The 57,671-nt window shown below is 35.9% G+C and carries 48 protein-coding genes, 2 tRNA genes and 1 pseudogene (1 of these 51 running past the window's edge); 24 read left to right on the forward strand and 27 right to left on the reverse strand.

Annotation, left to right across the window (positions count from 1 at the left end; genetic code table 11):
• Positions 1-106: 106 nt before the first annotated feature.
• Positions 107-232 (forward strand): annotated as a pseudogene (locus K5R64_RS09115) (transposase); the annotation flags it as partial.
• Positions 233-447: 215 nt separating this feature from the next.
• Here the strand turns inward: K5R64_RS09115 and K5R64_RS09120 are convergent.
• From K5R64_RS09120 to K5R64_RS09150, 7 genes are all read right to left on the reverse strand, one after another.
• Positions 448-521, reverse strand: a tRNA-Asp gene (locus K5R64_RS09120).
• Between the two features lie 196 nt (positions 522-717).
• Positions 718-791, reverse strand: a tRNA-Asp gene (locus K5R64_RS09125).
• A gap of 87 nt (positions 792-878) precedes the next feature.
• Complete coding sequence (locus tag K5R64_RS09130; protein WP_220762855.1) at positions 879-1,805, reverse strand: DUF58 domain-containing protein; 927 nt, start codon at positions 1,803-1,805, stop codon at positions 879-881.
• A 272-nt stretch (positions 1,806-2,077) separates the two neighbouring features.
• The gene (trxA, locus tag K5R64_RS09135; protein WP_220762856.1) at positions 2,078-2,395 is read right to left on the reverse strand and encodes a thioredoxin; all 318 of its coding nucleotides are present in this window, start codon (positions 2,393-2,395) and stop codon (positions 2,078-2,080) included.
• A gap of 197 nt (positions 2,396-2,592) precedes the next feature.
• Positions 2,593-3,300, reverse strand: a complete 708-nt coding sequence (locus K5R64_RS09140) for a tRNA1(Val) (adenine(37)-N6)-methyltransferase (RefSeq protein WP_220762857.1) — start codon at positions 3,298-3,300, stop codon at positions 2,593-2,595.
• 80 nt (positions 3,301-3,380) lie between these two features.
• Complete coding sequence (gene rimM / locus K5R64_RS09145) at positions 3,381-3,905, reverse strand: ribosome maturation factor RimM (protein ID WP_220762859.1); 525 nt, start codon at positions 3,903-3,905, stop codon at positions 3,381-3,383.
• A 13-nt stretch (positions 3,906-3,918) separates the two neighbouring features.
• The gene (locus tag K5R64_RS09150) at positions 3,919-4,473 is read right to left on the reverse strand and encodes a 30S ribosomal protein S16 (protein ID WP_220762861.1); all 555 of its coding nucleotides are present in this window, start codon (positions 4,471-4,473) and stop codon (positions 3,919-3,921) included.
• 178 nt (positions 4,474-4,651) lie between these two features.
• Between K5R64_RS09150 and K5R64_RS09155 the strand changes: the two genes are divergently transcribed.
• The gene (locus tag K5R64_RS09155) at positions 4,652-5,122 is read left to right on the forward strand and encodes a DUF6252 family protein (protein ID WP_220762863.1); all 471 of its coding nucleotides are present in this window, start codon (positions 4,652-4,654) and stop codon (positions 5,120-5,122) included.
• A gap of 140 nt (positions 5,123-5,262) precedes the next feature.
• Positions 5,263-5,604: an RNA-binding protein gene (locus tag K5R64_RS09160; RefSeq protein WP_220762865.1), complete on the forward strand. Its 342-nt coding sequence runs from the start codon at positions 5,263-5,265 to the stop codon at positions 5,602-5,604.
• Between the two features lie 200 nt (positions 5,605-5,804).
• On the opposite strand, the gene leuB is transcribed toward K5R64_RS09160, so the two are convergent.
• The 5 genes from leuB to leuC form a co-directional block, all read right to left on the reverse strand.
• A complete protein-coding gene (leuB, locus tag K5R64_RS09165) occupies positions 5,805-6,860 on the reverse strand; it encodes a 3-isopropylmalate dehydrogenase (protein WP_220762867.1) in 1,056 nt (351 codons plus the stop codon).
• Positions 6,861-6,898: 38 nt separating this feature from the next.
• Complete coding sequence (locus K5R64_RS09170; RefSeq protein ID WP_220762869.1) at positions 6,899-8,422, reverse strand: alpha-isopropylmalate synthase regulatory domain-containing protein; 1,524 nt, start codon at positions 8,420-8,422, stop codon at positions 6,899-6,901.
• A gap of 126 nt (positions 8,423-8,548) precedes the next feature.
• A complete protein-coding gene (leuD, locus tag K5R64_RS09175) occupies positions 8,549-9,145 on the reverse strand; it encodes a 3-isopropylmalate dehydratase small subunit (protein WP_220762872.1) in 597 nt (198 codons plus the stop codon).
• A gap of 106 nt (positions 9,146-9,251) precedes the next feature.
• Entirely contained in the window at positions 9,252-9,638 is a 387-nt protein-coding gene (locus K5R64_RS09180; RefSeq protein ID WP_220762874.1) for a GxxExxY protein, read from the reverse strand.
• A gap of 37 nt (positions 9,639-9,675) precedes the next feature.
• Complete coding sequence (leuC, locus tag K5R64_RS09185) at positions 9,676-11,070, reverse strand: 3-isopropylmalate dehydratase large subunit (protein WP_220762876.1); 1,395 nt, start codon at positions 11,068-11,070, stop codon at positions 9,676-9,678.
• A gap of 715 nt (positions 11,071-11,785) precedes the next feature.
• Here leuC and dnaE point away from each other — a divergent pair.
• From dnaE to K5R64_RS09205, 4 genes are all read left to right on the forward strand, one after another.
• Positions 11,786-16,318 carry a DNA polymerase III subunit alpha gene (gene dnaE / locus K5R64_RS09190; protein ID WP_220762878.1) on the forward strand — a complete coding sequence of 1,511 codons (4,533 nt, stop codon included), beginning with the start codon at positions 11,786-11,788 and terminating at the stop codon, positions 16,316-16,318.
• A gap of 6 nt (positions 16,319-16,324) precedes the next feature.
• Positions 16,325-16,627: a hypothetical protein gene (locus K5R64_RS09195; protein WP_220762880.1), complete on the forward strand. Its 303-nt coding sequence runs from the start codon at positions 16,325-16,327 to the stop codon at positions 16,625-16,627.
• Between the two features lie 82 nt (positions 16,628-16,709).
• Positions 16,710-17,888, forward strand: a complete 1,179-nt coding sequence (locus tag K5R64_RS09200; RefSeq protein ID WP_220762882.1) for an acyl-CoA dehydrogenase family protein — start codon at positions 16,710-16,712, stop codon at positions 17,886-17,888.
• A gap of 213 nt (positions 17,889-18,101) precedes the next feature.
• Positions 18,102-18,884 carry a DUF3050 domain-containing protein gene (locus K5R64_RS09205; RefSeq protein ID WP_220762884.1) on the forward strand — a complete coding sequence of 261 codons (783 nt, stop codon included), beginning with the start codon at positions 18,102-18,104 and terminating at the stop codon, positions 18,882-18,884.
• A 79-nt stretch (positions 18,885-18,963) separates the two neighbouring features.
• Here the strand turns inward: K5R64_RS09205 and K5R64_RS09210 are convergent, their stop codons facing one another.
• The 5 genes from K5R64_RS09210 to K5R64_RS09230 form a co-directional block, all read right to left on the reverse strand.
• Positions 18,964-19,281 (reverse strand): 2Fe-2S iron-sulfur cluster-binding protein, encoded by a 318-nt coding sequence (locus K5R64_RS09210; RefSeq protein ID WP_220762886.1) that lies wholly within the window; start codon positions 19,279-19,281, stop codon positions 18,964-18,966.
• 166 nt (positions 19,282-19,447) lie between these two features.
• Positions 19,448-19,687 (reverse strand): NifU family protein, encoded by a 240-nt coding sequence (locus tag K5R64_RS09215; RefSeq protein WP_220762888.1) that lies wholly within the window; start codon positions 19,685-19,687, stop codon positions 19,448-19,450.
• Between the two features lie 45 nt (positions 19,688-19,732).
• A complete protein-coding gene (locus tag K5R64_RS09220; protein ID WP_220762890.1) occupies positions 19,733-20,860 on the reverse strand; it encodes an Mrp/NBP35 family ATP-binding protein in 1,128 nt (375 codons plus the stop codon).
• Between the two features lie 265 nt (positions 20,861-21,125).
• On the reverse strand, positions 21,126-21,461 hold the full coding sequence (locus K5R64_RS09225) for an MGMT family protein (RefSeq protein ID WP_220762892.1): 336 nt from the start codon (positions 21,459-21,461) through the stop codon (positions 21,126-21,128).
• 33 nt (positions 21,462-21,494) lie between these two features.
• Positions 21,495-22,649, reverse strand: a complete 1,155-nt coding sequence (locus K5R64_RS09230) for an AraC family transcriptional regulator (RefSeq protein ID WP_220762894.1) — start codon at positions 22,647-22,649, stop codon at positions 21,495-21,497.
• 280 nt (positions 22,650-22,929) lie between these two features.
• On the opposite strand from K5R64_RS09230, the gene K5R64_RS09235 reads away from it, so the two are divergent.
• The 4 genes from K5R64_RS09235 to K5R64_RS09250 all read left to right on the forward strand — a co-directional run bounded on the left by K5R64_RS09235 (position 22,930) and on the right by K5R64_RS09250 (position 30,763).
• Positions 22,930-23,406, forward strand: coding sequence for a T9SS type A sorting domain-containing protein (locus tag K5R64_RS09235; protein ID WP_220762896.1), 477 nt, complete (start codon positions 22,930-22,932; stop codon positions 23,404-23,406).
• Positions 23,403-24,056 (forward strand): hypothetical protein, encoded by a 654-nt coding sequence (locus tag K5R64_RS09240; protein ID WP_220762897.1) that lies wholly within the window; start codon positions 23,403-23,405, stop codon positions 24,054-24,056. Before K5R64_RS09235 ends, K5R64_RS09240 begins: the two co-directional genes overlap by 4 nt.
• Before the next feature lie 2 nt (positions 24,057-24,058).
• Positions 24,059-27,814: a hypothetical protein gene (locus K5R64_RS09245; RefSeq protein WP_220762899.1), complete on the forward strand. Its 3,756-nt coding sequence runs from the start codon at positions 24,059-24,061 to the stop codon at positions 27,812-27,814.
• Positions 27,815-27,916: 102 nt separating this feature from the next.
• Positions 27,917-30,763: a hypothetical protein gene (locus tag K5R64_RS09250; protein WP_220762901.1), complete on the forward strand. Its 2,847-nt coding sequence runs from the start codon at positions 27,917-27,919 to the stop codon at positions 30,761-30,763.
• On the opposite strand, the gene K5R64_RS09255 is transcribed toward K5R64_RS09250, so the two are convergent.
• The 3 genes from K5R64_RS09255 to K5R64_RS09265 form a co-directional block, all read right to left on the reverse strand.
• Complete coding sequence (locus tag K5R64_RS09255; protein ID WP_220762903.1) at positions 30,760-31,395, reverse strand: LysE family transporter; 636 nt, start codon at positions 31,393-31,395, stop codon at positions 30,760-30,762. The two genes, K5R64_RS09250 and K5R64_RS09255, sit on opposite strands and share 4 nt — an antisense overlap.
• A gap of 41 nt (positions 31,396-31,436) precedes the next feature.
• A complete protein-coding gene (gene trmB / locus K5R64_RS09260; RefSeq protein WP_220762905.1) occupies positions 31,437-32,114 on the reverse strand; it encodes a tRNA (guanosine(46)-N7)-methyltransferase TrmB in 678 nt (225 codons plus the stop codon).
• Between the two features lie 302 nt (positions 32,115-32,416).
• Positions 32,417-33,781, reverse strand: coding sequence for an ammonium transporter (locus K5R64_RS09265; RefSeq protein ID WP_220762907.1), 1,365 nt, complete (start codon positions 33,779-33,781; stop codon positions 32,417-32,419).
• 379 nt (positions 33,782-34,160) lie between these two features.
• Between K5R64_RS09265 and K5R64_RS09270 the strand changes: the two genes are divergently transcribed.
• A complete protein-coding gene (locus K5R64_RS09270) occupies positions 34,161-35,744 on the forward strand; it encodes a murein L,D-transpeptidase (RefSeq protein ID WP_220762909.1) in 1,584 nt (527 codons plus the stop codon).
• Positions 35,745-35,839: 95 nt separating this feature from the next.
• Here K5R64_RS09270 and K5R64_RS09275 read toward each other — a convergent pair whose 3' ends face one another.
• Positions 35,840-36,154, reverse strand: a complete 315-nt coding sequence (locus K5R64_RS09275; RefSeq protein ID WP_220762911.1) for an HPF/RaiA family ribosome-associated protein — start codon at positions 36,152-36,154, stop codon at positions 35,840-35,842.
• Between the two features lie 159 nt (positions 36,155-36,313).
• Positions 36,314-37,564 (reverse strand): ABC transporter permease, encoded by a 1,251-nt coding sequence (locus K5R64_RS09280; RefSeq protein WP_220762913.1) that lies wholly within the window; start codon positions 37,562-37,564, stop codon positions 36,314-36,316.
• A 200-nt stretch (positions 37,565-37,764) separates the two neighbouring features.
• On the opposite strand from K5R64_RS09280, the gene purH reads away from it, so the two are divergent.
• The 6 genes from purH to rodA all read left to right on the forward strand — a co-directional run bounded on the left by purH (position 37,765) and on the right by rodA (position 44,969).
• A complete protein-coding gene (gene purH / locus K5R64_RS09285; RefSeq protein ID WP_220762915.1) occupies positions 37,765-39,291 on the forward strand; it encodes a bifunctional phosphoribosylaminoimidazolecarboxamide formyltransferase/IMP cyclohydrolase in 1,527 nt (508 codons plus the stop codon).
• A 53-nt stretch (positions 39,292-39,344) separates the two neighbouring features.
• The gene (locus K5R64_RS09290; RefSeq protein ID WP_220762917.1) at positions 39,345-40,373 is read left to right on the forward strand and encodes a rod shape-determining protein; all 1,029 of its coding nucleotides are present in this window, start codon (positions 39,345-39,347) and stop codon (positions 40,371-40,373) included.
• A 96-nt stretch (positions 40,374-40,469) separates the two neighbouring features.
• A complete protein-coding gene (gene mreC / locus K5R64_RS09295) occupies positions 40,470-41,297 on the forward strand; it encodes a rod shape-determining protein MreC (protein ID WP_220762920.1) in 828 nt (275 codons plus the stop codon).
• Positions 41,290-41,796, forward strand: coding sequence for a rod shape-determining protein MreD (locus tag K5R64_RS09300; RefSeq protein WP_220762921.1), 507 nt, complete (start codon positions 41,290-41,292; stop codon positions 41,794-41,796). The genes mreC and K5R64_RS09300 overlap by 8 nt, the downstream gene beginning before the upstream one ends.
• Positions 41,793-43,721, forward strand: coding sequence for a penicillin-binding protein 2 (mrdA, locus tag K5R64_RS09305; RefSeq protein WP_220762923.1), 1,929 nt, complete (start codon positions 41,793-41,795; stop codon positions 43,719-43,721). The genes K5R64_RS09300 and mrdA overlap by 4 nt, the downstream gene beginning before the upstream one ends.
• 15 nt (positions 43,722-43,736) lie before the next feature.
• Complete coding sequence (gene rodA, locus K5R64_RS09310) at positions 43,737-44,969, forward strand: rod shape-determining protein RodA (RefSeq protein WP_220762926.1); 1,233 nt, start codon at positions 43,737-43,739, stop codon at positions 44,967-44,969.
• A 2-nt stretch (positions 44,970-44,971) separates the two neighbouring features.
• On the opposite strand, the gene K5R64_RS09315 is transcribed toward rodA, so the two are convergent.
• Both K5R64_RS09315 and K5R64_RS09320 read right to left on the reverse strand, forming a co-directional pair.
• Positions 44,972-45,835: a DNA/RNA non-specific endonuclease gene (locus K5R64_RS09315; RefSeq protein WP_220762927.1), complete on the reverse strand. Its 864-nt coding sequence runs from the start codon at positions 45,833-45,835 to the stop codon at positions 44,972-44,974.
• An 11-nt stretch (positions 45,836-45,846) separates the two neighbouring features.
• Positions 45,847-48,105, reverse strand: coding sequence for a carboxy terminal-processing peptidase (locus K5R64_RS09320; protein WP_220762929.1), 2,259 nt, complete (start codon positions 48,103-48,105; stop codon positions 45,847-45,849).
• A gap of 189 nt (positions 48,106-48,294) precedes the next feature.
• On the opposite strand from K5R64_RS09320, the gene surE reads away from it, so the two are divergent.
• The 5 genes from surE (at position 48,295) to K5R64_RS09345 (ending at position 53,083) form a co-directional block, all read left to right on the forward strand.
• Positions 48,295-49,074 (forward strand): 5'/3'-nucleotidase SurE, encoded by a 780-nt coding sequence (gene surE / locus K5R64_RS09325; RefSeq protein ID WP_220762931.1) that lies wholly within the window; start codon positions 48,295-48,297, stop codon positions 49,072-49,074.
• Positions 49,034-49,339 carry a hypothetical protein gene (locus tag K5R64_RS09330; RefSeq protein ID WP_255580335.1) on the forward strand — a complete coding sequence of 102 codons (306 nt, stop codon included), beginning with the start codon at positions 49,034-49,036 and terminating at the stop codon, positions 49,337-49,339. The genes surE and K5R64_RS09330 overlap by 41 nt, the downstream gene beginning before the upstream one ends.
• A gap of 81 nt (positions 49,340-49,420) precedes the next feature.
• The gene (gene lpxB, locus K5R64_RS09335) at positions 49,421-50,539 is read left to right on the forward strand and encodes a lipid-A-disaccharide synthase (protein ID WP_220762933.1); all 1,119 of its coding nucleotides are present in this window, start codon (positions 49,421-49,423) and stop codon (positions 50,537-50,539) included.
• A gap of 10 nt (positions 50,540-50,549) precedes the next feature.
• Entirely contained in the window at positions 50,550-51,023 is a 474-nt protein-coding gene (locus K5R64_RS09340) for a C40 family peptidase (RefSeq protein ID WP_220762934.1), read from the forward strand.
• Between the two features lie 38 nt (positions 51,024-51,061).
• Positions 51,062-53,083: a ComEC/Rec2 family competence protein gene (locus tag K5R64_RS09345; RefSeq protein ID WP_220762935.1), complete on the forward strand. Its 2,022-nt coding sequence runs from the start codon at positions 51,062-51,064 to the stop codon at positions 53,081-53,083.
• A 4-nt stretch (positions 53,084-53,087) separates the two neighbouring features.
• Here the strand turns inward: K5R64_RS09345 and K5R64_RS09350 are convergent, their stop codons facing one another.
• Genes K5R64_RS09350 through K5R64_RS09360 form a run of 3 tightly spaced genes read right to left on the reverse strand, consistent with a single transcriptional unit; the run spans position 53,088 to position 57,379 of the window.
• Positions 53,088-53,552 carry a thioredoxin family protein gene (locus tag K5R64_RS09350; protein WP_220762936.1) on the reverse strand — a complete coding sequence of 155 codons (465 nt, stop codon included), beginning with the start codon at positions 53,550-53,552 and terminating at the stop codon, positions 53,088-53,090.
• A gap of 48 nt (positions 53,553-53,600) precedes the next feature.
• A complete protein-coding gene (locus K5R64_RS09355; RefSeq protein ID WP_220762937.1) occupies positions 53,601-55,145 on the reverse strand; it encodes a peptide MFS transporter in 1,545 nt (514 codons plus the stop codon).
• A gap of 59 nt (positions 55,146-55,204) precedes the next feature.
• Complete coding sequence (locus K5R64_RS09360) at positions 55,205-57,379, reverse strand: S9 family peptidase (RefSeq protein ID WP_220762938.1); 2,175 nt, start codon at positions 57,377-57,379, stop codon at positions 55,205-55,207.
• Between the two features lie 177 nt (positions 57,380-57,556).
• Here K5R64_RS09360 and K5R64_RS09365 point away from each other — a divergent pair, with 177 nt between their 5' ends.
• Positions 57,557-57,671, forward strand: the start of a protein-coding gene (locus K5R64_RS09365) for a hydroxymethylglutaryl-CoA reductase, degradative (protein WP_220762939.1). It continues 1,202 nt past the right edge of the window; the window shows 115 of its 1,317 coding nt (coding positions 1-115); its start codon is at positions 57,557-57,559; its stop codon lies off the right edge, out of view.

Here is a 57,671-nt window from a genome sequence, read left to right on the forward strand (position 1 = left end):
TAGAGCGCAATTTAGAGGTGTTAGAAAAATTGATTTTTTCCTGTTTAGATTATCCAATCTTTTTGCCTAATCCCCAACTTTTGAACTTGATCCACTAAACTACTTTGATAATAGAAGTACAAATGCTTCAGCGGAGTCTTTCAATGCAAAAATTAAAGCTTTTAGAGCGCAATTTAGAGGTGTTAGAAAAATTGATTTTTTCCTGTTTAGATTATCCAATCTTTTTGCCTAATCCCCAACTTTTGAACTTGATCCCTTAATATACTAGACCAAAAACAAAAATAAGGAATACGATTAAAATCAAAAAAGCCATTCACAATTAAGTGAAAAGCTTTTCATTGGTCTAACTACTAAACCAGGATCAGTTAACTAGACTGATCACAACACAACTAATTTTAAATGCTTTCTTGAGAACAGTCCTTTAAGGACTAAGAATTCTCAATTTCGCGGTCTGGACGGGACTCGAACCCGCGACCCCATGCGTGACAGGCATGTATTCTAACCAACTGAACTACCAAACCAGAAATGTAATAGAGTTAATTAATAACTCAATATACACCATTATTTATTAGTTTAAAAATAATCTTTAAAAAAGAACATTTCTACTCTGAAATTAAATTCAGCACCAGTCAACCAAACTGATTATAACGCGCATTTCATTTGAAAAGCTATATGGAAAAAAAAGCCTTTCATTACTGAAAGGCTTTCCCAATTTCGCGGTCTGGACGGGACTCGAACCCGCGACCCCATGCGTGACAGGCATGTATTCTAACCAACTGAACTACCAAACCTACTGCGTTATTGCGGTGGCAAAGATACAATAGATTTCTGTTTTTGCAAGCATTTTTACAAAATATTTTTAAAAAAACACCCTCAAACTACCCAAACTTTTGTTTTTCAACTAGATAAGTTAACAATATTTTTTCAAAATCTTCTCCTACATCCACAGGAACATAACGAATACGGTTCTGTGCACAGGCCAACTCCAATCGCTTAAAATAACTTTGCATGCTTTTTTCATACGCTTCTTTTACATTTTCCGAAAAAAGCGCCACTTCTTCTCCTGTTTCCACATCAACAAATTTTCGAGGCGTCGTATCAAAACTAAAATCGTATTCCGTTTTACGATCAATAACGTGAAACAAAACTACCTTATGCTTATTGTGACGCAAATGTTGTAAAGCGTCTAACAACTTAGCTTCTTCTTCCAATTGAAACATATCGGTAAAAAGGACAATCATTGACCTACGGTGAATTTTTTCGGCTATTTGATGTAAAAAAGAAACAGTATTGGTCGTTACTTCCTTTTTACGAAACTTCAAAATAGTTTCTAATTGATTCAAAAGCATCCTATGATGACGCTCACTCCCCTTTTCAGGTGCATAGTACTCATACGTTTCCGAAAACAAACTTAACCCTACCGCATCACGTTGTTTTTTCAACAAATGCATCAATACTGCTGTTGCCAAAACTGAAAATCCTACTTTATTTTCATAAAAATTTTGATCTGAATGCAATTGAGGATAATGCATTGAAGACGAATTATCAATAATGATATGGCATCGCAGATTAGTTTCTTCCTCAAAACGCTTAGTGTACAAACGATCTGTTTTTGCAAAAAGCTTCCAGTCAATATGGCGCGTACTTTCACCCGCATTATACAATTTATGCTCTGCAAATTCAGCCGAAAAACCGTGAAACGGACTTTGATGCATTCCAGAGATAAAACCTTCTACTATTTGATTAGCTAAAAGTTCCAAATGCTGAAAACGGGCAATCTTTTCTAATTGGGTTTCAATCTTCATCTCTCAAATATATAAAAAAATAACTTTTAATACCATTAGTAAAAGCATCATCGGCGAGACTCATAATAAACGGTATTAACCATTAAACAATCTATATTTTTAGCATATAAGCCATATACGATTAACTAAGAATTGTGCTTAAAAGGTTTTTTAAGTTTATATAAGTTTTTCAAACTTTTCTTTTTTGGATCAGGAAACACTACGCAAAAAATAAGCACAAAAAAAGGCTTGACTAACGTCAAACCTTTTTCATATAAATTATAATCTTACGATTACAACAAAGCGTCTAAACTATCTGCATAAGTTTGCTTAGGAGCTACTCCTACTTGTTTTCCAACTACTTCTCCATTATGAAAAACCAATACTGTTGGAATGTTTCTTACGCCATATTTGGCAGCAAATTCTTGATTAGCATCAACATCTACTTTACCCACAACTACTTTTCCTTCGTAATCATTACTTAACTCCTCTATGATAGGACCAACCATTCTACATGGTCCACACCAAGCTGCCCAAAAATCTACTAAAACTGGTTTATCTGACTTCAAAACTACTTCGTCAAAAGTAGCATCTGTTATTGTTAATGCCATATTGTTTATCTTTTAAAGTTATCCCTGCACTTCTTTCAGGGCAAATATTTGAATGAATTAATTAACTCGATTACAAATTTAGAAATTTAAAATAAACCTACCACTATTGTTAAATTAGATTTAACTATTTAAGTATTGATAATTATTATTTAGAAAACTTTTACTTGCGCCAAAACATGGCATTTGTATTGAAGAAATTACATCTTTACATAAAAATCCTTGGTCATACTCACATACTCTTCCGTATAATGATGTCGCGAAATTTCAATAACCAATTCGTCCACAATAACATTCTCAACCTCATGTCTTGAAAAAGCAAGCAAACTTCTTTTAACCAAGGAGCTGGGCGTGCCTTTGACACGAGTTATTTTTATAGGATACAATTCGGCATTTTTAGCTAAACTCACAAATCGCTCTTCTTCGCTAAACGGAATAATAACCGCAAAAAGGCCCTTTTCGGACAACAACAAGTCAGCTGCTTCGACCAATTCTTCAAAAGGCAACGCATCCTGAAAGCGAGCTAAATCCCTTTTCGAATCATTAGATTTATAATCTTCACTATAAAAAGGTGGATTAGAAACAATCAAATCATACTCATCCTCAGGCTCACCCATAAATTCATCCAAACCTGCGTGATAACAAAACAATCGGTCACCCCAAGGAGAATTTTCAAAATTATCAACTGCTTGTTCGTATGCCGCCTCGTCAATTTCTAAAGCATCAATTTGTTCCGCAGTTGAACGCTGAGCCAACATTAAAGCAATAAGCCCTGTCCCTGCACCAATATCCAAAATAGTAAAAGGATGATGATGTAAAGGAGCCCAAGCACCCAACAAAACACCATCGGTACCAACTTTCATAGCGGTTTTATCTTGTGCAACAGCAAATTGTTTAAATTGAAACAAAAGAATCTTAGATTTAGATTAAGGATTTTAGACTTAAGATTTCATATAACCGATTAAACAAATAACCAATTAACCTTCTACTAAAGATACATCTCCACTAGTCCTTCAGGCAAGTTCATGATGATTTTTTTATTCTCACGATCTACTTTCACCAAAAACTGGTCAATCATTGGCACCAATATTTCCACGTTACCATTGAGCACTTCAAATAAAGGCTGGGCAGAAGTGTCGTTCACTGACTGAATAACACCAAAAACACCTAAACGTTGGTCTTCAATTTCGAAGCCAACTACTTCGTGAAAGTAAAATTTATTACCACTAAGTTTGGGTAACATACTAAGAGGCAGATACACCCCACAACCAAGAAGCACATCGGCATCTTGCTCATTATTCACTTCCTCAAAACGAACACGTAAAAAATCGTTTTTGTGAAGAGAAGCATTTTCAATAAAAAAAGGAATCAAGTGTTTGTCAGATTCGACAAACACTGATTCCAAGTTTTCGTATAACTCAGGTTCATCTGTATCCAAATAGACCAAGACTTCCCCTTTGAAACTAAATTTTTTAGCGATTTTACCTAAATAGAAACAATCTTCTTTACGCATTATCGCAGTTGAATTAAGCTTGAGTTTCTTCGTTAGATTCTTCTGCAGCTGGAGCTTCTTCAGCTTCAACTTCAGCAACTTCTTCTGCAGGTGCAGCAGCAGCAATAGCATCAGCCTCTGCTTGAGCAGCTGCAGCGATACGTTTTGCATTAACTTCTTGCTCTGCTTTTAATGCTTTAGCTTTAGCTTCAGCTTGCGCCTTAGATAAACCTTGTTTTTTAGCATCAACAGCTCCTGTTTTAGCTTCTAACCAAGTAGCAAATTTTGCATCTGCTTGTTCTTGAGTTAAGGCACCTTTACGAACTCCTCCATCTAGGTGGTGTTTCAATAAAGCCCCTTTGTAAGAAAGGATTGCTCTAGCAGTATCAGTAGGTTGAGCACCATTGTGCAACCATTTTACTGCGCTATCAACATTTAAATCGATAGTTGCTGGGTTAGTGTTTGGATTGTAAGTACCGATTTTCTCTAAGTATTTACCATCTCTTTTTGAGCGTGCATCTGCAGCTACTACCCAGTAAAAAGGTTTTCCTTTTTTACCGTGTCTTTGTAATCTAATTTTTACTGACATAATCTTATGATTAAATTTTGAGGTACTCGACCTCTGTTAATTAAGGGCGCAAAGATATACTTTTTATTTTAAAAAAACTAACGATTTTTTTACGAACATGATACCATACATTTTTCAGCTATGATGCTATTTTATACCTTTAATATCCTATTTTTGTTAGTTCAAAAGCTTATTTTTTATGAAAAAATATTTCTTGTACAGCCTCTTTCTTTGTTTTATCCTTTCCTGTGAGGAAAACGTAAAATTCAATAACCCCTCATTTCAAGGAGTGAAAGACAATGTGTTTTGGAGGGCCGTTACTGCCACAGCAACTATTAGCTCTGGGGGTGTTCTTACCATAAATGCCTATACACGAAATGAACAAGCCGTCTTAAAAACAAGTAGCGCCAGTGTCAACACCTACACACTAGGAACCAACAACATTAACACAGCTACTTTCATCACAACTGAGCCTACCGAAATTATCACTTTTGCAACAAGCACCGGAAAAGGTGATGGACAAATATCCATTACGGAATACGACACCACAAACAAAACCATTTCAGGAACTTTCCGTTTTAACGCAATCAATACCGCCATCAATCCCACTACTGGTACAACTTTGAATTTTCAAGAAGGTGTTTTTTACAAAATACCAATTACTCCTTAAATGTTACTAATGAATTAACTCACTGTAAATTCATTAGTCAATCCATCAATTAATTAAAAATATTTAATTAAATAAGCTTATTTATAGTAGATTAGAAAATAATTAGACTACATTTGCTTCAATTATAATAAATAGTATATATGAATATTTTTGTTGGAAGCCTTCCATTCAGTATTGAGGAAGCAGATTTAAGAGAGTCTTTCGAGGCTTATGGAGCAGTAGATTCAGTTAAAATTATCACAGATAAATTTACTGGAAGAAGCAAAGGTTTTGGTTTTGTTGAAATGCCAAGCGATGCTGATGCTCAAAAAGCAATTGACGAATTGAACGGAGCTACTGTTCAAGGACGTACTATTGTTGTTAACAAATCTGAGCCAAAACCAGAAGGCGAAAGAAGAAGCTACAATAACAACCGTAGTGGAAGTTATGGTGGTGGAAACCGTGGTGGAAATGACCGTGGTGGAAACAGAGGAGGATATTAATATTTTTTTCTACAATATAACAAAAAGGGTGTCAATTTACGTTGACACCCTTTTTTTTGATTTATACCGACCTTTCGTTAGGAACAATACAAATTCCCGCAAGTGATAGTTATTATGAAATAGTGAAAAGAGAGTTATTTTCATAAAAAAACTGCCAACCTTATGATTGACAGCTTTTCGAATTATTATATAGTAACAGATTAGATGTTAGCAGCTAACCAGTCACCAACTTCTTTAGTACCGTAAGCTTTACCTCCATTTGCCAAATCTTCAGTCACAACACCTGCTTCTAAAGCTTTGTTTACAGCATCTCTCATTGCTTTACCTTCTTCCATCAATCCGAAGTTTTCAAACATCATAGCAGCCGATAAAACAGTTGCCATTGGGTTAGCAATGTTCAAACCAGTTGCTTGTGGATAAGAACCGTGAATAGGCTCAAACAAAGATACTTTAGCACCCATAGAGGCAGATGGCATTAATCCCATAGAACCGGAAATCACAGAAGCTTCATCTGTTAAGATATCTCCAAATAAGTTCTCAGTAATTAATACATCATAAGAGTTTGGCCATTGTACCAAACGCATTGCAACCGCATCCACGAATTCGTAACTTACTTCAACTTCTGGATACTCTTTTTCCATAGCTTGTACTGTTTCTCTCCACAAACGTGAAGTTTCTAATACATTTGCTTTGTCAACACAACATAATTTTTTACGACGTGTCATCGCTAATTCAAATCCTTTTTTAGCCAAACGTTGTACCTCAGCTCTAGTATAAACACAGTTATCAAAAGCAGTATCTCCACCGTCTCTTCTTCCTTTTTCACCAAAGTAAATCCCTCCTGTTAACTCTCTTAAGAACACTAAATCAGTTCCTTCGATACGCTCTCTTTTTAATGGAGATTTGTCCAATAAAGAAGGGAAAGTAAATGTAGGACGAACGTTTGCAAACAATCCTAATTTTTTACGCATCTTCAATAATCCTTGCTCGGGACGAACAGGTGCTGAAGGGTCATTATCGTATTTTGGGTGACCAATAGCTCCAAAAAGTACTGCATCCGCGTTCTCACACACTTCATGTGTTGCATCAGGATAAGGTTCTCCTACCGCATCGATTGCTGCAGCACCAGTCAAAGCTGGTTTCCAAGTAATTTCATGTCCAAATTTTTGAGCAACTGCATCTGATACTTTAACTGCTTGATCAATTACTTCTGGTCCGATTCCGTCCCCTGCTAAAAGTGCAATATTTAATTTCATTACTTTATTTTTATATTATTTAATTTGTTCTCTATTATTTATTGAGCAATTACGTTGAGCATTTTTTGAGTTGCTATAATTGCTGCTACGGTTTGGTCTGAATCTAATCCTCTCGTTTTAAATTCTTTCCCGTCTATCAACCAAGTGATAATGGTTTCACACAAAGCATCGGAACTACTTCCGGGTGGAATCCTTACCGCATAATCGATTAATTTTGGTAATTCAAGTTTTTTACTTTTATAAATTTTAGCCAAAGCATTCATAAAAGCATCAAATTGCCCATCTCCTTGCGCATGCTCCTCGATGATTTGACCATCTATTTTCAAGCATAATGTAGTCGATGGACGCATCCCTTTGGCATGAGATAACAAATACGATTCCACCGTAATTTTTTCTTCATACGCATGACTGTCCAAAACATCTGAAATGATGTAGGGCAAATCTTCTTTGGTTACGGTTTCTTTTTTATCTCCTAACTCAATGATACGTTGAGTGACTAATTTCAAATCTTCATTATTGAGTTTCAACCCTAATTCTTGAAGGTTCTTTTCTATATTAGCCTTACCCGAAGTTTTTCCAAGTGCATATTTTCTTTTTCTACCAAAACGCTCTGGAAGCAAATCGTTGAAGTATAAATTTTTCTTATTATCACCATCGGCATGAATTCCTGCTGTTTGTGTAAACACATTGTCTCCAACAATTGGTTTATTTGCTGGAATTCTATATCCTGTAAAGGTTTCGACCAATTTACTCACAGAATACAAAGACGTTTCCTTGACACCAATTTCAATTTCGGGCATGAAATCATTAATCACGGCAACTGTACTGGCTAAAGGTGCATTTCCCGCTCTTTCTCCCATACCATTCACGGTCACGTGCAATCCATGAACACCTGCTTTAATGGCTTCCATAACATTGGACACACTTAAATCATAATCGTTGTGGGCATGAAAATCAAAATGAATGTTGGGATATTTTTGGGTAATGGTTGCAATAAACTCAAAAGTATCGGATGGAATTAACACCCCAAGAGTATCTGGAAGTAAAATACGTTTTACGGGTTGGGTGCTGATAAAATCTAAATATTGGAACACATATTCAGGAGAATGGCGCATCCCGTTACTCCAATCCTCTAGGTAAACATTAGTAGCAATTCCGTTCTCATTTGCCAAAGCGATACTTTCAGCAATTTCTGAGAAATGTTGTTCGGGTGTTTTTTTTAATTGGTGAACAAGATGATTCAAAGAACCTTTGGTCAACAAATTCTGAACCTTGGCTCCTGACTTTTTCATCCATTCGATTGAAAGTCCTTTGTCAACAAAAGTCAACACTTCAATTTTGTCGGTATAGCCTTTGGTTTCTGCCCACGACATAATCCCTTTGACACCTTCAAACTCTCCCTCACTTACACGTGCCGAAGCAATTTCGATACGATCAACTTGTAATTCTTCTAACAATAATTGGGCAATGGTTAATTTTTCTGCAGCAGAAAAAGACACTCCTGAGGTTTGTTCCCCATCACGGAGTGTGGTATCCATTATTTCAATCTTTCTTTTTTCCATTATAATTAGATCCTATTTCGATTTTATTATGCCATTCGAACGAGTCGTATTATAAAATCGTAAAAGCAGTTACTAAACTTAATAAGAAATCAAGCCTAGTAACTGCGTATTTATTAATTGTTTTATTTAGTAAGGCAACTTGTCTGCAAAAGCAACAATATCTTCTTTTACACTTTGTAAATAATCGATATCGTCAAAACCATTCAACATGTTGTTCTTTTTGTATCCATTGATATCAAAAGATTCATTTTCGCCTGTAGCTAATATAGTTATGGTTTGTTCTGGCAAATTGATTTCTAATTCTGTTTTTGGGTCTGATTCGATAGCAGCAAATATTTTTTCAGCAAATTCAGGAGAAACCTGCACTGGCAAAACACCAATATTCAAACAGTTTCCTTTGAAAATATCAGCAAAGAAAGAAGAAACTACTGCACGGAATCCATAATCGTAAACTGCCCAAGCAGCGTGCTCACGAGAAGAACCTGAACCAAAGTTTTTACCTCCTACCAAGATTTTTCCTGAGTAAGTTGGGTTATTCAATACGAAATCTGCTTTTGGAGTACCGTCTCCATTGTATCTCCAGTCTCTAAAAAGGTTGTCTCCAAAACCTTCACGTTTTGTAGCTTTCAAGAAACGCGCTGGGATGATTTGGTCTGTATCTACGTTTTCAATAGGTAGTGGCACTGCACTACTGGTAAGGATATTAAATTTATCGTATGCCATTTTGATTTTATTTTACCGCAAAGACGCAAAGGCGCAATGCTATATTAATGTTTTTTACCGCAAAGGCGCAAAGGCGCAATGCTTATTTTTTTTTAGTTTATGAAGTTTAATAATTGTTTACAAATCTTCTAAAACCACTCTTTATTAATGGAACATTAAAATTAATTAAAAACCCCATTCTTTTGTCTGCTAATTTCAAATATGAAATCAGCTGTGCTTCGTGAACTGGCAAAATCGAATCAACCGATTTTAACTCAATTATTATATGTTCTTCAACTAGAATATCGATTTTATATTCCTTTGACAAATTAAATCCTTTGTACTGTAGAGGAATAATAACTTGACATTCTGCTGAAATATTTCTCAACTGCAATTCTCTCAAAAGACATAATTCATAAACGGATTCTAATAAACCGGGGCCCATTAATTTATGAACCTCAAGACTAGCAGAAAATATTTCTTTTGCTAAGTCTTCGTAACGATTTATTTCCATAATTCCTTGCGTCTTTGCGCCCTCGCGGTGAAAAATTCTACAACAAATCTCTAGGGTCAGTCAATTTTCCAGTAACTGCTGCTGCTGCTGCCATAATTGGAGAAGCTAACAAAGTTCTTGAACCTGGGCCTTGACGTCCTTCGAAGTTTCTGTTAGAAGTACTTACTGCATATTTTCCAGCTGGTACTTTGTCATCGTTCATTGCTAAACAAGCTGAACAACCTGGCTGACGCAATACGAATCCTGCTTCAGTTAAAATATCTAAAATACCTTCTTCTTTGATTTGTGCTTCCACAACGTGAGAACCTGGAACCAACCATGCCGTTACGTTATCTGCTTTTTTACGTCCTTTAACAATAGAAGCGAATGCTCTAAAGTCTTCGATACGACCATTAGTACAACTTCCTAAGAAAACATAATCAATCGGCTTACCAATCATTACATCATCTTCATTGAAGCCCATATAAGCTAATGACTTTTTATATGTTTCTTCCCCACCTTCTACTTCTTTAGCTGAAGGGATGTGCTTAGAAATCCCAATACCCATACCTGGATTAGTTCCATAAGTAATCATTGGTTCAATATCAGCTGCATCAAATGTTAATTCAGCATCAAATTGAGCTCCTTCATCCGTTTTCAACGTTTTCCAATAAGCCACAGCTTTATCCCAAGCTTCCCCTTTAGGAGCATATAATCTTCCTTCTAAGAAATCAAAAGTAGTTTGGTCAGGAGCAATCATACCTCCACGGGCACCCATTTCGATAGAAAGGTTACACACTGTCATACGTCCTTCCATTGACATTTCCTCGAACACATTTCCTGCGTATTCCACAAAATATCCAGTTCCTCCAGAAGTTGTCAATTTAGAAATGATATACAAAGCAACGTCTTTTGGAGTAACTCCTTTATTCAAAGTACCATTTACGTTAATACGCATTTTCTTTGGTTTCGGTTGCATGATACATTGTGTAGAAAGTACCATTTCTACCTCAGAAGTTCCGATTCCAAAAGCAATCGCACCAAAAGCACCATGAGTTGATGTATGTGAATCCCCACAAACAATAGTTGTTCCTGGTAACGTAATTCCGTTTTCAGGACCTACAACGTGTACAATTCCATTTTTTTGATGACCTAATCCCCAGTGTGAAATACCATATTCATTAGCATTAGTTTCTAACGCTTTCAATTGGTTAGCAGAAAGTGCGTCTTCCACAGGTAAATGTTGGTTTATAGTAGGGGTATTGTGATCTGCAGTAGCAAAAGTACGCTCAGGATATAAAACTGAAACGCCTCTAGATTTCAAACCTAAAAAAGCTACAGGACTAGTTACTTCATGGATGAAATGACGGTCAATAAAAAACACGTCTGGTCCATCTTCAATTTTGCGCACCACGTGCGAATCCCATACTTTGTCAAATAATGTAGTACTCATTTTTAATATTTTTTAAGTGTAATTCTTTATACAACAACAGTTAACTGACTGTATTTGTAATAACAAGGATGCAAATTTAGGAAAAAGAAAACGAGTTGTCAATTTCGATTACACATTATATACGATACCCAAAACCCATTTCAACTAAAAATCAACTTATTTTACCCCGTTTACAATTTCATTTCTTTTTTTTGATGTGAATTTTACCTCGGTTAAGACTTGCTAATTTCCCGTCTTCTATTTTTCATAAAAAATATCACATTCGCATCAAAAAACCAAAAACACAAAAAATTTCACAACCTATTGAGTTAAATCCCTAAAAAAATAAATTATTTTATTTCTATTGACCACATTATCTATTATTCCAAACGCATCTATTCCACGTTCAATTTCTTCATCAAACCATCACTTTTACACCAGAATCCGAACCTTACTTTTTTACCTAAATACTACGACATCCAAAGCCTATTTTGTTTTTTTTCAAACAAAAAAAAGGTGAATAGTTCCATTTTAAACCTTTCCAATCCAAACGGCATTGTTGATAAAATAAACCACAATACCCGAAAAAAATACCTAATTTTGAAGTTCTTCGATTTTAAGTTTAAAGGCTTTTTATGACTCAAAAAATGAGTGCTTTAAAATGTCTCAAACTTAAAATTTGACTCGAGCGATAGCGAACAGCGAAGCAATTTTTTAATTTGGATTTTACAAAAGTATGTACTTAATATTCGATACTGAAACTACTGGATTACCCAAACGTTGGGACGCACCCATAACGGATTCTGATAACTGGCCTAGATGTATCCAGATTGCCTGGCAGTTGCATGACGAAATGGGAAAACTCATCGAACATCAAGATTATTTAGTACAACCCGATGGCTTTAACATTCCGTATGACGCAGAACGTGTACACGGAATTTCGACCGAACTGGCTCAAGCGGAAGGAATCACCCTTGCCGAAGTGTTAGAGAAATTCAACATCGCCTTGGGAAAAACCAAATTTATTGTGGGTCAAAACCTAGGCTTTGATGTCAATATTATGGGAGCCGAATTCCACCGAATGGGTGTTGATAGCCCTATGGCTAACCTCCCCGTTTTAGACACCTGTACCGAAGTTACCGCATCTTTATTACAATTACCAGGAGGTCGTGGAGGAAAATTTAAATTACCTACTCTGACCGAATTGCACCAATACTTGTTCAATGTTCCTTTTGCAGAAGCGCACAATGCCACCGCCGACGTTGAAGCCACCACCCGTTGTTTTTTAGAATTAATTCGCAGAGAAGTTTTCACCAAAGAAGAACTGGACGTACCGGCTGATTATTTCAAAAACTTTAAAGAAAATAATCCGCAAGAAATCCAACTTATTGGATTGAAACACATTAATCTAAAGGCAGCTTCTGACGAAATCAGAAAACAACTTCAAAAAGCCGATTTAGGAAGTCCTCAAACAACGATTTCTGAAGCCGACAAGCAAGAGTTAAACGAAGCGAAATTTGCACACCTTCACAACCATACGCAATTTTCGGTTCTGCAATCCACCATTAGCATACCTGCCTTAGTTGCTGCTACAGCCAAAAATGGATTCCCTGCCGTAGCCATGACCGATACGGGCAATATGATGGGCGCTTTTCATTTTGTTAGTGCGGTAATGAATCACACCAAAGCCGCTGCTGCCAAAAACAAAGCCCTAATTGAAAACGGCGAAGAACCTACCGAAACCGAAATCAAACCTATTGTTGGGTGCGAATTCAATATATGTGAAAACCACAAAGACAAAACCAAAAAAGACAATGGCTACCAAGTGGTACTGTTAGCCAAAAACAAAAAAGGATACCACAATCTCGCTAAAATGGCCTCCATCGCGTATGTGGATGGTTTTTATTATGTACCCCGAATTGACAGAACCGTTGTCGAAAAATACAAGGAAGACATCATTGTACTTTCTGGAAACCTATATGGTGAAATTCCGAGTAAGATTCTAAATATTGGTGAAAACCAAGCCGAAGAAGCCTTACTTTGGTGGAAAACACAATTCGGCTCCGATTTTTACTTGGAACTGATGCGTCATAACCAAGAAGATGAGAATCGTGTAAACAAAACCATAATCGCTTTTGCCAAAAAGCACCAAGTTAAATTAGTCGCTACCAACAACACCTATTACCTTAATAAAGAAGATGCCAACGCACACGATATTTTATTATGTGTAAAAGATGGGGAAAAACAAACTACCCCTATTGGACGCGGAAGAGGCTACCGTTATGGTTTGCCAAATCAAGAGTATTATTATAAATCGGGAGAAGAAATGAAGCAACTTTTCTCTGATTTACCCGAAGCGATTCTTACGATTCAAGAGATTATTGACAAAGTAGAACCGTATTCGTTATACCGAGACGTTCTACTTCCTAAATACGATATTCCACAGGAATTTGTTGACCCCGAAGATGAAAAAGACGGAGGCGTACGCGGAGAAAATGCCTACTTGCGTCATCTCACTATGGAAGGAGCCAAGAGGCGCTATGGCGAAATCACACCTGATATTCAAGAACGTTTGGATTTTGAGTTATTAACCATTTCAAACTCTGGCTACCCTGGTTATTTCTTGATTGTACAGGATTTCATTGCTGAGGCTCGTAAGATGGATGTTTCCGTAGGACCAGGACGTGGTTCCGCCGCAGGTTCTGCCGTAGCCTACTGCCTCGGGATTACCAATATCGACCCCATCAAATACGATTTGCTTTTTGAGCGTTTCTTAAATCCTGACCGTGTATCCATGCCCGATATTGATATCGATTTTGATGATGAAGGTCGTGGTCGCGTGATGGATTATGTAATCAAAAAATACGGTGCCAATCAGGTAGCACAAATTATCACTTATGGTAAAATGGCTACCAAATCAGCGATTCGTGATACGGCCCGTGTTTTGGATTTGCCTCTTTTTGAAGCCGATAGAATTGCAAAATTGATTCCTGGTATGATGCCTTCAAAATGGAATTTAGCCCGCTTTTTATCCGAAAACGAAGAAGATGTTAAAAAAGCCTTGCGCTCCGACGAATTTGACAACATCAAAGAGCTGATTGCTATTGCCAACGAAGGCGATTTAGCAGGAGAAACCATTCAGCAGGCCAAAATTCTGGAAGGCTCGATGCGCAACACTGGAATTCACGCCTGTGGTGTCATTATCACCCCTTCGGATATTACCAATTATGTCCCTGTAACCACTGCCAAAGATTCGGATTTGTATGTTACCCAGTTTGACAACTCGGTGGCCGAGAGTGCTGGTTTGCTAAAAATGGACTTCTTGGGCCTCAAGACCCTTACGCTGATAAAAGACACGGTTAAACTCGTAAAATACCGCACTGGAATTCAATTAGACCCTGACAACTTCCCTATCGATGATGTCAAGACTTATGAGCTATTCCAGCGTGGAGAAACCGTTGGTATCTTCCAATACGAGTCCCCCGGTATGCAAAAATACATGAAGGAATTAAAACCCACCGTTTTTGGGGATTTGATTGCCATGAATGCCTTGTATCGACCTGGACCTCTTGAATACATCCCTTCTTTCGTACGTCGAAAAAATGGCGAAGAAGAAATCAAATACGACTTGGATGCCTGCGCTGAATATCTCGCCGAAACTTACGGAATCACCGTTTACCAAGAGCAGGTGATGTTGCTGTCGCAATCTTTGGCAGGATTTACCAAAGGTGAGGCCGACGTACTTCGTAAAGCGATGGGTAAAAAACAGAAAGACGTATTGGACAAAATGAAGCCTAAGTTTGTCGAACAAGCTTCAGCCAAAGGTCATGATGCTACTGTTTTAGAAAAAATCTGGAAAGACTGGGAAGCCTTTGCCAGTTATGCCTTCAACAAATCGCACTCTACTTGTTACGCTTGGGTAGCCTATCAAACTGCCTACCTCAAAGCGCATTATCCTGCCGAATACATGGCAGCAGTTCTATCGAATAACATGAACGACATCAAGCAAGTTTCGTTTTTCATGGAAGAATGTAAACGTATGGGCTTACAAGTATTAGGTCCAGATGTGAACGAGTCCTACTATAAATTTACGGTAAACGAAAATTATGCAGTACGTTTTGGAATGGGAGCCATAAAAGGGGTGGGACAAGGAGCTGTAGCCACCATAGTCGAAAACCGTAAAAACAGTCCTTATAAATCCATTTTCGATTTAGCCAAACGCATTGATTTACGTGCTGCCAACAAAAAAGCTTTTGAAAACCTAGCCCTAGCCGGTGGTTTTGACTGTTTTACAGATACACATAGAGCCCAATATTTCCACGATGATGGGGACGGAATTACTTTTTACGAAAAAGCCATTCGGTATGGTGCTAAATTTCAAGAAAATGAAAACTCCTCACAGGTAAGTTTATTTGGCGAAGCCTCCGAGGTTCAAATTGCTGAGCCTGTGGTTCCTCCTTGCGAGGACTGGAGCACTATGGAAAAATTGGCCAAAGAAAAAGAGGTTGTTGGGATTTACATTTCAGGTCATCCTTTGGACGATTACAAATTTGAGATGAAATATTTTTGTAATACCAAACTCGAAGCACTCAAAAATCCGCAACAATTTATAGGGAAACCTATTGCAGTGGGAGGGATTGTAAACAATGTACAACACAAGGTTGCCAAAAACGGAAAAGGCTGGGGAATTTTCACCTTAGAAGGCTATGACGAAAGTTTTGAATTCAAAATTTTTGGCGAAGAATACCTTAAATTCCGTCATTTCTTTTTGCAAAATAACTTTGTCTATATCAAATTGATGGTCAAAGAAGGTTGGGTAAACCAAGAAACAGGAAAAAAAGCCGACCCAAGAATTCTTTTTACCGAAGTCAAACAATTACAAGATGTATTGGCTAGTTTTTCTAAAAAACTCACACTAATACTCAATATAACTGATTTGAAAACTGATTTTATCCATCAACTCAACCGTGTTTTTCAAGACCATAAAGGCGACCACCAAGTCACATTTGAAATCATGGAACTGGAACGCATAAAAAAATTAGTTGAAGTGGCTCCTACTCCAGTCGAATTAGAAGACGACTTTATTGAAGAGCTAAACGAAGATGACGATGTAGAATTGAATCCCATAAAAACAGCTGAAGTGACCGAAGTCGAAGAAATCAATGTAGTTACTAAACTGAGCATGCCAAGCCGACGTCTTAAAATCAATATTTCTAACGAATTATTGGTCGAATTAGAGAAAATGCAAATTAACTTTAAATTGAATTAACACCCTATGATTTATCTCACTCAATTAATTTACATTGTAGAAGGTCAAGAAGAGGTTTTTCATCAATTTGAAGCCTTGGCCATTCCCATTATATCGCAATACAACGGAAGACTTACCTTGAGAATTCGGCCGGAACCAAACTCGATTATCGAGCAAAACATAGCTAGTCCGTATGAAATCCATTTGGTTGAATTTGATAGCCAAGAAGATTTTGACAATTTCAAGAAAGACAAAACGAGACAACAGTTTTTACATTTAAAAGAACAATCCATTCGGTCCACTATTTTAATTCAGGGAAAAGCGCTCTAAAAGTATTTATAAGTGAAAGCACCGTTGTTTTCAGTATATTTTTCTTAAATTTAGTTTTGAAACCCAATCAAAACGATGCCTTATGAAAACCGACTTATTTCAAGCCCCTGATTACTATAAATTGGATGATTTATTGACTGAGGAACACAAATTAGTGCGGGATTCGGCACGTGCTTGGGTCAAAAAAACGGTTTCACCCATTATCGAAGATTATGCGCAACGGGCTAAATTCCCAAAAGAAATTCTACCAGGTTTGGCTGAAATTGGAGGTTTTGGACCTTATATCCCTACCGAATATGGCGGTGCGGGTTTAGACCAAATTTCGTATGGACTCATCATGCAAGAAATTGAACGAGGCGATTCAGGAATTCGTTCTACCGCATCAGTACAATCTTCATTAGTCATGTATCCCATTTGGAAGTACGGGAACGAAGCACAACGCACAAAATATTTACCTAAACTCGCTACGGGTGAACTCATGGGCTGTTTTGGATTAACAGAACCCAATCACGGCTCTGACCCTGGCAGTATGATCACGCATTTTGAAGACAAAGGAGATTATTTTCTTTTAAATGGTGCCAAAATGTGGATTTCTAATGCTCCATTTGCCGACATTGCCATCGTTTGGGCCAAAGACGCATCGGCCCGCATTCACGGACTGATTGTAGAACGGGGTATGGAAGGCTTTTCTACACCCGAAACCCATAACAAATGGTCTTTACGAGCTTCTTCAACTGGTGAATTGATTTTTGATAATGTCAAGGTTCCTAAAGAAAATATTTTGCCTAACAAATCTGGATTAGGAGCTCCCTTAGGCTGTTTGGATTCGGCTCGATATGGCATCGCTTGGGGAGCCATTGGTGCCGCCATGGACTGCTACGATACCGCTTTGCGTTATGCCAAAGAGCGCATTCAGTTTGACAAACCCATCGCTGGAATGCAACTCCAACAAAAAAAACTTGCCGAAATGATTACTGAAATCACCAAAGCCCAACTCCTTACTTGGCGCTTGGGTGTATTACGCAACGAAGGCAAAGCCACTACCGCTCAAATTTCTATGGCCAAACGCAACAATGTCAACATGGCTATCGAAATTGCTCGAGAAGCGCGACAAATTTTAGGCGGAATGGGAATCACTGGCGAATATTCTATCATGCGCCACATGATGAACCTCGAATCGGTAATCACTTATGAAGGTACACACGACATCCATTTGCTGATTACTGGAATGGATATTACAGGAATTTCAGCTTTTAAATGATTTTTAGCATACGCAAACGAAGTTTTTCATACGTTTAACCGAAAGTTTGAAAGCACTCGTCGATTTTGTTCGTTCACAAAACCAAATATTCTTTAAATTCGTAAATACTTAAACATAGAAGCTTCTAGAACAAATATTAAAGTATTGATAAAATCAACAGAATGCTTCTAAGTAAGTGGTAGCTTTTTTATATTTACACCAAATTTATTCCCCATGAACATTGCACATATCAACAACAGTATTGAGAGCCAAAAAAATACTCTTTTACAACATTCTCTCTATGGTAAAGTAAAAACCATCGAAGATTTACAAGCTTTTCTTGAAGGGCATGTATATGCTGTTTGGGATTTTATGTCCTTATTAAAAGCGTTACAATCCAAGTTGACATGTACAACAACACCGTGGTTCCCTACCACCAATCCACAAACACGTTATTTGATTAACGAAATTGTACTTGCTGAAGAAACAGACATCTCTCTAGATGGTCGTCGTCAAAGTCACTACGAAATGTATATTGAAGCCATGCAAGATTGTGGGGCACGCACGGCAGACATTGAAGAATTTTTAAAAGCCATTAATTCGCTTAAAAACATTTTTGTCGCAATCAAAACGAGTCATTTGCACCCCGGAATCAAAGCATTTTTAGACTTTACGTTTACTGTAATCGAGCACGGGAAACCTCATGAAATTGCAGCAGCCTTTACATTTGGTAGAGAAGACTTAATTCCAAGTATGTTTACTTCTATCATAAAAAAATTTCAGGAAAACTTACCCGAAATAGATTTAAGTAAGCTAATTTATTATTTCGAAAGACATATTGAATTAGATGCTGATGAACACGGCCCCATGGCTATGGAAATGATTACCGAATTATGTGAAAATGATGCTTTAAAGTGGAAAGAAGTTGAAGAAGTATCGCTACTTGCCTTAGAAAAACGCATCGGATTATGGAATGCAATTGAAGAACAAATTACTGAAAGAGTCTCTTTAGTTTAAAGAACATTTCATTTTATTTTAGTCATAAAAAAAGCCTCCATTGTCGCAATGGAGGCTTATAACTTTTAGTATCAAGCGATTAACTTTCGGGAGCTAATTCTAATTCTAATCCTTCTAATTCAGGAGTAATTGGAATTTGACACCCCAAACGACTATTGGATTTCACATAAAATGCTTCTGAAAGCATTGCTTCTTCATCCTCCCCCATTTCTGGTAAAGCAACATCATTGATAACATAACATTGACATGAAGCACACATTGCCATTCCTCCACAAGTTCCTTCTACAGGCAATTCATACGCTTTACACAATTCCATGATATTCATGGCCATATCAGTAGGAGCTTGTAATTCATGTATTACTCCTTCTCTGTCTTTAATTTTAATTAATACATCCATTTTTTTAGGGTATAGAGTTTTTTTAGAGGAACATCAAACGGCATTTTTCAGTTAAAAATCTAAAAAATTACTTTTCTAATTATTCTGAAACATACAATCTGACGGTAATTTATGTAAACAAAGCCAAAAAAAATGCTTTATCGTAGTCCATTACACCTCATCATCATTATGCTACATTGACAACGGTTTCTATTTGTGGGGCAAACTTTTTTATGGTGGTTTCAACACCAGCCTTCAAAGTCATTTGGTTCACACTACAACTGGTACATGCTCCTTCTAATCGAACCTTTACGTGTTTGTCATCCTCGATTCCTACAAGAGTAATATCACCACCATCCGATTTCAAAAAAGGACGAATTTCGTCTAGCGCCAATAACACATTATTAGTTAATTCTTCTGTTGTCATAATTTTTGGTTTTAAAAATTGATTCTAAATGAATCTAATTTTAGCTTATTTTTTTACTGCTGAACAACCCGCCATTGTTGTTATTTTAATAGCTTCTGAAGCAGGTAAATTTTCATTTCTTCTAATGGTTTCTTCGACTACTTTTTTAGTGATATTTTCAAAAACACTTTCGATTACTGAACCTGTTTGCATCGCTGCTGGACGCCCATAATCTCCTGCCTCACGAATCGATTGTACGATAGGCACTTCTCCTAAGAAAGGGACTTGTAAATCTTCAGCTAAGTTTTTAGCTCCTTCTTGACCAAAGATGTAATATTTGTTGTTAGGCAATTCCTCAGGAGTGAAATAAGCCATATTTTCTATAATTCCCAAAACAGGTACATTAATTGCTTCAGATGCAAACATCGAAACTCCTTTTTTCGCATCAGCCAAAGCAACTGCTTGAGGTGTACTCACTACAACAGCTCCTGTTACGGGTAAGGATTGCATAATAGAAAGATGAATATCCCCTGTTCCTGGAGGCAAATCGATTAACATAAAATCCAATTCTCCCCAATCTGCATCAAAAATCATTTGGTTTAAGGCTTTTGAAGCCATTGGTCCTCTCCAAATTACCGCTTGACTAGGCGAAGTAAAAAATCCGATAGACAACATTTTTACCTCATAACTTTCGATAGGTTTCATTTTTGATTTCCCATCTACTTGAACAGAAATAGGTTTTTCGTTCTCTACATCAAACATGATAGGCATTGATGGCCCATAAATATCTGCATCCAAAACTCCAACTGAAAATCCCATTTTGGCTAAAGATACAGCCAGGTTTGCTGTTACCGTTGATTTCCCTACACCACCTTTTCCAGAAGCAACTGCAATAACGTTTTTTATTCCAGGAATCGCTTTACCTTTAATTTCGGCTTTTTCTGGAACTTGCACCTTACTATTGATTTTTATTTTGGCTTCAGCCGAAACTTTTTCTAAAATAGTTTTTTTAATATCGTCTTCTGCACGTTTTTTAATATGCATCGCTGGCGTGTTCAATACTAATTCTACTACTACTTCATCTCCAAAAGTAAGCACATTTGCAATGGCTCCACTCTCCACCATATTCTTCCCTTCACCAGCTATAGTAATGGTCTCTAAGGCCTTTAGAATTTCTTTTCTATCTAATTTCATTTTTTACTCTTCTATTACAATTGGTTTTCAGCCAAAATTTTATCTTTATTTAAACTAAATTCAGACCCAACGTTTTGGGGAGCAAAGATAAGAGATTAAGTTCTTATTTTAAAGTATTTAAATCGGATTTATTGATCGTGAAATTTGTTATGATTATGAAGGTATTTTCGACATTCAAATAGCTATCAAAGAAGAAACACAACCGCTTTTATTTACCGCATAAAAACCAAGATAAAATAGGATGTCTTTGAGAAAAAATGGAATATTACTCTGCTGAAACCTCTGGCTCCCAAAAATGTTTTTCGAAATCTACGATTTGATTACCGACCACTTTAACCCCTTCACTTTCTAGTAATTGCTGCATCAAATTAGTACCTTCAAAATGGTGCTTTCCTGTTAGCAATCCTTTTCTATTTACTACACGATGTGCAGGAACATCTTCTAAATTATGAGAAGCATTCATCGCCCAACCTACCATTCTCGCCGATCTACTTGCTCCCAATGCTTTGGCAATTGCGCCATAAGAAGTAACCCGCCCAAAAGGAATTTGTCTGGCCACAGCATACACTCGTTCGAAGAAATTTAGTTCCCTATCTTTCATAATTCATTTCTTAAAAATACCCTTGCTTTAAGATTACACCTGTTTAATTTGCTTATTATAATCTTGCGGAACCATTCCTAGAATTTCTTTAAAACTAGTAAAAAAAGGATTATAAGATGAAAAGCCTACTTCTCTCGCCAAAGAATCTAGTGTGTTCGATTTGAGATAATCAACTTCAATTAAATGAATAGAATCATAAATCCTAACTGTTTTCTTAAAGTCAATAAAAGTCATTTTAGAATGATATTTAAAAAGATAGGTGAGGTGGCTCTTAGGGACCCCCATCTTAGATGCTAAATCACCTATTGAGACCGAAGAATTTCGGAACCATTTTTGTTGAAAAGCTAAATTTTCAATTTCACTTATATAAGCAGACAAATGCTCATTTACTTTATCGCTCAATTTTAAATCCTGAATATTAGTGATTTGAATGTCGTTTTTATAAATCCAAAAATCACCAAAAACAAAGTCAGATTTTCTCCGCTCATTAATTTTGTCTTCCAACAAATGATAACCAAACAATATCTCAGGTGTAATCAAAACTTTAAAAAATAGCACACAGGAAAAAATAGCTGTAATCCACAAATAGTTGCTGCCATAGGACTGACTGTCCGAAAATAAATCCAGTAAAAGACACACAAACAGCCGTATAACTGACAAAACACAAATTATGAAAATAAGAAGTGTCCAGTTTTTGAGCAGCTTTTTTTGCTTCTCAACAATATTAAACTTATTTCCAAGAGTCCAAACTCCATTTTTCAATTCTAAATACGATAAATACACATAAAACAGTGCCATTAATATGAAAAAAAAATGAAAAAAATAACTTAAATAAACAGACTTATTTATAATTAATAAATGAGTGAATCCCATAAGAATGGGCAATACAAAATGTTTAAAGTCACCAAATTCAAATTTCTTCTGATTAGATGTTAACTTTTTAAAATACAAATAAACACAAGGAAATACAGCTACAAGAAATGGTGAATAAAATAAAAACTCGGCTTTAACAGCATAAAGAATGCTTAATTCATTTAATCCTGCAATAAAAAAACGAATGGAAAGGATTAAAAAAAGAAGCAATAAATAAACATTCGCTATTCTATTAGTTCTGTACTGTGTTGCAACAATTGACAAGGTCACAACTCCCAACAAACCTGCCACGAAATACAAAAAAAGAAGAAGCATACTTTTAAACATTTTCTTATACAATTATCGGGAAAAGTATAAAAATAGACTGTTTGCAACCAATTATGAAAGCATTACTTTGTACGGTTAAAATAATCGACAAAATGCACTATTTATAATTTTTAACAAAATATTGGCTTCATTTTTAAGAATTAGAAAATCAAATTTATTTACTAAAACATTAAAAATACTTATCAAATACGTAAAAACATCAGACCAAATACGATTACATCTATTAATGTATGAATACATTGAATACTATTGTAAAAATATTAACAAGATGCGGTACCTATTTTTACTTTTTTACTCCAGTTTTTATGGCCAATATTTACACCATCAAATGCTTTCTTCGCAAGGTAGCACGACCACATTAACCGATGGTATGATTATTTGCCAAACCATCGGTCAACAAACGGTATCTGGAACTTCTAAAAAAGGGCCTATCGTACTCCAAGGATTTCAACAGTATAATTGGTCAAAATTAATAGCAGGTTCATCCAGTACTAACAACATCACGGTAAAAGCATTTCCAAATCCCTTTATTAAAAACGTCTCTTTCCAATTTTCAACCTCTATTGAGGAGGAAATTTCAATAACTATTTTTGACATTTCGGGTCATTTGATTTTTGAAAAAAAGAAAAAACCAATTGATAAAATTATACAGCTTGACCTTGAGTCTCTTCCTGGTGCAATATTCCTTATCCGACTGAGCAACTCCGAACTTAATTTTTACGCTAAAATCATTAAAACCTTATGATAAAAAAACTACTTATTTTCACTCTATTCCTTGTATTTAACACTATCAACTCCCAAGAAATCTATTTGTACACGGGGAAAAATTTCACCAATTACCATTACAAAGATGCTAATGGGAATTCCAATGGAATAATTACCAAAACAAACAAAAGCCACTTTGAGGGAGGCAGTCATTATGAAGCTGGTTACATCCACCACTTTAAAAACAATAATTTGTCTTATATCGCTGGAATAACGCTGAATGAATTTAATGCTACATACTTTTTATCGAATTCAACCGAAGTATATTCATGGAAAACAAAATACATCGGAATTCAAAATCTAGCTTCGTTTAGCTTCTTTAACAAGCGAAGTAATTTTAATACAAGTATCAAAGCCGGCATCAACCTTTCAACAATACTGACTGGTGAACAATATGCTAACGGAAACTATTTTGATCTTTCTAAAAATGAAGACTTTAAAGGTATATTATTCCAATCTATTGTTGGTTTAAATGCAAATTATAAAATCTCAAATTCAGCTTCATTATCCATAGGCTACAACCTTTCCACAGTTGTAAAAACCTCTAAAACGTCAAAAGAAAGTTTATACTTTACCAACAGTCAGTTACAATTTGGCATTCACTTCCCATTTCCCTCAAATCAAAATTAATTATGAAAAAAAGTATTTTCCTTTTAGTCTTTTTGATATCCACAATTGCATTTGCTCAAACAAATGGGATTAGCTATCAAGCATTAATTTTAAATCCGAATTCAAAACAAATACCAGGGGTTAATTCAACCAATGTACCTTTAGCCAATCAAACCATTTGTTTGCGTTTCGAAATAAAAGATTCATTTCAACAATTGGAATACCAAGAAACCATTAGTACTGTTACAGATGAATTTGGAATGGTCAATTTAATCATCGGAAATGGAAGTCAAACAGGAGGAAGTGCAGCTAATTTCAGAAGTATTGTTTGGGATACTTTTATAAAAACCTTGACTGTAGGTTTAAATACAAACGGCTCATGCAACTCTTTTATCGAAATTAGCAATCAAGAGTTTTCTTATATTCCTTTTGCATATACTGCAAAAAATGCTGAAAATGTAACAGGAATCATCAACATAGGTAATGGAGGGACTGGAGCTAACACTCTCAGTGGAGCTCGAACCAATTTAGGTATTAATAACATAGACAACACCTCCGATTCTAACAAGCCTATTTCAACTGCCACTCAAACAGCCTTAAACGTCAAAGAAGATTTGGCGAACAAATCAACTGATGTTACCACTGACGGAAATTCAGATACCAAATATCCAAGTGTAAAATCAGTTAAAACCTATGTAGATGCATCGGCAACTATAAGCTCGACGGCTTTAGCAAACGAGATTACTCGAGCAACTACTGCGGAAAATACAATTGCTACTAATTTAGCTACGGATACAACGAATCGCATCAATGCAGAGGCAACTTTGACAACCAATTTGGCTGCTGAGGTGACGCGTGCTACGAATGCTGAAAACACAATTGCTACCAATTTAGCCACGGAAATAACCAACAGAACCAATGCAGATGCACTCAAAGAAGATTTGGCGAACAAATCAACTGATGTAACCGCTGACGGAAATTCAGATACCAAATACCCAAGTGTAAAATCAGTTAAAACCTATGTGGATGCATCGGCAACTTCAGGTTCAACGGCTTTAGCAAACGAGATTAGTCGAGCAACTACTGCGGAAAATACAATTGCTACTAATTTAGCTACGGAAACAACGAATCGCATCAATGCAGAGGCAACTTTGACAACCAATTTGGCTGCTGAGGTGACGCGTGCTACGAATGTTGAAAACACAATTGCTACCAATTTAGCCACGGAAATAACCAACAGAACCAATGCAGATGCACTCAAAGAAGATTTGGCGAACAAATCAACTGATGTAACCACTGACGGAAATTCAGACACCAAATACCCAAGTGTAAAGTCAGTTAAAACCTATGTAGATGCATCGGCAACTATAAGCTCGACGGCTTTAGCAAACGAGATTACTCGAGCAACCAATGCTGAAAACACCATTGCTACCAATTTAGCCACAGAAAAAACCAACAGAACTAATGCGGATGCACTCAAAGAAGATTTGGCGAACAAATCTACTGATGTAACCGCTGATGGAAATTCAGATACCAAATACCCAAGTGTAAAATCGGTTAAAACTTATGTAGATGCTTCGGCAACGACAGGGGCAACGGCTTTAGCAAACGAGATTAGTCGAGCAACTACTGCGGAAAACACGATTGCTACGAACTTAGCTACGGAAACAACGAATCGCATCAATGCAGAGGCAACTTTGACAACCAATTTGGCTTCTGAGGTGACGCGTGCTACGAATGCTGAAAATACAATCGCTACGAACTTAGCTACGGAAACAACCAACAGAACCAATGCAGATGCACTCAAAGAAGATTTGGTGAACAAATCTACTGATGTAACCACTGACGGAAATTCAGATACCAAATACCCAAGTGTAAAATCAGTTAAAACCTATGTGGATGCTTCGGCAACTTCAGGTTCAACGGCTTTGGCAAATGAAGTTACTCGCGCTACTACAGCAGAAAACACCATTGCTACGAACTTAGCCACAGAAACAACGAATCGCACCAATGCAGAGGCAACTTTGACAACCAATTTGGCTTCTGAAGTTACTCGTGCAACCAATGCTGAAAATACAATCGCTACGAACTTAGCAACGGAAATAACCAACAGAACCAATGCGGATGCACTCAAAGAAGATTTGGCAAACAAATCTACTGATGTAACTACTGATGGAAATTCAGATACCAAATACCCAACTGTAAAATCGGTTAAAACTTATGTGGATGCTTCGGCAACTTCAGGTTCAACGGCTTTAGCAAACGAGATTTCTCGAGCAACCAATGCTGAAAACACCATTGCTACCAATTTAGCCACGGAAACAACGAATCGCACCAATACGGATGCAACTTTGACAACCAATTTGGCTTCTGAAGTTACGCGTGCAACTACTGCTGAAAATACAATTGCTACCAATTTAGCCACGGAAACAACCAACAGAACCAATGCAGATGCACTCAAAGAAGATTTGGCAAACAAATCAACTGATGTAACCACTGACGGAAATTCAGATACCAAATACCCAAGTGTAAAATCGGTTAAAACCTATGTGGATGCTTCGGCAACTACAAGCTCAACGGCTTTAGCAAACGAGATTACTCGAGCAACTACTGCGGAAAACACCATTGCTACGAACTTAGCTACAGAAACAACGAATCGCACCAATGCGGATGCACTCAAAGAAGATTTGGCGAACAAATCAACTGATGTAACTACTGACGGAAATTCAGATTCCAAATACCCAAGTGTAAAGTCAGTTAAAACCTATGTGGATGCTTCGGCAACAACAAGCTCAACGGCTTTAGCAAACGAGATTACTCGAGCAACTACTGCGGAAAACACCATTGCTACCAATTTAGCCACAGAAACAACGAATCGCACCAATGCAGAGGCAACTTTGACAACCAATTTGGCTTCTGAAGTTACGCGTGCTACCAATGCTGAAAATACAATCGCTACCAATTTAGCAACGGAAATAACCAACAGAACTAATGCGGATGCGTTGAAAGCGAATATAGATTCCCCTACGCTTACTGGAACTCCAATTGCACCTACAGCTACAGCAGGCACAAACACCACCCAAATTGCCACTACAGAATTTGTTACCGATGCAATCAACACAGCAAATACTCCTGACGCAACTACAACTATCAAAGGAAAAATACAATTAACTGGAGACTTAACTGGCACAGCCACTTCTCCTTCGATAGCTAATGGAGTAGTTACCTCAAGCAAAATAGCAGATGGCACCATTGTAAATGCTGATATTGCCCCAGCGGCAGCGATTAGCTTCTCTAAAGTAAACATTTCAAAATCTGACATTGTAGGCTTAGGAATTCCAAGTGAAGACACTGATACAACCTATTCCGCTGGAAACGGATTAATACTAAATAACACGGTGTTTTCAATCGATTCTAATGTTGTAACAAATAATTATTCTGGTGGAATTGTTGCCAATTCTTTTACCAAATCAGGTGGAACATCTTCCCAATTCCTAATGGCTGATGGAAGCACTAAAACTGGAATTTCGCCTGTAATAGAAGTTGATGACGAATTTACCGCAATAAATTCCCAAACTGCATTTGAGCTAACACAAGTTCCTTCAACAAACAGTAGGGTTAAAATGTATATTAATGGCATCCGCATTAGTAAAAGCGCCTATACTATTTCTGGAAGAAACCTAACTTATGCTCCTACAAACAATGGCAATTACGCACTAGTGGCAGATGACAGAATACAGTTTGAATACTATACAGAATCTATATTACTACCCGATTAATTACTACAAATAATCTAGTAATATATTTTGCATTAACAATACCTAAGCAATTAGACGATTATTTAATTAATCTTAACGCTTTTAAAAATAGAATTTAATCAAATGAGAAAAAACTTTTCAATACTGTGTTTGCTGTTCACTCTGTGGACAATTGCTCAGGGTAATTATACCGTAACGAGTTTGAGCGATGACGGCAGTGCGGGAACTTTACGATGGGCCATTGCTAACACTACGGCCAGCACCATTGATTTTGACTCAGGTTTAACAGGTACTATAACACTAACTTCCCATTTACCCAACATTACCCGAAATATCACTATTACTGGAAACGGAATAGACAACTTAACTCTATCGGGAGCAGGACAATACAGAATGTTTCAAGTTTCAGGTGGCGCCGTATTGAATATTTCTAATATTACTTTTACAAATAACTGTTATTACAATGGTTCCATTTTTAGGGCTGACAACAATAATTCTTCTGTAGTCGCTACATCAATAAAAGCCAGTGGAAACTTTAATAATTTTGCTTTTTACACCAACAACCCTTCAACAATTACAATATCAAACTCAATAATCAGTAATAATAGCGGGACGATGTTTGGAAGTGATTATGGCTCTACACCCACAATTACCTCCGATGTCGAAACCGACTATACCAATCGAATAACAGTCACTGGTACTACCTTTTCCAATAATTCTGGCATTATATTTAGCGTAGAAAGGTATGTAAAAATTGACAATTGCATCTTTAATGCTAATACAAATCAGATAGGAAATTTCAGAGGTGTTAATCGATTTCAAGTTCTAAATTCCACATTCACTAATAATACAGGCTGGTCACTTTTTGGCTTTTATTCTTGGATTTCCTATAGTGATTGGAGTGGTAATTTAGCGACTTTGGGTACAAACCATCATCTATTTGACGGAAATACTTTTTCAGGCAACACAGGTACCGTAATTAGTACTGGAAGTCCAAATGAACAAAGTAAAACAACTATTTCGAATAACATTTTTACCAATAATGGAAATGGCTGGACGGGTACCCCTGCAGTTGTAACAGCTAATACTCAAGAAAATTTTATTTCATCTGTTACTCATTCCTCGGTTAATAGCACAATTACTGTGGTTATGAATAGGCCTGTTTTTAATTCCAATACTGGTAGTGGCGACTTAGAAGCAAACGATTTCCAGTTTTCTTTGAGTGGTGGCAATGCCACTTTAGTATCTTCAACACCTACAAGTATTGCTATTAATGGCAATACCTATGTTCTAGGAATAAATCTTTCTGGCGATATCTATGGTACAGAAACCCTTAGGGTTAACCCTATTAGTAATTCTATTTTTGATTCAAATTCTAACATTGCTAGTAGCACTCAAAAAAACAATACTACCACCCTAACAATCTTAGATAGCGATAATGATGGAGTTGCTAACTATAGAGATCAATGCCCTACTACACTTCCTGGAGTTGTTGTAGAACCTACAACTGGATGTGACGATGTAACCCCTCCAAATAGTCCTGTTGACTTTACGTCCGTCAATAGAGCCTACAAAATAATTTTAAATTGGACTCCAAACACTGATGATACCGTAGGCTATATGATTTATAGCGGAACAAATCCAACTACCTTAAATCTCATTACTACACTAAACTCTATACATTATGCGAGCTATGAAGATACTAACTTACCCGCAAACACCACTTTTTACTATAAAATAGTTGCCTTCGATTTGGCTGGTAATCAAAGTGCTACCAGTACCATCATTTCGGGTGTTGCTTCAGAGCCCACCATTTGGGATGGACCAATAATTACCTTTACCAAAACGGCTGGAACCGACTGGACATTACCCGCCAATCAAGATTATTTAACAGATAATGTAATTATTACAAGAGGTAACAATCAAGGGCTCTTTAATATTGCGAAAGAAAGTGTTTACTATTCTACATCTCCAACAGATACTGAATGGGCATTGGGTACCACTGATAATTTTAGTTCACTTAATTTCACCAACTGGTCTAATGCAGTATGGGGGTGTCCTCCCTGTTCTATAGGAAACGATTATGTTTTACACCTTATCACAGATGATGTTTATATCAACATAAAAATTTTGTCTTGGGGTGTCGGTGGAGGAGCCAGTAATAGCGGTTTTAGTTATCAAAGAAGCACTCCCAAACCAAAGCCCACTTTAACCCATTTTGACCCAATATCAAAAAAATACCATGATAGCCCTTTTAATCTAATAACTCCTACTAGTGATAGTACAGGATTATTCACCTTTGAAAGTAGCAACCCAACAGTGGCAACAATTAGCGGAAACACTGTGACGATTACAGGAATAGGAACAACCCTCATTACAGCTACACAAGGTGCTGATAGCACTTTTTCTACTAATACAATTTCAACAACTTTAACTGTAGAAGGTGTTAGAGTACTAACAAAAAACGGTGCTTTTTCTGAAACTGACCGCAACTACATCGACAAAAATGGAAGACTTGGGGGTGAAATAGGTTTGTCCAAAAACGGCCAAATTAAAACAACAATATCATCATCTTTTACTCAAAAATCAGTAGCTTTTGAAACTTATTTTGATCTAGAATTAGGTGTGAGCTGTACCTCTTGCGAAATGAACGCTCCATCAAATTATGATTTAAAATTTGCAGCTGGTGCACCTTCTATTCGTTCAAGAATGTGGTGGAATGAACAATATTCAAATATGGCTATGGTCTATGATAAGACTTTTGATGCTCTTAGTTCGGCCGACATACATAATTACTACTATTGTGATTATGTTGGTGATGGAAATTTAGCTTGTACTAATGTTGACACTCCTCCAATAAATTTTGTTGGCATTTATCAGACAAACGAAGGTAATTATTACGCTGTTCAATATCTTAGTGAAGATGAAGGCACTAACACTGTAACTTTTAAATACAAAAAATTAAATTAAGCCCAGTAATAATCAACAATATTAATAAGTGTAACTATTGCAATCAACCCAGTTATACTTCCAATAATGAGATTCATGTTCTTCAATAGCGAATTTGCCTTGGATTCCATTCTTTGAAAAAAAGCGATATAGCAGTAAAATACCAAAGTAGAGCCTAATACCGCACCACTGACAAAAGTAAAAATAGAACCATTCATAAAGGAAAAAAGCTGATAGGATGCTAAAGTAATACTAACAAACACATAGTACGGTATTGGAAAAAAATTAAGCCCAGAAAGCAACATCCCCAAAAAGAAACGTTTCTTCTTGCTTTTCTTACCAATTTTAGCTTTTTTTATTTTGGGCTTCTTGGCTATGAATAAAAAATAAATGGTAACCAAGGTAAAAAGCACAAAACCCATTTCTCGCAAGAGCAAAATGATATCAGGACGTGCATTGATAACACGAGCAAAAAAAATTGCCAAATAAACTTGAAAAAAAATAATCGTAATTGCTCCTAATACAAACCAATACGCATTTTTTTTTCCTTCTTTAAGATTCACCTTAGCCGCAGTCATATTGATTAATCCTGGAGGAATAATCCCTACAACTGCTGAGACGAACCCAAAAAATAAAGGAATAATAAAATTCATTTGGTTTTATTCTTCGTTATAAAATCACAAAACCTTTTTTATTAGTCCTTGATTTTGAATCTAATATACGTAATTGCTTTGTTAATTTCCAAATATTGTTTTTCGTAAAAGGTCTGAAAAGCAGTTACTTCCTCAGGACTTCCTTCATTTACATACACATTGTGATTCGCATACAAAACTTCGTGGCCCTCTCCGTGTAGCAATCCAAGGGTGTAACCATGCATGAACTCACTATCAGTTTTCAAGTTTACAACACCGTCTTTTTTGAGGATTTTTTTATACAATTTCAAAAATTCCGAATTGGTCATACGGTGCTTCGTTCTTTTGTATTTAATTTGTGGATCTGGAAACGTAATCCAAATTTCGTCCACCTCATTTTCGGCAAAAATATGATTGATTAATTCAATTTGTGTGCGTACAAAAGCCACATTTAGCAAGCCAGTTTCCACCGCTGTTTTGGCACCACGCCAAAAACGAGCTCCTTTGATATCAATTCCGATAAAGTTTTTATTGGGGTATTTCTCGGCTAAGCCTACAGAGTATTCTCCTTTTCCACAGCCCAACTCTAATACAACTGGGTTGTCATTTTTAAAAAAGTCCGTATTCCATTTTCCTCGCAACGGAAATAAATCCCCCACGACTTCTTCTCTGGTAGGTTGGAACACGTTATTGAAGGTTTCGTTTTCTTTGAATCTTTTTAATTTATTTTTACTCCCCACGATTTTTTTAACTTTTTTACTTCGTACAATTAGACCTAAAGGTTTCGGACGGCAAAATTAAGGAAAATATAAGATGAAGCAGGCGCCTATGACATATTTATTTTCAATGACTTGCTATCCAGAATAATTCAAGGATTACCAAAAAAACACTCCGTATCCATCTAAAGCTATTAGAATTGTTGATCGAAATGGGTTTTATCCAAACGCTTTCATCGAAGATTATATTTATTAAATGACAGTTGAATGAAATTGTAGCAATTACTCAACAACTGTATCGTTCTCAAAATTTTGAAGTTATTTAACTATTCCGTACACTCAATAGGAAACAGCGTTTCATCGTGTTGCGAAATATCTAAACCTATGACTTCTGACTCATGAGAAACACGCATTGGGATAATCCAATTAGTCAATTTAAATAACAAAAAGGCACCAAAAAAAGTAAAGATTGAAACCAAAACCAATGCTGTCATGTGATGTGCAAACACGCCCCAACCTCCGTGCAACAAGCTCGCATCTTCACCATGAGCAAAGATGGCAGTCAAAATCATTCCCATAATTCCACCTACACCATGGCAAGCAAAAACATCCAAAGTATCATCTACTTTTTTCAACAAATTACAGTGTACTAAATAATTAGAAACCAAAGCGGTAATGAACCCAAAAAACATACTCTCAGGGACAGAAACGTAACCCGCAGCTGGGGTAATGGAAACTAAGCCCACTACAGCCCCGATACAGGCTCCTAAAGCCGACACTTTACGGCCATTCAAACGGTCAAAGAAAATCCATGTCAACATCGCCGCAGCTGAAGCAGTTGTAGTTGTACCAAAAGCCATTGCAGCTACCCCATTGGCCTCTAAAGATGAACCCGCATTGAAACCAATCCATCCAAACCACAACATCCCAGTTCCTAATAATACGAAAGGAATATTCGTAGGCACATGATTGCTGTTATTTCTTTTACCCAAAACCATAACACCTGCCAAGGCAGCAAAACCAGCACTCATGTGAACCACTGTTCCACCTGCAAAATCTTTTACTCCAAAAAATGATCCAATAATCCCTGTTGGGTACCAAACAGCATGGCACAAAGGCGCGTAAATAAAAATGGTAAACAAGCAAATAAATAGCAAATACGAGATAAAACGCACACGTTCTGCAAATGAACCTGTAATAATTGCTGGCGCAATAACAGCAAATTTCATTTGAAATAAAGCAAACAACATAAAGGGTACTGTCGCTGCGATTTCTTTATGAGGCAATACCCCAACATAATCCATAAAAGCAAAAGAAGTAGGGTCTCCAACAAAACTAAAAAAACCATCTCCAATACGCACACCTATAGGTTCGCCAAAAGCCAAGCTAAAACCCACTACTACCCATATCAGTGTAACCACTCCCATACAAATAAAACTTTGTAACATAGTCGAAATAACGTTTTTCTTTCCTACCATGCCCCCATAAAAAAAGGAAAGCCCAGGTGTCATAATTAATACCAAACAACAAGAAGTAAGCATCCAAGCCACATCAGCTGCTACAATCTGGTCTAGATTACCAAATTGTCCTAAAACTGCATTCGAACTAGAAACTGCAGGCCAAAACAATCCTGCTATACAAACCAAACTAATTATTGTAAAGGAAATTATCCAACGTCTTTCAATTTTCATAATATATTTTTTTACCCCATTAATTTCAGGGGGCAAATTTAAAAATAATTTATTTTTTATCAATCTTAGGGTTAAATTTTGACCACAAACCGCTTTTTAACATCAATTCCTCAATACAACACCCATTTTAATGACGTAGCATTATATAAAAAACAAACATTTTGTTATTTTTTTAAGAATCTAATTTTATCTAAAGTAATGATTTCTTTTCAAAATTAAGATGGAGTTGCCACAAAATCACCTTATTCTCGACCTGAAGCAATCAGGGTACAATTTTTGTTATGCTTAAAATACCGCTAACTATTCTGAAATAAGCGCTATTATTTATCGCTTTTTTTGGTGTATTTTTACAAAGGTTTATCATTATACACACCCATATATGAGAAAGTTTCCCTTATTTCTTTTCCTCCCTTTAACCTTCTTTTTTCTTTTTATACTTTCATGTAAAAAATTAAACGATAAAGCAGGTGTTACTCCTCTCGAAAAATCAACCGAAGATGCCACAAGGGTATTTGATAGTACCGCGATAAGTATATTTTTCAAAAAACATCCTTTACTCGATAAATACCAAGAGGAAGTAACAAAACTATACCGAAAACACCATTTCCATTTTATTTGGTATGATAAAAATGGTGTGAACGAATTTGGTAGCCTACTTCACAATAAAATCATTAACATTGAAGAAGAAGGCGTTCTTACCAGCATTCCGTACAGACAAAAATTAGACTCCATATACGAAAGTCCGTCTAACGGCTTACAACCTAATACCACTACCGAATTACTCAATACCTCCATGTATTTTTATTATGTTGACAAAGTATTTCAAGGACTCGATACGGAAAGCACGAACCAAATGGAATGGTTCTTACCGCGTGAAAAACAATCCTACAGTAGCTATCTTGACTCTCTGCTTGTTAAACCTTCCTTATTAAAAAACAACGAAAAAGGCTTATTCTACCAGTATTACTTATTAAAAAAGGTATTAAAAACCTATCGCCAAATTGAAAAAAAAGGAGGATGGGAACCTATTCAAATGGATTCCGCTGTGAAGTCATTAAATGTAGGTGACAGCTCTCAAACCATTGCCCAACTAAGAACCCGTCTTCACCTGACTGGAGAATTAAAATCCGATTCGAAAAGCGCCATTTATGATGAAGAATTAGCCAAAGCAGTATTGAAATTTAAAAAATCCAATCGCAATGCAGCTAGTACCATCATCCTGCCCTCACATTTGGAAGTTTTAAACATTCCTGTGTCAGAGCGAATCAAAACCCTAGTAGTAAACATGGAACGTTGCCGCTGGATCGCCAAAGACATTACCAAAGCCAAAGAACTCATAGCAGTGAACATTCCTTCATACGAATTAACTTATTTCAAAGACGGAAAACCTACTTTTCGTTCCAATGTGGTCGTAGGAAAAACAGTCAACAAAACAGTTATCTTTAGTGCTCCAATGCGCTATATCGTCTTTAGCCCTTATTGGAATGTCCCTAATAGCATCATAAAAAACGAAATTCTCCCTGCTATAAAAAAGGATCCAAATTATCTGGCTAAAAATAACATGGAATGGAACGATGGGAAAGTCCGTCAAAAACCTGGACCTAAAAATTCATTAGGCCTCATTAAATTTTTATTTCCTAACTCCAATGCAATTTATTTACATGACACCCCTTCTAAGCATTTATTCAGTCGTCGTGACCGCGCATTTAGCCACGGTTGTATTCGTATTGAAAAACCCAAAGAGCTAGCCGAAGTACTCTTACAAGACGACCCCAACTGGACACCAGAAAAAATAGAAGAAGCCATGCATAAAGGGACTGAATCGTGGTACACACTCAAAAACAAAATCCCTGTCTATATCGGTTATTTTACTGCATGGGTAGATGTTAACGGAGACCTTCATTTTTATGATGATGTTTATCAAAGAGATGAACCACTTGCCGCCTTATTATTCAAAGAATAAAGAGAATAACAACGCCCTTTATAAAACAAAAAAAGCAGTCTAAAATATTACTTTTTGACTGCTTTTTCTCGAATTTATAATTGACCTATTATATATTAATGTACTTTTTGTTTTTCAAAAGCCGTACTTAACGCTTTCTTAATTTTATCTGAGGCTAGAAAAAATGCTTTTTCTATCGTGTCAGCATGAGCAGTAACTGCAATTGGCTGAAGTTTTGCTGGACGAGCTTCAATCATGCATCGTTTATCATCTACTCCAAATTTTGAACTGTTTTCATCACCTAGATGCACTTCAAAACGAGTAACTTTATCTTGAAAACGAACTAAATTTTTTTCCAATTCTGCTGAAAAATAAGTTTCTAACCTATCGTGTCCTTCTATATTTTTGTCGGTATTAAATTGTATTTTCATATTGTTTTTATTTTTTTGATATATCTCAAATTTAGCATTCTTTATTTACAAAAAACAAAGCTTTAGTAAAACATTATGAAATTATTTTTTAAAACACCAACTCTTGTTTTAAATTACAGATAGTTATTAATGGCAACCCCAATGATTCTAAATTTAAATCTACATTCCTGTACGAATTGCTTCTACAGGATCCAATCTTGATGCTGTGATGGCAGGTATAATACCCGCAATCAACCCAATTATAGCCGCCAAAAAAGTACCCAAAAACACATTTCCATAACTCAAAACAAATTCAAAATCAGCAAGATTAGTCGCTACAATCGAAGTAATAAATACAAAGAGTAATCCGATAGCCCCACCTATAACAGACAGTATCACCGATTCAAATAAAAATTGGAACAAAATAAATCGGTTTTTGGCGCCCAAAGATTTTTGGATTCCAATCAAATGAGTTCGCTCTTTGACTGAAACAAACATAATATTAGCAATACCAAATCCACCCACGAGCAATGAAAAACCACTAACAATCCAGCCTACAACATTCATTTGCCCTATAATTTCATCAATAAAATTGGTAAAACCCGAGAAAACATTAATAAAAAAATCATCTATCTGACCATCCTTAAGTCCTCTAAAATTTCGTAATTTTTGAGTTATTTCGGCTTTATATGCTTCCATATCAACACCATTGGCTGGTTTTAAAATAACAACAGGCGTCATCCTATTGTTATTATCGCCATACATACGACGCAAAAAATTAACAGGTAAAAAAACAGAGGTATCGTTGCTATTTCCAAACAACCCCACTCCTTGTTTTTTTAAAAGTCCAATTACTGTGAACCGTTGCCCGTACAACCGTACATTTTCGCCAATAGGATCTTGTGTCCCAAACAAGCTTTTAGCAATTTCATCTCCAATTACCACAACCGCTTTCCCCGAATTGGATTCGGATTCATTGTAAAAACGTCCTTTTTCAAATTCCAAACCTTGAATTTGTACAAATTCACCCGAAACAGGCACCACATTGACTTCGCTTACCGTTTTGTCTTCGTATTTTATAGTTTCTTGACTAACGAATAACTGATAGCCCACAGCATCTGTCTGTGTCAAATTGTTTTTTAAGTACACGTACTCCTCGTATTTTACATTGGGGAATTGTTGTCGTTTCCATTGTGGGATTTCGGAAGGAGCAAACGAAAACCGCATCAAATAAATGGTGTTTTTATCCAAATTACTTAAATCTTTGGTGATTTTTCGGTCTAAAGAATCCACCGCGGCAAGTACTGCGATTATCGAAAAAATCCCGATAGTCACTCCTAATAACGACAATAAAGTCCGTAATTTATTATTAGTCAAGGCATGTAAGGCAAACGCAAAACTTTCTTTTAGTAATCGGAAATACAAACGCATTTTGTCATTTTTTTTAGAATAGAGTAAAATTCCAACAATTATCTCCAAAAACCTAATAAAAACAGCAGACAACTGCTTTACAGCTTGTTTTTTGGATACAAATAGACAAAATACTAACAATTTCCTTATTAATCTCTTTTTCAAATAGCTTAATTTTCAGTTTAAAAAACTATTTTTGCACTTTCAAATTATAACACAAGATGAACACAACAAAAACAATTCAATCTGCATTAATTTCAGTTTTTTCTAAAGAAGGTCTTGAGCCTATTGTAAGACAACTACACAGTCAAAATGTAACCCTTTATTCTACAGGCGGTACTGAAGACTTTATTAAAAATCTAGGAATTCCTGTTGTACCTGTTGAAGATGTTACTTCATACCCTTCTATTCTAGGAGGAAGAGTTAAAACATTACACCCTAAAGTGTTTGGAGGAATCTTAAACCGCCAAGACCATGAAGGTGACATTCAACAAATGGAAGAATACAACATCCCGCAAATTGATTTGGTCATTGTTGATTTGTATCCTTTTGAAAAAACAGTAGCTTCAGGTGCAAGTGAAGCAGATATCATCGAAAAAATTGATATTGGTGGTATTTCATTAATTCGTGCAGCTGCCAAAAACTTCAAAGACACTGTAATTGTTGCCTCTGTTGACGATTATAGCCTATTCTTAGACATGATTACGACACAAAATGGCGCTACAACACTTGAAGACAGAAAATTATTAGCCGCTAAAGCTTTTCACGTTTCTTCACACTATGACGGTGCTATTTTTAACTATTTCAATACCGACGAAACGATTTACAAACAAAGTATTGCTAACGGTCAAGTATTGCGTTACGGCGAAAACCCTCATCAAAAAGGATTTTTCTTTGGCGACTTTGAAGCTATGTTCACCAAATTACACGGAAAAGAGTTGTCTTACAACAATTTATTAGACGTTGATGCTGCCGTGAATTTGATTAGCGAATTCAAAAACGACGGTCCTACGTTTGCAATTTTAAAACACAACAACGCTTGTGGACTTGCTACAAGAAATACTATTGAAGAAGCTTATCTTGCTGCTTTAGCATGTGACCCAACTTCAGCCTTTGGAGGAGTTTTAATTTCAAACAAAACCATTGACGTGGCAACTGCTACTGAAATAAACAAACTATTCTGCGAAGTGGTAATTGCACCTTTATACGATTACGAAGCTTTGGCTATATTACAAGAAAAGAAAAATAGAATTATTTTAGTTCAAAACGAAGTTGAATTACCTCAACGTCAAGTAAGAACTTGCTTGAATGGATTATTAATTCAAGACAGAAATAACATTACAGACAATAAAGCCGACTTAAAGACCGTTACTATTACCAGTCCTACGGAACAAGAAATTGAAGATTTAATTTTTGCTTCTAAAATTTGTAAAAACACTAAATCAAACACAATCGTTTTTGCAAAAAACGGAACTTTAATTTCGTCAGGTACAGGTCAAACTTCAAGAGTGGATGCTTTACAACAAGCCGTTGAAAAAGCAAAACATTTTGGATTTGATTTAACTGGTGCTTCAATGGCAAGTGACGCTTTTTTTCCATTCCCTGACTGTGTAGCACTTGCTAAAGAAGCAGGAATTACAGCCGTTATTCAGCCTGGAGGGTCTATAAAAGACGAGTTAAGCATCAACTATTGCAACGAGAACAATATAGCAATGGTATTTACTGGCACTCGTCATTTCAAACATTAATTTGTTTAACTTTGTGCGCAATTATATTTATAACTTTTAACCCAAAATAATTTATGGGATTTTTTGATTTCATGACTGAGGATATCGCGATAGACCTTGGTACCGCTAATACCTTAATTATTCACAACGACAAGGTTGTTATTGACAGTCCTTCGATAGTTGCCAGAGATAGAATTTCAGGAAAAATAATCGCTGTTGGTAAAGAAGCCAATTTGATGCAAGGTAAAACGCATGAAAACATTAAAACAATTCGACCTTTAAAAGACGGGGTAATTGCTGATTTTGATGCTTCTGAAAAAATGATCAGTATGTTTATCAAAAGCATACCTGCATTAAAGAAAAAAATGTTTACTCCAGCTTTACGAATGGTTGTATGTATTCCATCAGGAATCACCGAAGTAGAGATGAGAGCGGTAAAAGAATCTTGTGAACGAGTAAACGGTAAGGAAGTCTATTTGATTCATGAGCCAATGGCAGCTGCAATTGGTATCGGGATTGACATCATGCAACCTAAAGGAAATATGATTGTGGACATTGGTGGTGGAACAACTGAAATCGCTGTCATTGCGTTAGGCGGAATTGTATGTGATAAATCGGTTAAAATTGCGGGAGACGTTTTCACAAACGACATCGTTTACTACATGCGTACACAACACAACTTATTTGTTGGAGAAAGTACTGCTGAAAAAATCAAAATCCAAATAGGAGCTGCTATCGAAGATTTAGAAACTCCTCCAGAAGACATGTCGGTTCAAGGTAGAGATTTGTTAACTGGTAAGCCCAAACAAGTAGAAGTGTCTTATAGAGAAATAGCTAAAGCACTAGACAAATCTATCCAGCGTATTGAAGATGCTGTTATGGAAACCTTATCTCAAACTCCTCCTGAATTAGCTGCTGATATTTACAATACAGGAATCTACTTAGCAGGTGGAGGTTCGATGTTAAGAGGCCTAGACAAACGCATCTCTCAAAAAACCGACTTACCTGTTTATATCGCCGAAGATCCGTTGAGAGCCGTAGTTCGTGGTACTGGAATGGCGTTAAAAAACATTGGCAAATTTAAAAGTATCTTAATCAAATAAGATTTTCTTATAGGTATCTGAATTTTTTTCAACTTACTGTAGTTATCAAAAATTCAGATACTTCGCCTATTTTGAAACACATAATCAAATAAAAGAATGCAGCAAATCTTTAATTTCTTATTCAAAAACAGTAATCGACTACTGTTTTTGCTGTTATTATGCATTTCGTTATTGCTTACGATACAATCGCATTCTTACCATAAGAGCCGAATCATTAGTTCGGCTAATTTTGTTAGTGGTGGTGTGTATGAAAAAATAAACAACGTAAGAGAATATTTGAATCTAAAATCTCAAAATGAAGCATTGGCACTTGAAAATGCACGTCTAAAAAGTCTTTTATTTAAAACTAAAGACACTACTGAAATCAAGAAAATAGAGACATTAAAAGGGGTAGCACCTGACGATATTGTAGTTTCAAAAGTCATTCACAACTCCTACAACTCTCACAACAACTTTATCACCCTAAACTCGGGTGCGCTCAAGGGGATTAAACCAGATATGGGGGTCATCAACAATTTAGGAATCGTAGGAATCGTAGACAAAACATCCCCTAATTATGCTACGGTTATCAGTATTTTGAATGTGAAATCTCAAATCAATGCCAAGATAAAAAAATCAAATCACTTTGGTTCACTGGTGTGGAATGGTAAAAGTACAGGATATGTTCAGTTGATAGACGTTCCTAGATTAGCTTCTGTAAGAAAAGGAGATACGATTGTTACAGGTGGCCAATCGGTAATTTTTCCTGAAAACATTAATATTGGTACTATTGACAAAATTTACATTGACAATCAAACCAATTATTACACTTTGAATATCAAACTTTTTAATGACATGACTAATTTAGGCCATGTGTACATTATAAAAAGTAAAAATAGAGACGAATTGAATAACCTAGAAAAGCAAAATATAAAAGATGAATAGCACTTTGTTAGTCAATGTTTTTCGGTTTATACTTTTATTAGCCGTACAAATTGTCATTTTCAACAACATGACTTTTTTAGGGTTTATCATGCCACTTCCCTATTTGTTGTTTATTTTGTTATATCCTGTCAATGGTAATAAATCTGGCTTACTGTTAGCTAGTTTCTTGCTGGGACTTACAATGGACTTTTTTTCAAACTCTGGGGGAATTCACGCAACGGCTTGCTTGGTTCTAGCTAATTTTAGGCCTTATATTTTTAAATTTTCATTTGGTGTTAGTTACGAATACCAAACCATTAAAATAAATGATTCTTTAACACCAGAACGTTTTTCGTTCCTATTGCTTGCGGTACTCATACATCACACCACGATGTTTATACTCGAAGCTTTTCAGGTGAGTTTTTTGTGGGACATCCTACTCAGAACTTTATTAAGTACTATTTTTACGATTATCAGTTGTATCATTATCATTTATCTTATTAAGCCAACAAAAAGATGAGAAAACTTCTGCTGCCTACTTTAATAATCATTGCAGCATCATTGCTACTAATTCGAATATTTTATTTGCAAGTGATTAACGATACTTTCAAATTAAAATCAGAGAATAATGCAATTAAAATAAAATACGACTATCCTGAAAGAGGCTATATCTTCGACCGTAATGGCAAACTATTGGTTTCTAACCAAGCTTCTTATGACATTATGGTTATTCCAAGAGAACTAAAAAACATTGACACCTTGGAATTTTGTCAACTTCTTGACATTACAAAAGAAGATTTTATCGAAAAAATTGAAAAAGCCAAGGTCTATAGCCCGAGACTTCCTTCGGTTTTTTTACCTCAATTGAACAAAAGTGAATTTGCTGCCTTTCAAGAAAAAATTAGAAAATTTGAAGGTTTCTATTTCCAAAAACGTTCTTTACGTGATTATGAAGTGGATTTTGGAGCCAATATATTTGGTTTTATCACTCAAGTTAATGACCGAATCATAGAGCAAAATTCCTATTACAAAAGTGGTGACTTGATAGGACGCCAAGGTGTTGAAGAAAGCTATGAAGAAATTTTGCGCGGAATCAAAGGGGTAAAATACATCCAAAAAGACAAATACAACCGAGAAATTGGTTCGTATAAAGATGGAAAATACGATACTATTGCAGTGCAAGGAGAAGACATCAACCTTACTATTGACGCCGAATTACAACGTTATGGCGAACAATTAATGATTAATAAAAGAGGTGGCATTGTTGCGCTCGAACCTAAAACGGGAGAAATTCTAGCTTTGATTACGGCTCCTTCTTATGACCCAGCCTTATTGGTAGGAAGACAACGCTCCAAAAACTACACGCTATTGTACCGCGATTCTATTGCCAAACCTCTTTATGACCGAGGGCTATTAGCGGAGTATCCTCCAGGTTCACCGTTCAAAATCCTTACTGGGTTGGTCGGTTTGCAAGAAAGTGTAATTGACGAGCACACCACGGTCTTTTGTAACCATGGCTTTAGTTACGCCAGAGGCCGTTTCATGAGATGCCACTGTCATGGAGGCGCTTTGCAATTGCATCGGGGGATTTACGAATCCTGTAATGCTTATTTTGGAACGACTTACATGAGAACCATCAACAAATACAAAAGCCCTCCTTATGCAGTAGATGTATGGAGTAAACACGTAAAAAGCTTTGGTCTTGGTCAATTCATGGGGTATGATTTACCTACAGGAAGAAGAGGAAACATTCCTGATTCTAAAACATACAAACGTATTTATCCTAATGGTGGCTGGCGCAGTACCGCCATTGTTTCCAATGCTATTGGACAAGGAGAAGTCTTAATGACTCCTATTCAACTAGCTAATATGATGGCAACCGTGGCCAATGAAGGCTATTATTACACCCCTCACATTATTAAAAAAATAAAAGGAGGAACTATCGATAAAAAGTTCACTACCAAACACGTCACAACCATTGACAAAAAACATTTCAAACCCATTATAAGTGGTCTTTTTGATGTGTATAATTTAGGAACTGCTAGAGGAGTACGTGTTGAAGGAATTGATATTTGCGGAAAAACAGGTACTGCAGAAAACTTTGCGAAAATTGGAGGTAAAAGAGTGCAACTCAAAGACCATTCTATCTTTGTCGCCTTTGCACCAAAAGACAATCCAAAAATTGCAATTGCCATTTTGGTAGAAAATGGCGGATATGGAGCTACCATCGCTGGACCTATAGCCAGTTTGATGATTGAAAAGTATTTAAGAAAAAAAATTACCCGAGTTGATTTAGAAAAACGAATATTAAATATTAGTCTTCGTAATGAATATGCTAAATTAGGTGGAATGAAAGAAGGATTGGCCATTGAATCGACACCTAAAGATTCTATTGCCCGAAAGGAAACATCAACCAGCAAAATCGATTCAACAAAACAAAATTAACCTGAGATTATTACAATGAAAAACCAAAGCGTAAAGAAAAATCTCGATTGGATTTGTATTATCATCTATAGTGTGCTAGTCATACTTGGATTATTGAATATTTATTCCTCCTCCTTATCATCAACTGATGATACTGCGATGAAGCAATTGTTATTCATTGTTTTATCAATCCCTTTAATTTTTGTTTTATTGGCTGTTGACGGAAAAGTATATGAAAAATATGCCAGTGTAATATATATCATCGGACTTTTAGCTTTGGCCGGGTTATTCGTTTTTGGAAAAACCATTAAAGGTCAGGCCAACTGGTATTCTTTTGGCTCGTTTGGTATTCAACCGTCAGAATTTGTAAAATCAGCGACGTCATTGGCTTTAGCTAAATACCTTAGCGATGTTCAAGTCAATTTAAAGGACACTAACAGACAAATTCAGGTTCTGGGTATCTTAGGCCTTCCTATTTTACTTATTGTCCCTCACGACCCTGGTAGTGCGTTGATTTATTGTGTCCTTATTCTTGTTCTCTACCGCGAAGGACTTCCTGCTTGGTATGTATGGACTGCATTTGCCGCCATCATCCTTTTTGTTACTACTTTGATTATTGAACCCATATACATTATTCTTTCGATACTGGTGATTTTAATTGCAGTTCATTTTAAATCGCGAATAGGCAATCGAAATGTAATCCTAAGTAGTATTCTTTTTGTACTGATGTCTGCATTTGTATTATCTGTGGACTATGTTTTTAACAACGTTTTTAAACAACACCATAGAGACCGTTTTAATATCTTGCTTGGAAAAGCAGTGGACTTAAAAGGTATAGGCTACAACACCAACCAATCAGAAATTGCCATTGGTTCAGGAGGATGGTTTGGCAAAGGGTTTTTGGAAGGCACACAGACCAAAGGAGGATTCGTCCCAGAACAACATACGGATTACATTTTTACTACCGTTGGTGAAGAGTGGGGTTTTGTGGGTTCTTTAGTCCTAATCAGTTTGTTTGTAACCTTACTTTTAAGAATTATCTATTTAGCCGAAAGACAAAAAACAAAATTTAGCCGTGTGTATGGTTATTGTGTGGCCAGTATATTATTTGTTCACTTTTTTGTAAACATTGCCATGGTAGCAGGTATCTTCCCTACTATTGGTGTCCCATTACCTTTCTTTTCTTACGGAGGATCGGGCTTGTGGGGATTCACGATTTTACTTTTTATTTTCTTAAAAATGGATGCTAACAAAGTGAATGAATGGTAAATCTAATGTGCAATCCACGATTTTAGTCGAATATTCCCTTCCAAATCCTCTTCAAGGGAATCCTCTAATTGTGGAAAAAAATCTATACCCGTAATTTTTTCAATCGCATCTACCGATACCACATAATCATAGAGCGCTTTAGTACTTTTTTCATTAGGCATTAAAAAAGCAATTATTTTAGGATTGTCTTTATCTTGTTTAAAAATGATTTTATAAAAATAATCTGGAACTATTACTTTTTCCTGACCAATTGTTCTGGTCGCATTGGTCAACACGCCGCCAGTAATTACAAAAATACCATTGTTTTTCTCTGCCCAATACCGCACTTTATTTTCCAAACGATTCCATATACCTCCATTAAATTCTCTATTCTGTGGTGCAATATTTGACGTAAAAAACGTTTCATTATACGCCTCTAAATTGAATTCCATATCCCCTGCTGGGCATAAATGTCCTTTATCGTAACCCGAGTTTTTATAATTTCTCCAATCAGCAGATTGCGTAAATACTTTTGGATCTTGAACAAAATAAGGACGCTTAAAATCATTATTTTTTAAATAAGATTTCTTTAACTCATAAGCGACCCATTCGGCTTGTTCGGCTTGTTCGTTGTATGATAAAGAATAGTATCGATGATGAATTACCTGATGTTTTGAAAATTTAGGCAAATAGCTTTTCCATCCCGAATTCAGTGTAGAATCTTTTAAATTCGTATGGTGATTCTCGGGATTTTGAGCATAACCTATTTCAACACCACTAAACTGAACATCCATCTTACAGGATGACATTACAACAAAAACCAAAACGCCCCAAAAAAATAATATCTTTTTTTGGAGCGTTAGAGGTAAAAGGAAAAGGTATTTCATTCCTTAATGACTTATGATTTTACTAATTTATCTTTTTTTTGAGTCCCACTTTGTTTAGAGATAGACTTGGTTTGTAAATCATCCAACACATTTAATGCTTCTTCTATATAAATGTCTTTAGACAATGCTTCGTGCCATCTGTCTCTTTTCTCTTTTAAAATGTTATCCGTCTTTATCTGATCCATTTCATAAGGCAAAGAAGTAAACTGTAAATTGTTCTTATATTTTGAAATGGGCTTGTATTTTTTTGCCTTTTCTTCAATCTCTTTTTGAGCCGTTCTAAACTTATCGATATGCAAACTATAGGTATTGTCCTCGCTTCGGCTATCAATCCATTTGGCATTTTCATCGATTAATTTAAAGTACTCACTAGAGGCGATACGATTTTTACTATTGGTAATTGCTTTATTAAAATTGGCATTTTTATCCCAAATCGTATATTCAGCAGCATCAATTTTATCCCATGGCATCGCATTTTCAACATCGCGTTCGCCCATTTTTAGATAAGAATAACGATCTGGCATCACGACATCACTACTCACTCCTTCCAATTGGGTAGAACCACCGTTGATTCTATAAAATTTTTGTGTAGTTGTTTTAAGCGCTCCTAAATCTCCTACAGCACTATTTCTAACAAACTGATTCAAATCAATAACATTTTGAACCGTTCCTTTACCATAAGTTTGTTTACTACCAATGATAATCCCTCTTTTATAGTCTTGAATTGCGGCAGCCAAAATTTCTGATGCAGAAGCAGAAAAACTATTCACCATGATTACCAATGGACCATCCCATTCAATTTTTTTGTCTCTATCAAAAAGCACTTCTTTTCGTCGTCCAGCAGATTTGATTTGAACGATTGGCCCCTCACTGATAAATAATCCAGCGATATCCACCACAGTAGATAAAGAACCCCCACCATCATCACGAACGTCCAATACTATTCCGTCCACACCTACTTTTTTCAAGCGGTCCACTTCTAGAGCGATATCTTTACCCGCATCTCTTCCGTTTTTGTCTTCAAAATCGATGTAGAATTTAGGCAAATATATCACCCCGTAATTCAATCCATTTTTATTAACAACACTTGATTTTACATAGGTTTCCTCAATTTCTACGATATCTCTTATTATGGAAATTACTTTTATTGTACCATCTACTTTCTTCACCGTCAAGCGAACCTCTGTTCCTTTTGGGCCTTTAATTTTTTTCACCACATCGTCTAAACGCATGCCGACTACATCAACAGGCTCAGCACTACCTTGAGCCACTTTCATAATGACATCTCCGGCTTCTAATTGCTTTCCTCTCCAAGCGGGTCCACCCGAAATTAATTCTGAGATTTCTGTGAAGTCATTTTTCTTTTGCAAACGCGCCCCAATTCCCTCTAGTTTCCCACTCATACTCACGTCAAAACGTTCTTTTTCGTCTGGCGCAAAATAGTTAGTGTGAGGATCAAATCGAGCCGTTATCGAATTGATATAAACAGAAAACCAATCGTTTCGATTTAAATCACCCATAAAACTAAAATATTCATCCAAAGATTTTTTGGCACTTTCTCTAGTTTCTTTTTCTAACTCTTCGAATGTTTTAGGTTTTTCGTCGCTTTTAGCTTCAGTTTTAGTAACAAGAGGAGTCACCCCATCCACAACATGATTGTCTTCATCCTCCATAGCGGCATCATTTGAATCTTCTAAAACCTTGCCTTTGTTCTCTTGCATCTTTAACCTGTCTGTCAATGATGACAAGGCTGATAATTTTATTTGCTTACGCCATCTCTCTTTTAACTCTTCGGTATTCTTAGCATAGGGTGCTTTTTCATAGTCCGTATTAAAACTTTCATCAACTTTAAAATCAAATGGATTTTCTAAAATGGATTTGTAAATCCCTTTGGTTTCACCCATTCTTTGCATTAACCTATCATACGTTAAAGTAAAAAATGTCAAATCTTTATTCAAAATCTGATCGTCGATTTGTGTCTCATATTTTGCAAACTCATCAATATCAGCTTGCAAAAAGAAACGTTTTGAAGGGTCTAATGCTTGGATATAATCTTTATACACTCCTTTTGAAAAAGTATCATCAATCGTTGCGGGGCTGTAATGTCCTTTTTCAATCACAAATGTTAACAACTCTAACAACAGTTTATCTTTATCTGAGTTGACTTCATTTCTATAGTTACTATTAAAGGCAAACAATGTGATTGAAAGAACAACGATTGTAAGAAGTATTTTATAATGTCTTTTCATAAAGTTAATTATAGTATTCATTCAAATTTTTAAACTAAGTTAATTTAAAAACTATGCCATCCACGGTAAAGCTTACATAATTTTTTGTTAAAGATATAAAAATGTTTTTTTTGTATCTTCCATAATCATCGAAGTTAATATTTTTTATTTCCTTTGTCGTTGTTTAAAAAAAATGCCACTATTGGAATCATCTCAAACAATTTCACCCTCATGGACAACACCAAACCTTTAATTTTAATAACAAACGATGATGGTGTAACAGCACCAGGAATTCGAGCATTAATTTCGGTTATGTCTGAAATAGGCACTGTAGTTGTTGTAGCACCAGATAAACCTCAAAGTGCCATGGGCCATGCCATTACCATCAATAGCACTTTGTATCTCAACAAAATTTCGAAAGAAGATGCACCCATCTTAGAATACAGTTGCTCAGGAACACCGGTTGATTGTGTCAAACTAGGGGTAAATGAAATTTTGAAGAAAAAACCCGATTTGTGTGTTTCAGGTATCAATCACGGCTCAAACTCATCCATCAACGTGATTTACTCAGGAACGATGAGTGCTGCTGTAGAAGCGGGTATCGAAGGAATCCCTGCCATAGGTTTTTCACTTCTGGATTATAATTGGGATGCTAATTTTGAAGAAATCAAACCCTTTATAAAAAAAATCACCTTGGAAGTCTTAGACAAAAAACTCCCGAAAGATGTGGTTTTAAATGTTAATTTACCAAAGCTAAAAAATGAAGAAATCAAAGGAATAAAGATTTGTCGTCAAGCCAAAGCCTTATGGGTGGAAAAATTCGACAAAAGAACTTCTCCTTTTGGAAAAGAATATTATTGGCTCACAGGTGATTTTGTAAATGAAGACAAAGGGGAGGATACCGACGAATGGGCCTTGGCCAACGGATACATTTCTATAGTTCCTGTACAATTTGATTTAACGGCACACCATGCCACCCAACAACTCAACACTTGGAATTGGAATGAATAAAATAGAACTTCTTTTAGGCATGTTAATTGGTTTTAGCACCACTATCGTTGGGATGTTTCTCTTTTTTTATTTTTTTACAGACTATGATTTCGTTACAGGTATTCACATCATGCGGGCTCAAGGGTATTGGGGAAAAATCATCACGTTAGGATCTATTTTGAATCTCATAATGTTTACCATCTTGTTAAAACTAGACAAAGATACACTTGCCAAAGGAATTATTTTTGCGCTAATACTAATGACGATATACACGATTTTCCAGTAAAAAACCAATAGATTTTTTGATTGAAAATCAGCAATGTTTACTTTTGATTCTTAAATATTTAAACCTTTCACACATTACGCTATGAAATACTACATCATTGCAGGAGAAGCATCAGGGGATTTACATGGTGCCAACTTAATGAAGGCGTTGTATCAAGAAGATCCAGAGGCTGAAATTCGCTTTTGGGGAGGCGACTTGATGCAACAAGTGGGAGGTACCTTAGTGAAACATTACCGCGATTTGGCTTTTATGGGCTTTGCCGAAGTTCTTTTTAATCTAAAAACCATATTAGGCAATATTAAAATTTGCAAAAATGACATTATGGCCTTTCAACCGGAAGTCATTATTTTTATAGATTATCCAGGTTTCAATATGCGTATTGCGCAGTGGGCAAAGAAATTAGGCTTTAAAACTCATTATTATATCTCACCCCAAATATGGGCTTGGAAAGAAAATCGCATCAAAGCTATTAAACGAGATATTGACAAAATGTTTGTCATTTTACCTTTTGAAAAAACCTTTTACGAAGACAAACACCATTTTCCAGTAGCATTTGTTGGGCATCCATTAATTGATGCCATTCATAACCAAAAAGATTCCACTTCAGCAAATTTCCGAACAGAACATCATTTGTCTGACAAACCAATTATCGCGCTTTTGCCAGGCAGCAGAAAACAAGAAATTACCAAAATGCTTGCAGGAATGTTGAGTGTTGTGGATGATTTCCCCGATTATCAGTTTGTGATTGCAGGTGCACCGAGTCAAGATTTTTCTTTTTACGAACCGTTTATTACTCAACAAAACATTCATTTTGTAGCAAACAAAACCTATGCACTATTACAAAATGCTACAGCTGCATTGGTAACTTCGGGTACCGCTACTTTAGAAACCGCGCTTTTTAAAGTTCCTGAGGTAGTGTGTTACAAAGGAAATTGGATTTCCTATCAAATAGCCAAACGCATCATCACTTTAAAATACATTTCACTTGTTAATCTGATTATGGATGAAGAAGTTGTAACCGAATTGATTCAAGACGACTTTAACCCAAAAAACATCAAGCGTGAATTGTCTAAAATTTTGGAACCTGCCCACCGCACTGCATTAGTACAAAAATATGATGCTTTGGAACACAAACTAGGTGGTAGAGGTGCCAGCCAAAAAACGGCACACCTAATTGTATCCGATTTAAAACAATCTTAATTTTTTTTCTGTGAAATATGTATTGCCCCTTTTAGCTTTCTTATTTTTAGTTACTTCTTGTAAATCCACATCGAGTGCTTCTAAAAACAATGCTGCTCTGGCCGACAAAATCGTAAGGCATGCCGTGCAACATCTGGGTGCTCCATATAAACCTGCAGGTAAAACATCCTCAGGTTTTGATTGCTCTGGATTGGTCTATAGTACTTTTGGCGCATTTGACATCAATTTACCTCGCACTTCCTACGAACAAGCAACAGCAGGAAAATCATTAGGAAAAAACACCGCACAGGCTGAAAAAGGCGACCTTATTTTTTTTAAAACCAACCGTAGCTCTCGTATTAACCATGTAGGTATTGTTACCGAAGCGGATAAAAACGAAGTTAAATTTATTCATTCTTCCACTACAAAAGGAGTTATTATTTCTTCAACTAAAGAGTCTTACTACGAAAAAAGTTTCACGCAACTGACTAGAATTTTAGAATAAAAATTCTTTTGTTTTAAGAAAAGTAGTACTTTAGATACATGAAAGTATTGCTTTTTCCCCTCCCTAAACTCATCATAGGATTCCTATTAGGTATCCTTTTCTCCTATTATAGCAATTCTACTTTAGTTCAAATAGTCGGGATGACTGGTTGCAGTTTTCTATTATTTATTGGCAGTTATTTTTACCAAAGAAAAACAACCCATTCTTATTATTATTTTGGAATAGCCTCACTTTTGACGTGTTTTTCGCTGGGAATGGCAACTTTATATTTTCATACCGAAACCAATTTCAAAAACCATTACAGTCACCTAAACGGTGCTTTTAACACTAACAATCTTATAGAGGTACATGTTCAAGAAAAAATGAAAAGCACAACCACTAATGAACGCCACCTCGTTAACATCCTGACTATCAACGGAGAAAAAACCTTTGGAAAGACAATATTAAATCTCAAAAAAACAAATGATACAACAAACATCAATAGCGGAAACCAATTACTTATCAAAGGACAATTAATCCCACCTAAAAAAGCCTATAATCCGAATGCTTTTGATTATGGTACTTATTTGAAAAACAAACAAATTTATAGCCAACTCTACGCCACCCCTCAATCTTACATCCTATCCCCTGAAATAAAAAAAGATGGTTATTATTATGCTTCACGATTAAGAAATACGATAATTTCAAACCTAGAAAAGCAAGATTTTGATAAAAAATCACTAGCCATTGCAGTAGCTTTGATTTTGGGACAAAAACAAGATGTAACGCCCGAAATTATGCAGGATTTTCAATTTGCAGGCGCCATCCATATTTTGTCTGTTTCAGGACTTCATGTTGGGTTTATTTTGCTATTTCTTAATTTTATCCTACGTCCCTTTCCAAATACTCGAAAATTTACAACTTTAAAATTAGTTCTTAGCATTGGATTGCTCAGTTCCTTTGCCTTCATCGCAGGTTTGGCACCATCAGTGGTTCGTTCTGTAACCATGTTTTGCTTTGTCGCGATAGGGTATTATTTAAGAAAAACAACCAATAGTTACCATACCATAATCATTTCACTCTTTTTGATTTTATTATTTGAGCCTTATTTTTTGTTTGATGTTGGTTTTCAACTCAGTTATCTTGCCTTATTCTTTATCCTGTGGGCACAACCGCTTCTTTCAAGCCTTTGGAAACCAAAAAACCGTATTAACGAGACCATTTGGGGAATTCTCACGGTATCCTTTGCCGCACAAATAGGAACTGCTCCATTGTGTTTGTATTATTTTCATCAATTCCCTGGTTTATTTTTTATAACTAATTTAATCCTAATTCCATTTTTGAGTTTTATCATGATTTTAGGAATTATTGTCATGTTACTCGCTGCTGTAAATTACACACCTATCCTAATTGTCAAACCTTTTGAATGGAGCATCAACTTTATGAACACAATTGTTAGCTGGGTAGCTTCATTTCGGTCCTTTGTTATCCAAGACATTCCTTTTAATATCTTTTTACTCGTAGGGAGTTATGCCTGTATTTTTACTTTTATACTATGGCTAAAAAAACCTAATTATCAAAAACTAGTCGCAGCTTTAATCGCAGTCCTTCTTTTTCAATTGGCACTTATAAAAACCGAAAAAGATTCTATAGATGGCGAAGAATGGATTGTTTTTCATCAAAATAAATCCAGCTTAATAACGGAAAGAAAAGGCAAAGAAGTTTGTGCATATTATAATTCCGAACCAACTAACACCTCACTTAAAGCTTATTTAACCGCCAATTTCAGCACACTCAAACACACTTTTAAACTAAAAAACCTATACTTTTTTGATAACCAAAAAATATTAATCATTGACAGTACAGGAATTTATCCAAAAAATGCAAGACCAGATGTACTCGTACTCACTCAATCCCCCACTATCAATCTTGATAGGACATTACAACGTATCCGCCCTAAAATAGTTATTGCTGATGGTTCTAATTACAAAACCATTCAAAAAAATTGGGAACAAAGCTGTGCCAAACAAAAAATCCCTTTTCATGCCACTGCTGAAAAGGGATTCTATAAATTAAACTAGTTCTTTAAATTTTATTTTTCAAAAAACCATTTGCTTCTGCTAACCATGCTTTAGGACCTCCTGCTACATAACCTGTTCTACCCAAGGCTTTGAAATTTAGTTTACCATCTTTTTCTTTGACAACATCAGTAAAATAAATGGTCGGATATCCTTGGATACCAAAAACTTGCTGCAATTCAGCATTTTGTTGTTGAATTTCTGGCAACTGAGGTGTTCTTCTTGGATAATCTAGTTCTACCAAAACTACATTGGACTTTGCCCAACTTTTGAACTCAGGAGTCAATAAAACCTCTTTTTGCAAACGAATACACCAACCACACCAATCACTACCTGTAAAAAATAACATCAAAGGCTTTTTCTCTTTGTTACTTACTGCAATAGCTTCTTTGATATTAGTATGCCATTTTAAATCTTGAGCTTGACTACTTATTGTAAACACAATCAGTAATGCGAGTATTATTTTTTTCATTTTTTGGTTTTTCTTTTTTTATGGTTAAACAAATATAATGCCTTATTTTTATTTTACACCATGCATTAACTTTTTCATAAGAGGCGAAAGCACAATCATTAACAGTCCTAATCCTAAAGGAATTAAGGTAAAAATCAAGAAAAAGGTCGATAAACTATATTGCTGACTAATTGTTTCAATCAACCCACCCATTGAACCTGCTAATTTATTCCCCATTCCTAGAAACAGATAATACACTCCGAACATTATACCTATCCAACTTGCAGGAACTAATTTACTGATATAAGACAAGCTCACTGGTGAAATGCATAATTCCCCTAAAGTATGAAACAAATAAGCCATGATTAACCAAATCATACTCACGCGCACTACAGAATCAGCGGTAATTCCCATACTCCCATAAGCTAAAAACCCAAAACCAAGTCCCAATAGCGCTAAGCCTAATCCAAATTTCATTGGTCCTGAAATATTATAACGACTTTCCCACCATTTGGAAAAAAAAGGAGCAAAACAAATAATAAACAACGAGTTAAGAATCCCAAACCAAGAAGCAGGAACCTCAGTCTCAGTAGTTGAAAAATCGCGGTTAATTTTCCAAATTACGATTCCCCAAATAATGACAAAACTAAGAGACAAAATACTGTTTCCTAACGCATAATCTTTAACGGTTTTTGAGAACAATTTCACCAACACATAGGTAATAACGACCAAAGGAATAAGGGTCAGTAGAGCATCAGTGATTTTAAAAATCCAAGCCGTATTTCCAAATAATTCTCGTTGTGTAAATTTTTCTGCAAAAATAGTCATCGACCCACCAGCCTGTTCAAATGCTGCCCAAAAGAAAACAGAAAAAACAGAAAAAATAACCACTGCGATGATGCGGTCTCGAATAATATGGGGTGCTGTATTTTCTTGGGCTTCTTTTTCTTTAGAAATCAGTTTAGATTCCGCAGTAGGAGGCAATCCAATGGTACCAAAAATATTTTGTGTAAAATAAAATTGCAACATTCCAAAAAACATAAAAATTCCTGCTAGACCAAAACCCAAACTCCAAGACACCTTTTCACCAATATAACCACAAAGCATAATTCCTAAAAAGGCTCCTGCATTTACTCCCATATAAAATAGCGAATAGGCACCGTCTTTCTTTTCAGGGTGTTTCTCATAGGCATTGGAAATAATAGAAGTCATATTAGGTTTAAACAAACCGTTTCCTATCATCAAACAGGTAATTCCAATATATAAAAACAAAGGCGTCTCTACTGCCATCGAAGCATGACCCAACGTCATTACAAAAGCTCCCAATACTACTGCCCACCGATAACCAAGGTATCTATCAGCCAAATAACCACCTATAATTGGTGTAAAATAAACCACCATGGTGTACGTACCATATAATGCCATTGCATCTTCTATTTTCCATTCCCAACCTCCATTGGCAATCGATGTCGTTAGAAACAACACCAATAAAGCGCGCATACCATAATAGGAAAAACGCTCCCACATTTCGGTAAAAAACAATACAAATAAGCCTGCTGGATGTCCTAAAACGGGATTCTTAAAAAACGTATCTTCTGCTGTATTTTGATTCATAAGTAGGTGTTATGATTTATAAATAGTTGTTCTTCTGTAAAAATAATCTAAAAAATAGATTATAAACTCTCTTTGATAAAATTTGTCATTTTGTGATACAACTGAATTCGAGTCATTCCTCCATAAATTCCATGATTTTTATCAGGATAGATTTGAGAATCAAATTGTTTATTGGCTTGGATTAAGGCTTCCATCATGAGCATTGAATTTTGTACATGCACATTATCATCACTACTACCATGAATCAACAACAGTTTACCTTGTAGTTGATTGGCAAAATGGATTGGCGAATTATCGTCATACCCCTGTGGATTTTCCTGAGGTGTCTGCAAGTAGCGCTCGGTATAAATGGTATCGTAAAATCGCCAATTCGTTACTGGTGCCACAGCAATAGCCATTTTAAAAACATCATTCCCTTTCAAAATACAATTAGTAGCCATAAAACCACCAAACGACCACCCAAAAATCCCAATTCTACTACTATCGATATACGAATAAGAACCAAGTACTTTAGCCGCGGCAATCTGATCTTCAACCTCGTATTTTCCTAATTGTTTGTAGGTCATTTTTTTAAAAGTTTCGCCTCTAAACCCAGTTCCTCGACCATCTACACAAACTACAATATACTCTTGTTCTGCTAAATGCATAAACCAAAAGTCATTGTAATTGAGCCACTCATTTTTCACCATTTGAGAGCCTGGCCCTGAATATTGATACATTACTACAGGATACTTTTTTGTTGCTACAAAGTTTTTAGGCTTTATCATCCAAGCATTAAGAGACACGCCAGCATCAGTCTTTAGCGTAAAGAAAGTTTTTGAAGGCAAATCATACGATAGCATTCGTGATTTTAAAGTTTCGTTAGTCTCAATGAATTGCAATTCTTTGCCAGTTTTCGCATCGTTTAACGTATAGACGGTAGGTGTTGTAACCGAAGAATAACTATTGATATAATAACTATAATCCGAACTAAAAGTAGCGTCATGAGTTCCTGTTTTTTGAGACAGACGTTTTTTATTTTTACCATCTAAATCAATGCTGTACACATCGCGATTAAGAGAGCCATTTTCTACCGATTGATAGAAGATTTTTTTATTTTTTTCATCCAAACCATAAAATTGAGTTATTTCCCAATTCCCTTTTGTTAGTTGGCGAATTAATTTTCCTGTTTTATCATATATATAAATGTGATGGTATCCGTCCAGCTCGCTGGTCCATATAAACCGATTGTCAGCCAAAAAAGTCAAACTGCTCTTGTCTATAAAATCAATGTATTTATCATTTTTTTCATTCAAAATCACTTTGGTATTCCCTGTCTTGGCATCAATAAACAGCAAATCCAAATTGTTTTGATGGCGATTTAAAATTTTTGCAGCAAGTACATTTGCTTCTTTAGTCCATTGTATTTGTGGAATATAAAAATCCTTATACTGCTCAAGAGACACCGCTGAAGTTGTTTTGGTATCTACATCATACAAATGCACAGACACCGTAGCGTTTTTCTCCCCTGCTTTAGGATATTTTAGAGTCTCTACCCTAGGGTAAAGCGATTTTTCAAAAACAGTCATAGCAAAGGAAGGAACTTGACGTTCGTCAAATCGGATGTAGGCAATTTTTTTGCTATCCAAACTCCAATCAAACGCTTTTACAAAAGAGAATTCTTCCTCATAAACCCAATCGCAAATTCCGTTGATAATTTCGTTTTTCTTCCCGTCAAGAGTCAAAGGAATCGTCTGTTTAGACACCACATTATACAAAAACAAATTGTTATCAGAAGCAAAAACAATTTGTTTTCCATCGGGTGAAAAAGTAGGTTCTTGTACAGGAGTATTCGTTAATCGCGTTAGTTCTTTTTTATTTCTATCATAAATAAAATAATCGGCCTTAAACGAATGCCTATAAATAGGCTGTATGTTACAAGCCAACAACAACAATTGCTCTGTAGGATCAAAAGAATATGCTTCTACCGGTGGCAATCGGGTATAATTTTTCGTATCAAAGGCTGTGGCTACTTTTTTCAATGTGGCAAAATCGTACAAATCTATCTGAATACTTGCTTGGGCATCATCATAATGCAAGACAGCATATTGATTGCTTTTTTTCAAGGTTTGGAATTCTTCCATTGCTTGTGGACGAAAAGCACCACTGTAAATAGTTTCAATAGATAGCTTTTCTTGTGAAAAAAATACCTGACTACACAAAAGCAATACCATAATAAAACAACGACTCTTCATAACTGAATTTTTAAATACCAATTTTACAGAAAATTTTGCATTTAAACTCCATTAGGAACGTTAAAAGCTATAAAAATATTTGGCAGCACTAAACCAACCGAAGCTTCATAATTAGTGTCCGATAAAACAGCTAAAAATGTATCTTTGCAGCTAATTATGTTTTTAATACATCCAAGCATGAACCTACCCTTTTCAGGATTTTCGAAATTATCTAAAGAAGAAAAAATAAATTGGATTGCTTCAACTTATTTTAGCACACCAGAGGAAGCAGTAACTTTACTAAAAAAATACT

Source organism: Flavobacterium sp. UMI-01 (genome assembly GCF_019656315.1).
In the GTDB taxonomy this organism is placed as follows: domain Bacteria; phylum Bacteroidota; class Bacteroidia; order Flavobacteriales; family Flavobacteriaceae; genus Flavobacterium.

Bases quoted from the DNA above. Each gene is read 5' to 3' on its own strand.
- K5R64_RS09130 (WP_220762855.1), bottom strand. From the start codon at position 1,805: ATGAAGATTGAAACCCAATTAGAAAAGATTGCCCGTTTTCAGCATTTG.
- trxA (WP_220762856.1), bottom strand. From the start codon at position 2,395: ATGGCATTAACAATAACAGATGCTACTTTTGACGAAGTAGTTTTGAAG.
- rimM (WP_220762859.1), bottom strand. From the start codon at position 3,905: ATGCGTAAAGAAGATTGTTTCTATTTAGGTAAAATCGCTAAAAAATTT.
- K5R64_RS09150 (WP_220762861.1), bottom strand. From the start codon at position 4,473: ATGTCAGTAAAAATTAGATTACAAAGACACGGTAAAAAAGGAAAACCT.
- K5R64_RS09155 (WP_220762863.1), top strand. From the start codon at position 4,652: ATGAAAAAATATTTCTTGTACAGCCTCTTTCTTTGTTTTATCCTTTCC.
- K5R64_RS09160 (WP_220762865.1), top strand. From the start codon at position 5,263: ATGAATATTTTTGTTGGAAGCCTTCCATTCAGTATTGAGGAAGCAGAT.
- leuB (WP_220762867.1), bottom strand. From the start codon at position 6,860: ATGAAATTAAATATTGCACTTTTAGCAGGGGACGGAATCGGACCAGAA.
- K5R64_RS09170 (WP_220762869.1), bottom strand. From the start codon at position 8,422: ATGGAAAAAAGAAAGATTGAAATAATGGATACCACACTCCGTGATGGG.
- leuD (WP_220762872.1), bottom strand. From the start codon at position 9,145: ATGGCATACGATAAATTTAATATCCTTACCAGTAGTGCAGTGCCACTA.
- K5R64_RS09180 (WP_220762874.1), bottom strand. From the start codon at position 9,638: ATGGAAATAAATCGTTACGAAGACTTAGCAAAAGAAATATTTTCTGCT.
- leuC (WP_220762876.1), bottom strand. From the start codon at position 11,070: ATGAGTACTACATTATTTGACAAAGTATGGGATTCGCACGTGGTGCGC.
- dnaE (WP_220762878.1), top strand. From the start codon at position 11,786: ATGTACTTAATATTCGATACTGAAACTACTGGATTACCCAAACGTTGG.
- K5R64_RS09195 (WP_220762880.1), top strand. From the start codon at position 16,325: ATGATTTATCTCACTCAATTAATTTACATTGTAGAAGGTCAAGAAGAG.
- K5R64_RS09200 (WP_220762882.1), top strand. From the start codon at position 16,710: ATGAAAACCGACTTATTTCAAGCCCCTGATTACTATAAATTGGATGAT.
- K5R64_RS09205 (WP_220762884.1), top strand. From the start codon at position 18,102: ATGAACATTGCACATATCAACAACAGTATTGAGAGCCAAAAAAATACT.
- K5R64_RS09210 (WP_220762886.1), bottom strand. From the start codon at position 19,281: ATGGATGTATTAATTAAAATTAAAGACAGAGAAGGAGTAATACATGAA.
- K5R64_RS09215 (WP_220762888.1), bottom strand. From the start codon at position 19,687: ATGACAACAGAAGAATTAACTAATAATGTGTTATTGGCGCTAGACGAA.
- K5R64_RS09220 (WP_220762890.1), bottom strand. From the start codon at position 20,860: ATGAAATTAGATAGAAAAGAAATTCTAAAGGCCTTAGAGACCATTACT.
- K5R64_RS09225 (WP_220762892.1), bottom strand. From the start codon at position 21,461: ATGAAAGATAGGGAACTAAATTTCTTCGAACGAGTGTATGCTGTGGCC.
- K5R64_RS09230 (WP_220762894.1), bottom strand. From the start codon at position 22,649: ATGCTTCTTCTTTTTTTGTATTTCGTGGCAGGTTTGTTGGGAGTTGTG.
- K5R64_RS09235 (WP_220762896.1), top strand. From the start codon at position 22,930: ATGCGGTACCTATTTTTACTTTTTTACTCCAGTTTTTATGGCCAATAT.
- K5R64_RS09240 (WP_220762897.1), top strand. From the start codon at position 23,403: ATGATAAAAAAACTACTTATTTTCACTCTATTCCTTGTATTTAACACT.
- K5R64_RS09245 (WP_220762899.1), top strand. From the start codon at position 24,059: ATGAAAAAAAGTATTTTCCTTTTAGTCTTTTTGATATCCACAATTGCA.
- K5R64_RS09250 (WP_220762901.1), top strand. From the start codon at position 27,917: ATGAGAAAAAACTTTTCAATACTGTGTTTGCTGTTCACTCTGTGGACA.
- K5R64_RS09255 (WP_220762903.1), bottom strand. From the start codon at position 31,395: ATGAATTTTATTATTCCTTTATTTTTTGGGTTCGTCTCAGCAGTTGTA.
- K5R64_RS09265 (WP_220762907.1), bottom strand. From the start codon at position 33,781: ATGAAAATTGAAAGACGTTGGATAATTTCCTTTACAATAATTAGTTTG.
- K5R64_RS09270 (WP_220762909.1), top strand. From the start codon at position 34,161: ATGAGAAAGTTTCCCTTATTTCTTTTCCTCCCTTTAACCTTCTTTTTT.
- K5R64_RS09275 (WP_220762911.1), bottom strand. From the start codon at position 36,154: ATGAAAATACAATTTAATACCGACAAAAATATAGAAGGACACGATAGG.
- K5R64_RS09280 (WP_220762913.1), bottom strand. From the start codon at position 37,564: ATGCGTTTGTATTTCCGATTACTAAAAGAAAGTTTTGCGTTTGCCTTA.
- purH (WP_220762915.1), top strand. From the start codon at position 37,765: ATGAACACAACAAAAACAATTCAATCTGCATTAATTTCAGTTTTTTCT.
- K5R64_RS09290 (WP_220762917.1), top strand. From the start codon at position 39,345: ATGGGATTTTTTGATTTCATGACTGAGGATATCGCGATAGACCTTGGT.
- mreC (WP_220762920.1), top strand. From the start codon at position 40,470: ATGCAGCAAATCTTTAATTTCTTATTCAAAAACAGTAATCGACTACTG.
- K5R64_RS09300 (WP_220762921.1), top strand. From the start codon at position 41,290: ATGAATAGCACTTTGTTAGTCAATGTTTTTCGGTTTATACTTTTATTA.
- mrdA (WP_220762923.1), top strand. From the start codon at position 41,793: ATGAGAAAACTTCTGCTGCCTACTTTAATAATCATTGCAGCATCATTG.
- rodA (WP_220762926.1), top strand. From the start codon at position 43,737: ATGAAAAACCAAAGCGTAAAGAAAAATCTCGATTGGATTTGTATTATC.
- K5R64_RS09315 (WP_220762927.1), bottom strand. From the start codon at position 45,835: ATGAAATACCTTTTCCTTTTACCTCTAACGCTCCAAAAAAAGATATTA.
- K5R64_RS09320 (WP_220762929.1), bottom strand. From the start codon at position 48,105: ATGAATACTATAATTAACTTTATGAAAAGACATTATAAAATACTTCTT.
- surE (WP_220762931.1), top strand. From the start codon at position 48,295: ATGGACAACACCAAACCTTTAATTTTAATAACAAACGATGATGGTGTA.
- K5R64_RS09330 (WP_255580335.1), top strand. From the start codon at position 49,034: ATGCCACCCAACAACTCAACACTTGGAATTGGAATGAATAAAATAGAA.
- lpxB (WP_220762933.1), top strand. From the start codon at position 49,421: ATGAAATACTACATCATTGCAGGAGAAGCATCAGGGGATTTACATGGT.
- K5R64_RS09345 (WP_220762935.1), top strand. From the start codon at position 51,062: ATGAAAGTATTGCTTTTTCCCCTCCCTAAACTCATCATAGGATTCCTA.
- K5R64_RS09350 (WP_220762936.1), bottom strand. From the start codon at position 53,552: ATGAAAAAAATAATACTCGCATTACTGATTGTGTTTACAATAAGTAGT.
- K5R64_RS09355 (WP_220762937.1), bottom strand. From the start codon at position 55,145: ATGAATCAAAATACAGCAGAAGATACGTTTTTTAAGAATCCCGTTTTA.
- K5R64_RS09360 (WP_220762938.1), bottom strand. From the start codon at position 57,379: ATGAAGAGTCGTTGTTTTATTATGGTATTGCTTTTGTGTAGTCAGGTA.